A 57,296-nucleotide genomic window follows, 5' to 3' on the forward strand; every position below is an offset into this window, starting at 1 on the left:
CGGCCTGACCGAGGAACAGGTCTGCCTCGGCGATATGTTCCGCTGGGGCGGCGCGCTGCTGCAGGTCAGCCAGCCGCGTTCGCCCTGTTATCGCCTGAGCCACCGCTGGGGCATCCCCGACCTGCCGCAACAGGCGCAAAACAATGGTCGCTGCGGCTGGTTCTACCGGGTGCTCAAACCCGGTTTCGTCAGTGCCGATCAGCCCTTCGAGCTGATCCAGCGCAGTTACCCGGGGTTGACCGTGGCCTGGGCCTTGCGCTGTTTTTATCGAGAACCTCTGGAGCATGCGGGCTTGAAGAAACTGGTGGACTGTCCGGCACTGGCGTCGCGTTGGCGCGACATCGCGATCAAGCGCATGCGCACCGGCCTGATCGAGGATTGGTCCGCGCGCCTGCTGGGCCTGCCGCTGCAGGGGTTGAGCGCATGAACCTGTTTAGCCTGCGCCGCCCTCAGCCGAGCCTTGATGATCTGGCGGCCGAGCCCTGCCTGTCGCCGATGAGCGACAACCTTTCCAGTGAGTGCCTGATGCCCAGCGTCCAGCGACCCCACCCAGTGTTTGTACGTGGCCAGGGCTCATGGCTGTGGGACAGCGATGACCGCGCCTATCTCGACTTCGTCCAGGGCAACGCCGCCAACAGCCTTGGCCATAGCCCGTCGGCGCTGGTCAAGGCGCTGACGGCCCAAGCCCAGTCGTTGATCAACCCCGGCCCGGGCTTTTACAACCGCGGCATGCTCAACCTCAGCGAGCGCTTGTGCCGCAGCACCGGCAGCGACCAGGCCTATCTGCTGAGCAGTGGCAGCGAAGCCTGCGAGGCGGCGATCAAGCTGGCCCGTAAATGGGGTCAGCTGTATCGCGGTGGGGCCGCGAAGATCATCACTGCCAGCGGCAGCTGTCATGGTCGCGGCTTCGCGGCAATGTCGGCGTCGGCAAGCCCCCATATCGCCAATCGTTTCGAGCCACAGCTGTCGGGTTTCAGTCATGTTCCCTTCAATGACCTGCCAGCCTTGCATGCCGCGGTGGACGCGCAGACCGTGGCGATCATGCTCGAGCCGATCCAGGGCGAGGCCGGGGTGATTCCGGCGACCGAGCATTACCTCAAGGGGGTCGAGCGCCTGTGCCGCGAGCTGGGCATCCTGCTGATCCTGGATGAAGTGCAAACCGGCATCGGCCGCTGCGGCACCTTGCTGGCCGAACAACTCTATGGCGTGCGCGCCGACATCGTGGCCCTGGGCAAAGGCCTCGGTGGTGGCGTGCCCTTGGCGGCCTTGCTGGCGCGTGGCAAGGCCTGTTGCTTCGAGGTGGGTGAGCTGAATGGCACCCATCATGGCAATGCGCTGATGACCGCCGCGGGCCTGGCGGTGCTCGATAGCGTACTGGACAGCAGCTTTCTCGAGCATGTGCGGGACAACGGCCAGTACTTGCGCGAAGGGTTGGCCCGCCTGGCGAATCGTTATGCCCAGGGAGAACTGCGTGGGCAGGGATTGTTCTGGGGGCTGAGCCTGGCCGACGACTCGGCCGAGGCCGTGGTCAAGGCGGCCCGCTACGAAGGTCTGTTGCTGGCCGCAACCCAACCGGATTGCCTGCGTTTTACCCCGGCGTTGACGGTGAGCAAGGCCAACATCGACGAAATGCTGCTGCGTCTGGCGAGGGCCTTTTCGCGAGTACGCACCGCGCAGTTGCAATGCCGCAAGGGGCTGGTGGTTTGAGGCCTGGCCTGGTCCCGCCACACCCGATCTTGCACTGACAGAAATTCCCGAACCGTCTCGCGGTATAACGCATCGCCCCGTGTCCGATCTTTCGCACGGGGCGTTTTTTTGTCTCGGGCTTTTGCAAAACCGCCATCGGGCCTTGAAGGCCATCATCCAGGCAAGGTTCCTTAGGCTCATCCACCAGGACGGTGGGGGCTGCTGCTGGGGCGCAAGACCACCGGGCAGCTTGGGTTGATTATATATACCACTGAGTGGTATGTTTTTGGGAAGGGAAGCCATGACCATCAGGTTGTTCAAAACCAAAGGTTTTGCTGTCGCGGCTAAAAAAGCCTTGATCCATGATGACCAGTTGCTGGCCGCATTCAGCGAGTTATGCAAAGGCCAGGCTGATGACCTGGGTGGCGGGGTCTGGAAAAAACGCCTGAACGCCAACCGCCATCGTTCGATCGTCCTGGCCAGGGGCCGGCGTTACTGGGTGTTCCAGTTCCTGTTCGCCAAGCAGGACCAGAGCAATATCAGCCACCAGGAACTGCAGGCATTCCGCGCGCTGGCCAAGGCCTACGAAGGACTGGATGGCTGGCAGGTCCAGCAGCTACTCGAGATGAAAGCGTTTGTGGAGATCAGACATGAGCAAGCCGTTCAAGACTGAAGCCCTTGAATCGATACACGAGTCGGCCAGTGCCCTGCACGCCATCGGCGCCATCGGCAAAACCACCATGCGCCAGTTCGATGAGGCGTGTATCGCGCCAGTACCGGCGAATATTCCGGCGGAGCAGATCAAGCTGCTGCGCGAGCGTAGTAACGTCAGCCAGCCGGTCTTTGCCCGCTACCTGAACACCAGCGCGTCCACGGTGAAGCAGTGGGAATCCGGCGAGAAGCACCCGAGCGGCATGGCGTTGAAACTGCTGAGCATCGTGCAGAAGCACGGCCTTGAAATACTGGCGTGAGCCGGCACTGAAACACCGCCCGGCCTGGGGATAAAAACTGGCCCTTGGCCAGAATCGATTGAACCCTGCCGAACGCCATGGGTCGATTAGCGGTGAGGCTCGTACGAGTCGATTGCTATCAGGAGCTGCCCCATGGACTTTATCCGCATCATCATCGCCATTCTGTTACCGCCATTGGGTGTGTTCCTGCAAGTGGGGTTCGGCGGCGCGTTCTGGCTGAATATCCTGCTGACCCTGTGCGGCTACATTCCGGGCATCGTGCATGCGGTGTACATCATCGCCAAGCGCTGAGCCTGGCGCCCGCTCCGCAGAGGAGCGGGCTTGTCCCCCCTTGGACGGCGATTATTCCGGTGCGTCCGTCTGTTCCATTACCTGCCGATAAAACAGCCATTCCTGTTCCAGGGCGTGAGCCTGATTGGCGGCCTTGCGAAAACCGTGGCGTTCGTCCGGGTAATAGTGCGCTTCGGCCGCAATGCCGTCGTCTTGTAACGCCTTGAGCATGTCCCGGGTCTGCTGGGGCACTACCACGGCATCGAGTTCACCCTGGAAGAAAACCACCGGCACGCGGATATTGCCGGCATGCAACAGCGGGGTGCGGGCCTTGTAGCGTTCGGCATCCTGTTCGGGGTCGCCGATCAGCCAGTCCAGGTAATCGCCTTCGAACTTGTGGGTGTCTCGCGCCAAGGCCACGGGGTCGCTGACGCCATACAGGCTGGCGCCGGCACGGAACACATCGGCGAAGGCCAGGGCGCAAAGGGTGGTGTAGCCGCCGGCGCTGCCACCGCGGATGAACGCCCGGCCGCCATCGATCAGGCCTTGTCGGGCCAGATACGCGACCACCGCACAGGCGTCCTCCACATCCACTTCGCCCCAGCTCAGGTGCAGGGCTTGCCGGTACTCGCGGCCATAGCCGGTGCTGCCGCGATAGTTCAGGTCGGCCACGGCGAACCCCCGTTGCGCCCAGTACTGGATACGCGGGTCGAGTATCGGATAACAGGCGGAGGTGGGGCCGCCGTGGATGAACACCACCAGCGGCGGCCGGTCGTCATCGCTCATGGCCGGGTAGAAAAAGCCGTGGGCCTCGCCCTGGCCGCTGGGGTAGCGCAGGGTTTGCGGACGGCTGATCTGCTCGGGCAGCAGGGGCGCCACGCCGCCAGCCAGGACCTTGACCTGCTGCGATTGGCGGTCAATGGCGATCACCGCGGACGGACTCACAGGTGACGCCGCGATGCAGTAGATAAACCGTTCATCCAGCGCCAGGTTGCGGAAGCGGCTGTAGTCGCCGCTGAAGTCCTGTTGCTCACCCTCGGCCAGGCGCAGCCCCAAGCGGCCAAAGCCGGCTTGCGTCCAGGTACCCAGCCAGCTGTCGCCGCCCAGCGGCAGCCAGGTGCAGCAGCCCAATTGCCAGGGCGCCGGGGCGTGATCGGCGGCGGCGCAGGGCAGCGCCTGCAGGCCGTTAGGGGTTTCACCCCAGGGTTGCCAGAACCCGGCGCGGTCGGTCAGGCAATACAGGCGGCCGTTGTCATCGAAGCGCGGCTGTTGCAGCGACTCTTCCGCGCGGTCACCAGCCAGGCACCGAGGGTCATCCCAGCGGCCGTTGGCCAGGCGCTCGGCGACCATCAGGCGGGTCGAGGTCCAGGGCTGATGCGGTCGATCCCATTCGATCCATGCCAGGCGCTGGCCGTCCGGGCTCAAGGTGGGAGCCGCGTAGAAGTCCGCCCCTTCGGCTAGCAGTTGGCGTTTCCTGTTACCCAGGTCGATGGCCACCAGGCAATGCCGGTTGTTGTGCTCTTCCACTGCCAGCACCTGGCCGGCGGCGAACTGCAGGTCGCCATAACGGCACTCGCCGCAGGTCAGGGCTACCGGCGCTTCGCCTTGCAGGGACTGTCGGTAGAGCTGCTGGTCCGCCTCGTTGACGAATACCAGCCCGTCATCGCTCAGGCAAAATGCGCCGCCGCCGTATTCATAGACCCGGCTGCGCACGCTGAAGCCTTGTGGCGTCAGGCAGCGGGCCTGGTTGTCGCGCCAGTGCCAGATCCGGCAAGCGGCATCTTCGGGGCGGTATTCGTTCCAGAACAGGCCATTGGCACCGAGCCGCAGCTCGGTGAAATCGATGCCGGCGGCGACGGCTTGGGCGGCGCTGAAGGATTCAGCTCTTGGCGATGAGGCGCGAGTTTCGTTCATTACGGAAGGCCAGTTGTTCGATGGTCTGAGTGGCGTGCTCGGCTTCTTCGCGGGCCTTGAGGATCACGCCGTGATGGTGCGACTTGCTGCATACCGGGTCGGCATTGCTGGCATCGCCCGTGAGCATGAAGGCCTGGCAGCGGCAGCCGCCGAAGTCCTTTTCCTTTTCATCGCAGGAGCGGCACGGCTCGGGCATCCAGTCGTAGCCGCGGAAGCGGTTGAAGCCGAAGGAGTCGTACCAGATGTGCTGCATGCTGTGGTCGCGTACATTGGGGAATTGCACGGGCAGTTGCCGGGCGCCGTGGCAGGGCAGGGCGGTGCCGTCCGGCGTGACCGTGAGGAAGATGCTGCCCCAGCCGTTCATGCAGGCTTTCGGGCGTTCCTCGTAGTAATCCGGGGTGACGAAAATCAGTTTGCACGGATGCCCTTCGGCTTCCAGCCTGGCGCGGTATTCGTTGGTGATGCGTTCGGCGCGTACCAGTTGTTCCTTGGTCGGCAGCAGGCCGACGCGGTTGAGCTGGGCCCAGCCGTAGAACTGGCAGGTGGCGAGCTCGACAAAGTCGGCTTCCAGGGCGATGCACAGTTCGATGATGCGGTCGATTCGATCGATGTTGTGCCGATGGGTGACGAAGTTCAGCACCATCGGGTAGCCGTGGGCTTTCACCGCCCGGGCCATTTCCAGCTTCTGGGCGAAGGCTTTCTTCGAGCCGGCCAACAGGTTGTTCACCTGCTCGTCGCTGGCCTGGAAACTGATCTGGATATGGTCGAGCCCGGCCTTCTTGAAGTCGCTGATCTTCTGCTCGGTCAGGCCGATGCCGGAGGTGATCAGGTTGGTGTAGAAACCCAACTTGCGCGCCTCGCCGATCAGCTCGGCGAGGTCCTGGCGCACCAGCGGTTCGCCACCGGAAAAGCCCAGCTGCGCGGCGCCCATCTCCCGGGCTTCGCGAAACACCTTGAGCCACTGCTCGGTGCTCAGCTCCTTGCCCTGCTCGGCGAAATCCAGCGGGTTGGAGCAGTACGGGCATTGCAGCGGGCAGCGGTAGGTCAGCTCGGCCAGCAGCCACAGCGGCAGGCCGACTTCCGGCTTGGGCGGTATCGGCGCTGGCGAATCAGCCAAGTTCGATCCAGTGCTGTGCACGGGCGACCTCCATGAATTGCTCGATGTCGTCACCGAGTTCGGGCACGTCGGGGAACTGGACTTGCAGCGTCTGGATGATCGCCGCGACATCCCGTTCGCCGTCGATCAACCCGCTGATCAGCGCGGCGCTCTCGTTGAGCTTGATCATGCCTTCAGGGTAGAGCAGTACATGGCCCTTCTGCGCCGGTTCGTACTGGAAGCGGTAGCCGGGACGCCAGGTCGGGGTCTTGCTGCGATCGAAGCTCATAGGGTGATTCCTTTATGCCAGACCCGTTCTGTGGTGACGCTGTGATACGGCGGACGATTGAGTTCATAGGCCATGCTCATGGCGTCGAGCATGCTCCAAAGGATGTCCAGTTTGAACTGGAGAATTTCCAGCATGCGCTCCTGGCCGGCGCGAGTGGTGTAGTGCTGCAGGGTGATCGCCAGCCCGTGCTCGACATCGCGCCGCGCCTGGCCCAGGCGGGTGCGGAAGTATTCATAGCCGGCCGGGTCGATCCATGGGTAATGCTGGGGCCAGCTGTCGAGACGCGACTGGTGGATCTGCGGCGCGAACAACTCAGTCAGCGAGCTGCTGGCGGCCTCCTGCCAGCTGGCGCGGCGGGCGAAGTTGACGTAGGCGTCGACGGCGAAACGCACGCCCGGCAGCACCAGCTCTTGCGAGCGCAGCTGGTCCGGGTCGAGACCGACCGCTTGCCCCAGGCGCAACCAGGCCTCGATGCCACCGTCTTCGCCGGGGGCGCCATCGTGGTCCAGCAGGCGCTGAATCCACTCGCGACGAATTTCCCGATCCGGGCAGTTGGCGAGAATCGCCGCGTCCTTGAGCGGGATGTTCACCTGGTAGTAGAAGCGGTTGGCAACCCAGCCCTGGATCTGCTCGCGGGTCGCCCGGCCCTGGTACATCGCCACATGATATGGGTGGTGGATGTGGTAATAGGCGCCCTTGGCCCGCAGGGCTTGCTCGAATTCGGCGGGGGACATTGCTGTGTCAGTCATTGCGGTTCTCCGCAGGGAGGTCCTGGATCTGTGGTGTCTATTCTGGACTTATCGCGAGCAAGCTCGCTCCTACAGGACAGCGCAATCTTTTGTAGGAGCGAGCTTGCTCGCGATAGACCGCGAAGCGGTCCCGGCAATTACAGCTCGATACTCATGCCGTCGTAAGCCACTTCAACGTTACGCCGCGCCAGCTCCGCGCGTTCGGCGGAATCCTCGTCGAGGATCGGGTTGGTGTTGTTGATGTGGATAAGAATCTTGCGCTGCTCTGGCAACTGCTCCAGCACTTCCAGCATGCCGCCAGGGCCGTTCTGCGCCAGGTGGCCCATTTCCCGCCCGGTCCGGGTGCCGACGCCGCGACGCTGCATCTCGTCGTCTTCCCACAGGGTGCCGTCCACCAGCAGGCAATCGCTGCCGCTCATGATTTCCAGCAACGCCGCGTCGACCTTGCCCAGCCCCGGGGCGTAGAACAGCTTGCCGCCGGTGCGCAGGTCTTCGACGATCAGGCCGATGTTATCGCCCGGGTGCGGGTCGAAGCGATGGGGCGAATAGGGCGGCGCGGCGCTGCGCAGCGGCAGCGGGCTGAAGCGCAGGTTCGGGCAGGCCGGGATGGTGAAGCTCCGTTCGAGCTCGATGCGGTTCCAGTCCAGCCCGCCGTTCCAGTGGGTGAGCATGGTGAACAGCGGGAAACCGCTGCTGAGGTCTTCGTGGACCATGTCGGTGCACCAGACCTGATGCGGGCAGCCTTCGCGCAGGCTGAGCAGGCCGGTGGTGTGGTCGATCTGGCTGTCCATCAGGATGATTGCGCTGATCCCGGTGTCGCGCAGGGCGCGGCCCGGTTGCATCGGGGCGAAGCCCTGGAGCTGGGCGCGGATGTCCGGCGAGGCGTTGCACAGGACCCAGTTCACGCCGTCATCGGAAATGGCGATCGACGATTGGGTGCGAGCCTTTGCCCGCAGGCTGCCGTCGCGAAAGCCCGCGCAGTTCGCGCAGTTGCAGTTCCACTGCGGAAAACCGCCACCGGCGGCGGAACCTAGAATCTGGACAAACATGGCCGCTCCATCAGGTTAAGGCTGAAAATAAAAACGCCCCGGCGAGCCGAGGCGTTGCACTGCGCGAGCAATCAACGGCTGGCGAAGTACATGGTGACTTCAAAGCCGATACGCAGGTCGGTGTAAGCCGGTTTGGACCAGGACATAGAGGTGCTCCTTCAGGTGGGTGGGACGGTTGAGATCTATACATATAGTCCACCTCCAACCGGAGATGTTCAGATGCTTAGGGGGCTATCTTACTAAATTCCCCCCGGGGAATGACTGCAATTGTTGAAGAAAGCTCGTTGCAGCCAGGGTAACGATCATTTTCCCGCTTGCCAGGGTTAGCCCGGGCAGGCACCGCTGGCCAGGCAGAGCCAGCCGCCTTGCGCCTGCTGCAACTGTTCGGCCGCAAGCAACAGCTGCGCTCGGGACGCCGCCATGATTTCCTGTTGCAATTGCTCCAGGTAATCCGACGGATGGCCGGCCAGTCGGCCCTGCCAGAGCAGCTCGGCCAGTTGTGCCACGGGCAATGCACGGGCATCGAACTGGGCGGCCAGGTTAGCTTTCAAGTCGTCCAGGGAGGCGTCATCCAGTGCCGCGATCAACTCGGGCAACTGCGCCAGGAACGCCCGGATATGCTCGAGGATCTCGCTCAGTGACGCGCTAGGAGACTGCACGCCGAACAGCAGGCCGGTCTGGCCATTGATCTGCCGCACACCGCTGAACACCGCATAGCCCAGTTGCAACTCGACCCGCAGGCGCTGATAGAACGGCATCTGGCCAAGCTGCCCCAGCAGCCGCCAGCTGGCTTCCTGCTGAAGGGTGGTGTCCGCTGCCGGGCAAAACAGCAGCAGGGCCTGCTCGCCGGAGCCGGTTGCGACCTCATGCCAGTGCTGCTGCGCGGCTATAGAGAGTGGCGCTGACAGCTGGCTGTCGGCGGTGCCCGGGGCTTTGCTCAATGCCGCGCCGATCGCGCTTTGGGCATGGCCCAGGCCGATGGCCAGGCCGTCCCAGCGGGCGCCCTCCCACAGCGTTTGCCAGCCTTGTTCGTCCAGTGGATGCGGCTCCTCGCTGGCGGGTATGTCCAGGCAGCGCTCGGGCAGTTCCTGGAGCAATTGGCGGATCGGCAACAGCGGCGCGGGAGCAGTTGGGGGGATTTGCCAGAACGCCGCGCTGGGTTCGCTCAGTTCCAGCAGAGCCTGCTGGAGCATGGCCGGCATCGGTTCGGGAAGTCCCTTCAGTGTCAGCAAACACTGGTTACCCGAGACACCGAAGGACAGCTCGACGCCCGCCTGAAGTCCGTCGTCCCGCAGGTTGCGCAGGTGGTTTTGCAAGCGGCTGCGCAGCTCCTGCGGCAACACGCTTTGCAGGCGCCAGCGCAAGTACAGGGCCGCCTCGCCAGCGTCGTCGGCGATGGCTTGGCTGAAGGTCATCGCCGAGGATTCGCGACGCTGTCGCAAGCGATCCTGGGCGAAGGTGCGCAAGCCGCGGTGGGCGCTGGTTTGCCCGCGAATCAGGCCGGCCCGGGCGGTTGGCGCCGAGCTGCGCAGGAACGGATTGGACGCAGGCAGTTGCCAGCCGATGCCGCTGGCTGCCGACGGGGCTTGAAGTTGCGACAGCAGGGCTTTGAGGGCCGTGACGCCGCGGTCGGACAGCTGCGGTTCCAACTGCTCGTTATTCAGTCTTGCCAACGCCAGTGCGCTGGCGACCTGGCGTTGGCGCTGTTGCAGCAGGGCGTATTCGTCGCGCAATGCCGGCCAGTCGTCCTGGTTGCTGAAAAACGCCAGCCAATCGAAGAACAACTCACTCACTTGCTCCGGCTGTTGGGCGCCTTGCTCGGTCAAGTCGAACTGGATATGCAGCAGCGCCTGGCCGGCAAACTGATACAGCGGCGCGGCCTTCAACCCTTCGACCAGCTTGCGCTCCTTGAGCGTGGCCAGCAGCCCGCCGGATTTGCCGCAGGCCAGCCAGGTGCAGAGAAAATCCAGCGCTTCGCGGGCGGCCGTGGGCAGTTGCTCGCAGGCGAACAGCAGGTTCAGGTGGCGTCCGTCGAGCTGCTGATAATGCTGCTGTGCAGACGTCAGCAAGGGCACCGGGGCTGCTTGCGGTTGCGCTTTACCGACGGCGAGGACGGCGCCAAAACCCTGGGCCAGGGCTTTCAGCTCTTCCAGGGATTGGGGGCCGGCCAGGCTCAGGGACATTTGCCCGCTGTGGTAGTGAGCCTGATAGAAGGCCTGCAACGCCTGTTGAAACGCCGGGCGCGGCACGTTGAGGCTGTAGCGATTGCCGGCGTGGAACGCCCGCAGGGGATGCTCCGCGGACAGGCCGTCGAGCAAGGCCAATTGCCGTTGCGCCGCGGCATCCCGCGACCAGGCGATGAACTCCGCGTGCAGCACCTCGCGCTCGCGCAACTGGTCTTCCTGGCTCATGCGCGGGTGGGTGAGCATGTCGGCCAGGCGCTCCAGCCCGCCGGCGAAATCCGCGGGGGGCAGTTCGAAGAAGAAGTCGGTGTGGCGTTCGCCGGTGCTGGCGTTCACCTGGCCGCCGTGGCGTTGCACATAGGCCATCAGGCCCTGTTGCGCGGGAAAACGCTCGGTGCCGAGAAACAGCAGGTGTTCGAGAAAGTGCGCCAGCCCGGGCCAGGCCAGCGGTACGTCGTGACTGCCGGCCGAGACCCGCAGGGTCGCCGCGCAGCGTTTCAATCGAGGGACGTGGTGCAGTGAAACCCGCAGGCCGTTGGCCAGGGTTTCCCGATGAGGCAGAGGGTGGTTCAGCGCGGGCATGAGCACTTCCAGAACAGTGAAGCGCCCATGCTAGCGGATAACCCCGGATCAGCGCTTGTTCAGGTCGTCGTAAAGCTCCGGGCGACGGTCATGGAAGTAGCGGTTGGCGGCGCGGGAATCGAGCATCAACTGACGGTCCAGCGTGCCGGTTATCAGGGCTTCATCCAGCCCTGCGAGGGCAATCCGCTGGCCGTCGGGGGCGGCGATGCTGCTCTGGCCACAGTAGTGGATCTCGTCTTCGTGGCCGCAGTAGTTGGCGTAAGCCACATAACATTGGTTTTCGAAGGCACGCGAACGCACGGTGACATCGGCGATGAAGTCGTAGGGCAGCATGTTGGCGGTGGGTACCAGAATCAGCTCGGCCCCGGCCAGCGCCAGGCGCCTGGCGTTCTCCGGGAACTCGATGTCGTAGCAGATCAGGAAACCGAGCTTCCAGCCGTTGAGTTCCACCAGGGGGAAATCGTCTGGACCTGCGCTGAACATCGAGCGGTCGAGATCGCCGAACAGGTGGGTCTTGCGGTAATTGCACAGGCGTTGGCCGTTGCGGTCGATCAGTTGCACGGCGTTGTAGATCTGGCCGTCGTCGGCGCGTTCCGGGTAGCCATACAGGATCGCGATGCCCGCCGACTGGGCGACATTGGCGATGTATTGTGCCGATGGGCCATCCTGGGCCTCGGCCAGGGCGCCCACCGCCTCGACACCGATGTTGTAGCCGCTCAAGAACATCTCCGGCAGCACCAGCATGTCGGCGCCGGAAGCTTCCACGGCGACTTTCTGCAGGCGTTGCAGGTTGCCGGCGACATCCAGCGGTTGTGGGGCACATTGATAAAGCGCTACACGCATGGCGATGACTCCTCTGTGCGCTGGACTGTCACTGTAGCCGTTGCCGCGGGCTGCTCAAAGGCCACGAGCGTTGCGCTCGATCGCAGCCTGCGGCAGCGGCTACAGGTTCAGTCGGCCAGGGCGATGGGGCCGATTTCGTGGAACACGTCGCCCGGTCCCGGGTTTTCGGCGTGGGTCTGCCCGCCGAAGTGCTTCATGATGCCCCAGACCGCGTTGAGCGAGGTCTGTACCGCGCCCTCGACCCAGGCCGGAGTCCAGGACACATCGTCGCCGGCAATGAAGATACCGCGCTGCTCGGCGGGCAGGTCGTCCTGCATGAAGTGCGCGTACATGCGCTGGTTATAGCGGTAGTGGCCGGGCAGCGCGCCCTTGAACGCGCCGAGGAAGTGCGGATCGGCCTCCCAGGAGACAGTGATCGGATCGCCGATGATGCGCCCGGCGATATCGACTTTCGGGTAGATCTTCTTCAGCGCATCGAGGGCCAGCTTGACCCGTTTTTCCACTGGGTGCGGCAGCATCTTCAGGGCGTCGCTCATCCACGAATAGGACAGGCAGATGACCCCCGGCTTGTTGTCGCCGTTATCGAACAGGTAGGTGCCGCGAGTCAGGCGGTCGGTGAGGGTCATGCTCATCAGGTCGCGACCGGTTTCCGGATCCTTGTCCTTCCAGAACGGCCGGTCGACCATGACGAAGGTCTTCGACGATTGCATGTAGCGGGTGCGGTCCAGGGCCATCCACATCTTCTGCGAGAACAGCGATTCTTCGCATTCGATCTGGGTGGTCAGCAGCCAGCTCTGGCAGGTGGTCAGCACTGCTGCGTATTCGCGGGTATCGCCCCAGTTGTCGGTGACGCTGAAGCGGCCATCGGCGGCACGGGCGATGCGTTTCACCCCGGGACGCGGCGCGCCATGGTGCAGCGAGCTGAGGCTGGTGCCTTGCGGCCAGTGGGCGCAGCGCTCCGGCACATGGCGCCAGATGCCCAGTGGCACCTGCTCGACACCGCCGACCACCAGGTGCTGGTGATCGTCGCAGTTGGTCATCACCACACGGAAGATTTCTAGCATCGAATTGGGGAAGTCCGAATCCCAGCCGCCGGTGCCGAAACCGACCTGGCCGAACACTTCGCGGTGATGGAACGACAGCTTGGCGAAGGCCTTCGAGGTGGCGACGAAGTCATAGAAGGTGCGGTCGTCCCACAGCGGCACCAGGGTGTTCCACAGTTCCTTGAGGCGCGGCACGTCGCGGTCGCGAATGGCCTGCTGGATTTCGCCGAAGCGCGAACCGTCTTCCAGGGCATCGGCCCAGGCGTCGGCTACTTCCTGGAACAGCGCCGGCAGGTCGGCGAGCTTCTGCGCGTAGTGAGTCTGGCCTTCGAGGTCGATCACCGTGCTGCCGGAAGCCGGGGTCAGCGGGTTGGGAAAGGGCTTGGTCTCCAGACCCAGCTTGTCGACGTAGTGATAGAAGGCCGTGGAGGACACCGGAAAGCGCATGCCGCCCAGTTCGGCAATGATCCCTTCGGCGCCTTCGAACGCCTGGGAACGCAGCCGGCCGCCCATTTTCGAGGCTTCGTACACCACGGGCTTGAGGCCCAGCTTCATCAGCTCGTAGGCCGCCACCAGCCCGGCGATACCGGCCCCGACAATCGCCACTTCGGCGCCATGGTTGGCTTCGGGGATGCTGCCCAGGCCGGCGGGGTGCTCGATCCAGTCGTCGAAGGCGAACGGGAAGTCCGGGCCGAAAATGGTGATGGGTTTCTTACCGTCTGCAGGATGGCGATTGTTCTTGTTCATGGCTGACCTTGCTGGCGACTCGAGCAGAGCGCTGAGTATAGGAAAAGATGGCAGCCATTCTAGGGAGCGTTGCGCACGTTAATAAGACGCAAAGTGTCGTCGTTTTGGATGATCTTATTTCAATCTGACGATGTTTTTTAACTAACTGACGAAAGATTCTCTGTAGCCGTTGCCGAAGGCTGCGATCGAACGCGAAGCGCTCGCAAAACAGCGGGTTACCGTGCCTGGAAAAACCTTCAGACGGGCTGCCCACGGTCGATCTTGCTGCTGAGAATGATCGAGGTGGTGGTCTTTTCCACACCGTCGACGCTGCCGATCTGGTCGAGCAACTGGTCCAGCTGTTCCGGCGAATCGGTGCGCAGCCAGGCGACATAGTCGAATTCCCCACTGACCGCGCAGAGCTGCTGGACCTGGGCCATGGCGCTCAGGCGCCGCAGGACCTCCTTGCCGGAACGCGGCTGCACCTTGATCCCGACGTAGGCCTGCAAGCCGCCATCGATGACCCGCTGACCCAGGCGCACGCCATAACCGGTAATCACCCGCGCCTTTTCCAGCCGCGCCAGGCGCGAGGTCACGGTGGTACGGGCGATCCCCAGTTGCCGGGCGAGCATGGCCACGCTTTCGCGGGCATTGATCTGCAGGGCCGCGATCAGTTGGCGGTCGATTTCGTCGAGGACGGGAGGGCGGCTGTCAGACAAGGTGAACTCCGGCGCGGGCAACGGTGGCCGAGCATGTTACAGGCTCGCTCCAGGCGATGCTTGCGGCATGGCGTCAGTTGTATTGGCTGCCGGCCCTGTTGTGACGGCCAGGCTCAACAGCGCGGATGACATTTTTTGCCACGAATTGCCTGCGACAAGTTGTCATAAGTAACTGGTTAGTACATTCTTGCGCCACGTGAAGAATGGGAGAAATTTCCGACATGAATAATTCTGGGGCTGCCACCGGCAGCAAATGGCTGCTGGGGGCGCTGGGTTTGCTGATCGCATTGATCGGCCTGGGGCTGGCCGGCGGGGGCGGGTACCTGGTCAGTCTGGGCGGCAGCTGGTTCTTCCTGCTGATGGGCCTGGCGATGATCGTTTCCGGGCTGCTGATCGCCCGGCGTAACCCGCTTGGCGCCTGGCTGTATGGGGGGGCGCTGGTGCTCACGGCGATCTGGGCGGTCTGGGATGCCGGGCTGGAGTACTGGCCGCTGGTTTCGCGGGTGCTGACCTTCGCTGTTATCGGCCTGGTGGTGGCGCTGATCTACCCGACCCTGGTGCGTGCTTCGGGCGCGACCGCCGGGCGTGGCGCTTATGGCCTGGCCGGCGTGCTGGGCATTGGTGTCGTGGCGACCCTGGCCTACATGTTTGTGCCGACCCATGTGGTCAAGGCCAGCAGCGAGCCGGCGATCAAGCCTGTGGCTCCAGGTACCGAGCAGAAAGACTGGGCCCATTGGGGCAACACCACCGCCGGCAATCGTTTTGCCGCGCTGGACCAGATCAACAAGGGCAACATCGACCAGTTGCAGGTGGCCTGGACTTTCCGCACCGGCGATATTCCGCAAAGCACCGGCGCGGGCGCCGAAGACCAGAACACACCGCTGCAGATCGGTGACACGGTCTATACCTGCACCGCCTACGGCAAGGTGTTCGCCCTGGACGCCGACACTGGTGCCGAACGCTGGAAGTTCGATCCGCAAGGCTCGGCGCCTAACTGGCAGCGGTGCCGTGGCTTGGGTTATTTCGATGCTTCCGCCGAGCCTGGCGCCGAGGCAACGGCCGCTCCGGCCGCCTGCACCAAGCGTTTGTTCCTGCCGACCGGCGATGCGCGCCTGATCGCGATCAACGCGCAAACCGGCAAGCCGTGCGAAGACTTCGGCGACAAAGGCACGGTCGACCTGAAAACCGACATGGGCGAAGTGAAGCCTGGCTACTACCAGCAGACTTCGACCCCGCTGGTGGCCGGCAATGTGGTCATCGTCGGCGGCCGGGTGGCGGACAACTATTCCATCGGCGAGCCGCCGGGCGTGGTCCGCGCCTTCGACGTGCGCAGCGGCGAACTGGTGTGGGCCTGGGACCCGGGTAACCCGAACACCACCAAGCGTCCACCAGCGGGCGAGACCTACACCCGCGGTACGCCGAACGTCTGGTCGGCCATGTCCTATGACGCCAAGCTCGGTCTGGTCTACCTGCCGACCGGCAACGCCACGCCAGACTTCTTCGCCGGCCAGCGCACGGAGTTCGACGACAAGTGGAGTTCGTCCATCGTCGCCCTGGACGTGAAGACCGGTCAGGTGCGCTGGCACTTCCAGACCACTCACCACGACCTGTGGGACTTCGACCTGCCGGCGCAGCCGCTGCTGTACGACGTGCCGGATGACAAGGGCGGGGTGCAGCCGGCGCTGGCGCAGGTCACCAAGCAGGGTGAGATCTTCCTGCTCAACCGCGAAACCGGCGTGCCTATCGCCCGGGTGGAAGAGCGTCCGGTGCCGCAGGGCAATATGCCGGGCGAACGCTACTCGCCAACCCAGCCGTTCTCGGTGGAGATGCCGTCGATCGGCAACCAGACCCTGAGCGAGTCGGACATGTGGGGCGCCACGCCATTTGACCAGTTGATGTGCCGTATCCAGTTCAAGGGTATGCGCCATGAAGGTGTCTACACTCCGCCGGGCCTGGATCATGCCTTGCAGTTCCCTGGCTCCCTGGGCGGCATGAACTGGGGCAGCGTGTCGGTGGACCCGAACAGCAACTATATGTTCGTCAACGACATGCGCCTGGGCCTGGCCAACTACATGATCCCGCGGGCGCAGATCGCGGCCGGGGCCAGCGGTATCGAAATGGGCGTGGTACCCCAGGACGGCACGCCGTTTGGGGCGATGCGCCAGCGTTTCCTCTCGCCTGCCGGTATTCCGTGCCAGAAGCCACCGTTCGGCACCATGTCGGCCATCGACCTGAAAACCAGGAAGCTGGTGTGGCAGGTGCCGGTGGGTACCGTGCAGGACACCGGTCCCCTGGGCATTCGCATGCACATGCCAATCCCGATCGGCATGCCGACCCTGGGGGCGTCCCTGGCGACCCAGTCCGGCCTGTTGTTCTTCGCCGGCACCCAGGACTTCTACCTGCGCGCCTTCGATACCGGCAACGGCAACGAAATCTGGAAAGCCCGCCTGCCGGTGGGCAGCCAGTCGGGGCCGATGACCTACGTTTCGCCCAAGACCGGCCGGCAGTACATCCTGCTGACCGCGGGCGGCGCGCGTCAGTCGCCGGACCGTGGGGACTATGTGATCGCTTATGCATTGCCCGAATAACGGCTGATCCTGGCCTTACAGAAAAACCGCGCAAGTCGCGGTTTTTTTGTGGGCGAATACAATCTGTCCGAGCATGGAATGCTCAGCGATTAACCAGCTTGTCGAGTTCGTCGAGACTGATCTTGGGAATGATCGAAGTAGGGATGCTCGATGTGGGGGACAGGTTGTAGACGGAGAAATCCTTGCCCATGACCTTGTCCGACATCAGTTTCAAGGATGGCAGGATCCGCGATTGCAGGTGCTGGTCCAGGCCGCAGGGCGACTTGAAGGTATCTGGCGTTTCATAAAAACGCCCTTGGGCAGGATTCAGGTCGACGCCCACCAGGATCGCCGTATTGAAGCCGGCGTGATAGGCGAGTTGCAGTGCCAGATAAGCCACCGTGCGGGCGTCGAAGAAACCCAGTTCGAGATTCTTGCTGAAGCCGATGGTCCGGTTCCTGTTGCCCCAGAGCAGGGGAGGGCGAACCAGATCGCGGTTGCTCCTGAGCAATCGCTGCATCCAGGTCTGTCGTGGCGCCTTCTTCAGCAGAAACAGCTCGCCGCGAGGCTGGATCGGAATCGTGCGGGCATGTTCTTCCCAGAGCGCCACACGCTGACTGACAGCCATTGCCTGGGTGAAGAGCTCGGGTTGCTGGAGGGAGAAGCTGGTGTCGGTGCAGGCATAAAAAAAGGGCTGTATGCCGGTCCCGCGGAACATCGAGATGGCCCCGTTCATGGTGATCATCGGGATGTTCGAGAAGGCTTCGATAGGGAAGTCCTTTGCCGAACTACCGGATGCAATGATGAAAACAGGGCCTTGCTGAATATTTCGGCAACGTGCAAACCCCGTTGCCCGGCCAGGCGAAGGCGCCGTAGATACTACTTCCATGTGTTGTGTCCGAATCATCAGGCCACTCTGATTATTATGGGGTGGCTTAAGTGGTGCATCACGCCGGGGAAAGGACAGGCTCTCCCCCATTGATAGAAGTGCAGTCTAGGACCAAACAAAGGCCATGCACGACTTCCGAACGGTTATGACCGTCGCGGTTTTTAATAGTTGTGCGGTAGGGCTGATTTCTTGGAAAAAACGATCGGGCGTTTTGCCGGCCTGGCGGCCGAATGGAGGGATTTGCAGCGCGTTGAATACGCGAAAGCCGCGCAATGCGCGGCTTTCAAAGATGGTGGGCCCACACGGACTCGAACCGTGGACCAAAGGATTATGAGTCCTCTGCTCTAACCGACTGAGCTATAGGCCCTCAGTAGGCCGCGGATTATAGCGACGGTTTCTCGGCTGTGCTATCCGAAAAATCCGAAACGGGAAGGCGTAGAAAGGTCGCGGCGAATTCGTCGGCGCTCAGCGGCAGGCTGATGACGTAGCCCTGGATCTGTTCGCAGCCTTCGTTCCCGAGGAATACCTGCTGGTCATGGGTTTCCACGCCTTCGGCGATCACGGTGAATTGCATGCTGCGGCCCAGGGCAATGATGGCCCGCACGATCGCCACATCGTGGGGGTCGTCGGGCAGGCCGCGGACGAAAGATTGATCGATTTTCAGGAAATCCAGCGGCAGGCGCTTGAGGTAGCTCAGGGACGAGTAGCCGGTACCGAAATCGTCGATGGCCAGCTGGACGCCCAGGCGCTTGAGCTGGTGCAGGACCGCCAGGGCTTCCTCGGCCTGGCTCATGATGAAGTTCTCGGTAATTTCCAGTTGCAGGAAGCCGGGTTTGAGGCGGTTGTCTTTCAGCAGTTGTTCAATCCGCCCCAGCAGGTTCGGCTGGCGCAACTGGGCGCCGGCGAGGTTGACCGAGAGCGGGCCGAAGCTGTCGTAGCGCTCGTTCCACTTGCGCAACTGTTGGCAGGCGTGTTCCAGCACCCAGTCGCCGATCTGCAGGATCATGCCGTTCTCTTCGGCCAGGGGAATGAAGTGTTCGGGTGGGACATCGCCGAAGGTCGGGTGATGCCAGCGAATCAGGGCTTCGGCGCCCACCAGCTCCTGGTCGCCCAGCCTGATCTTGGGTTGGTAGTAGAGATACAGCTCGTTGCGTTCGATGGCCCGCCGCAGTTCATGTTCCAGGGCCACGCGCTCGCTGGCCTGGGCAGTCAGGTCGCGGGTATAGCTTTCGACCCGGTTGCGGCCCTTGGCCTTGGAGCGGTACATGGCAGCGTCGGCATTCTTGACCAGGGTGGCCACGTCGCAACCGTCCTTGGGGTAGAGGCTGGTACCGATGCTGGCACTGATGAAGAACTCGTGCTCGCCGGCCTGGAACGGCGCGGTGAAGCAGTTCAGCAGCTTGTTGGCGATGTGGTCGGCATCGCTGGGCTGCTGCAGCCCGGGTAGCAGGATGATGAACTCGTCGCCACCCAGGCGGGCCACGGTATCGATATCCCGCAGTTGTTCTTTCAGGCGCACGGCAATGCCCCTGAGCAGCAGGTCGCCGACCGGGTGACCGAGGCTGTCGTTGATGTGCTTGAAGCGGTCCAGGTCGAGAAACAGCACGGCGCCCTGGCCACCATTCTCCTGCTGGTTGTTGAGGGCAGTCAGCAGGCGGCTTTCGAACAGGGTACGGTTCGGCAGGCCGGTCAGCGGATCATGGTGCGCCTGGTAATCGAGCTTGGCCTGGGCGTGCTTGAGGCTGGAAATATCGGCGAATACCGCGACGAAGTGGGTGATGAATCGGTCTTTGTTACGCACCGCGCTGATGGTCAGCCAGCTGGGGTACAGCTCGCCATTTTTGCGCCGATTGCAGATTTCCCCTTGCCAATGACCTTCGGCGGTCAGTTGGTGCCACATGGCGGCGTAAAAGGCGCTGTCATGCAGGCCGGAAGCCAGCAGGCGCGGAGTGTGGCCCAGGGCCTCGGTTTCGCTGTAGCCGGTGATTTCGGTGAATGCCCGATTGACCGCGCTGATGTGCTGCTGGGTATCGGTGATCAGTACGCCTTCAGCGGTGCTCTCGAACACGGTGGCGGCCTGTTGCAGCTTCTCTTGCATCAGGTGGCGCTCGGTGATGTCGCGGGCGATGGTCAGCATGCAATCTTCGTCGCCGATCGGCAGCGGCCGGCTCGAGAGCTCGCAGAGGCGGATCTGACCGTCATTGCGGCGAATATGGCAGCTGAAGTCGCGCACGAAGCCATCCCGCTGCATCAGGTCGAGCATCTGCCGGCGCTCGTTGAGGTTGACCCAGATGCCCAGCTCCAGCGTGGAACGGTCGACGGACATGGCGCTATTGAAGCCGGTGATACGACTGAAACCTTCGTTGACCTCTATCAGCAAGCCGTCGCGCTGGCGGCTTAGCAGCAGGCCGTCCGGCGAGGCGTGAAAAGCCTTGGCGAACTTCTCTTCTGAGGTTTGCAGCTGCTGTTGGGTTTCCTTCAACTGGCTGATGTCGCGAACCACCACGACCAGGGCGGGCGTAGTGTCGAGGTCGAAGGGTTCGGCGGAGATCAGCCCGGTGAACAGCTGGCCGTTGCTGCGCCGAAAGGGCATTTCCAGGTTACGGATACTGCCGGCCTGCAAGCGTTGCAGCAGCCCCGGGCCGACGCCCTGAATACCCCAGATATTCAGCTCGGTGGCCGTCTGGCCCACGACTTGCGAGGCACTCAGGCCGATCTGTTCTTCGAACGCCTCGTTGACCTCCAGCAGGCAGCCATCCGACAGGCGGGCAATGACCAGGATGTCCGGGCACTGTTGGAAGACCGAGGCGAATTTCTGTTCCGAGAGCTGCAGGGCCTCTTCGGTGCGTTTTGTCTCGCTGATGTCGATCATCAGGCCGCGCATGATCGGTTCATGTCCATGCTCGATCAGGCTGACGATGTCGCGAACCCACAGGCAGCGGCCATCGGCGGTGATCACTCGGTAATCCAGGCTGTGATCGCGCCCGGCCAGAACTTCGTGATCGCAGAAGTGCTGGGCGCGCGTCAGGTCGGCGGGGTGGATGATGTTTCTCCAGAACCCGGGAATCAGCCAGTGCGAAAGGGGATAACCCAGCAATTGCTCGGCATGGGGCGACACGTAGCTGTAGGTGAAGTCGCTGATGCGCGCTTCCCAGGCGATTGCCGACAGGCTTTCGACCAGGCCGCGGTAATGGTATTCGCTGCTGCGCAGCTCCTGTTCCAGGGCCACGCGCCTTGCGATCTCGGAGCTCAGCCGGCGATTGATGCGGATCACTGCCGCCAGAATGGCAAACAGCAGGAGCAGCCCTGGCAGACCATAGAACAGCAGGTCCGACCAGAACGAACGGTGGTCGAGCACATTGCCCACCCAGCGCTGCTGGATCTCGTTGACCTCTGCCGGGCTTATGTCAGCCAGCACCTTGTCGAGAATGCCTACCAGTATCTTGCTGTCGCGGGGGACGCCCATGGCCAGCTGATAGCGGTAGGGCGTCTCGCCGCTGACATAGAGCCCGTCGAGCTTCAACTGCCGCAGGCTCCAGACACTGGAAGCCAGGTCGCCGACCACGGCATCGACCTGATTGAGGGCCAGCGCCTGCAAGGCCGAACTCACATTGGGCAGGGCGACCAGGTTCAGGTCGGGATGGTGGGTGCGCAGCAGTTCATGGGGGGCGTAATTCTCCACGACGGCGATCTTCAGGCCGTACAGGTCTTGGAGCTTGCGAGGTTGCGCGCCGCCTTTATGGGCCAGGATCACGATGGGGAAGTCTAGGTACGGACGGGTGAAGGCCAGATAGTTTTGCCGCTCCGGGGTCGACATGATGCCTGGCAACAGGTCCAGCTTGCCCTTCTTCGCGGCTTCGAGCACTTCGCTCCAGCTGGCGGGTTCTATCAGCTTGAGCGTGATCGCCAGGCGATCCTGGATCAGATGGATATAGTCCGCCGCAAGGCCCTGGTAGCGCCCTTCCTCATCGCGATATTCGAAGGGCGGCCACGAAGCGTCGACGCCCAGGCGCAATTCCGGATGGGCGGAAAGCCAGCCACGTTCTTCATCGGTGAGCGTCAGTGCGCCAGCCGTTGCGGTCCAGGCGAGCAGCGACAGCACCAGCACGGTCGGCAGTCTGGGCATAACGGTCTCGTTATGACACGGGGAATGTTTCGAGTGTAGACGGGCAATCCGGAGGGAGTGAGGCGCGGGGAGTTTTAAACTGCACAAAACAAGACCCCCAGCAGGGCTGGGGGTCTTGGTATTACTCGTCGAGGAAGGAGCGCAGGTGCTCGCTTCTCGTCGGGTGGCGCAGCTTGCGCAGCGCCTTGGCTTCGATCTGGCGAATCCGCTCACGGGTAACGTCGAACTGCTTACCGACTTCCTCGAGGGTGTGGTCGGTATTCATGTCGATGCCGAAGCGCATGCGCAGTACCTTGGCTTCACGGGCAGTGAGGCCGGAGAGTACTTCGCGAGTCGCTTCCTTGAGGCTCTCAACGGTGGCGACATCGATTGGCGACTGCATGGTCGAGTCTTCGATGAAGTCACCCAGATGGGAGTCTTCGTCATCACCGATCGGGGTTTCCATGGAGATCGGCTCTTTAGCGATCTTCAATACCTTGCGGATCTTGTCCTCAGGCATTTCCATGCGTTCGCCCAGCTCTTCCGGGGTCGGTTCGCGACCCATTTCCTGCAGCATCTGCCGGGAAATACGGTTGAGCTTGTTGATCGTCTCGATCATGTGCACCGGAATACGGATGGTGCGTGCCTGGTCGGCGATCGAGCGAGTGATCGCCTGACGGATCCACCAGGTGGCATAAGTCGAGAACTTGTAGCCGCGACGGTATTCGAACTTGTCTACCGCTTTCATCAAGCCGATGTTGCCTTCCTGGATCAGGTCGAGGAACTGCAGGCCACGGTTGGTGTACTTCTTGGCGATGGAGATCACCAGACGCAAGTTGGCTTCGACCATCTCTTTCTTCGCGCGACGGGCCTTGGCCTCGCCGATCGACATGCGACGGTTGATGTCCTTGATCTCGGCGATCGTCAGGCCGGTCTCGGTCTCGAGCGCGGTCAGCTTCTGCTGGCAACGGATGATGTCCGGTTGCAGGCGACCGATGGCTTCGGCGTACTTGGCCTTGCCTTTGGCCAGTGCGTCGGACCAGCTTTCGTCCACTTCATTGCCAGGGAACTGGCGCAGGAAGTCGGCGCGTGGCATGCGAGCATCACGAACACAGAGTTGCATGATCGCGCGCTCTTGCTGACGCAGGCGATCCAGGGCGCTACGAACGCGTTCAACCAGGCCTTCGAATTGCTTCGGAACCAGTTTGATCGGCATGAACAGTTCAGCCAGGGCCAGCATTTCAGCCAGGGCTTGCTTATGTTCTCGACCGTGCTTTTTCAGCGCCTTGCGGGTGATTTCCATCTGGTCGGCAACGGCGCCAAAGCGCTGGGCTGCGATGACCGGATCCGGACCGCTTTCGGCTTCTTCTTCGTCGTCACTGGCTTCGGCGTCATCGTCGTCGGTGTCGTCGTCCGCTTTCGCGGCCTTGGCATCGACAGGCGGTGGTACTTCGGCGGCAGGCGGCGCGATGCCGTCGTCCGGGTCGATGTAACCGCTCAGGACGTCGGACAGGCGACCACCTTCGGTGGTGACGCGAGTGTATTCGGAGAGGATGTGCTCAACCGTGCCAGGGAAGTGCGCGATCGCGCCCATCACTTCACGGATGCCCTCTTCGATACGCTTGGCGATTTCGATTTCGCCTTCACGTGTGAGCAGCTCTACCGTACCCATTTCGCGCATGTACATACGCACTGGGTCGGTAGTGCGACCAATGTCGGTTTCCACTGCCGCCAACGCTGCGGCGGCTTCTTCAGCTGCTGCTTCGTCGGTATCGGCTTCGGCCAACAAAAGGGCATCCGCATCCGGAGCACTCTCGAATACGTTGATCCCCATGTCGTTGATCATGCGGATGATGTCTTCCACCTGTTCCGGATCTGAAATATCCTCCGGCAGGTGGTCGTTGACCTCCGCGTAAGTCAGGTAACCCTGCTCACGACCACGGCTGATCAACTCTTTGAGGCGAGACTGCTGTTGCGCTTTTCCGGACATAACACCCTATCCACTGAAGGTCTTGGCGGGCAAAAAACAAGCCGAGGATTATACCCGAGCTATGACCTCACGCGCCAGTTGAGGTCGGGTTTGATGCGGGAACATTGCGTTTTAAAAGCTCAAGTAGCTGAATTTTTTCTTCGCCACTCAATTCGCTTTGACGCGATTTCCTGAGAAGTTGTTCCAAAGCACGCTCACTTTGGCGAGCGGACAAGCTTTTAATGGTGTCGAAAAACTGTTGTTCAAGGTTATCGCCTTCAATCAACCATTCCTTTTCTGCCAGCGCCTTGATCAGGCGGCCCTGTTCGGTACCGTGCCAACGCGCCATCAGTTGATGAATAGAGCGTAGCTTAGGATTTTTCTGCACGGCTTCGATCAGGGCGACCAGCAACTGGGTATTGGTGTTGTCGTCGGCGGCGAAATGCCCGGCGTCTTCAACTTTCTCGGCCAGTTGCGGGTGATGCAGCAATGTTCGAAGGGCTGACAGTGTAGGAGGTTCGACGGCGGCCGGAACGCGCGGGGCACGTGGTTGATCGCGATCGCCATTGCGCTTGCCCTTTTTGTCCCACGGCTTGTTCTCCCACTTCTTGCCGCCGGCACCGCTTTTCTTCGGCGTCCATTCCTGCTGCGGCACATAGGCTTCTTGCGGCTCGTGGTAGTCGGCATAGTCCGGCATGGCGTCGTAATCGATGCCGGCGTCGTACGCCGGCGGCGCTTCTTGTGGGGCGCTGTGCACCAACTGGTTGACGGTCTCGTTGTTGAGGCCGGTAATTTCACTGAGGCGCTGGCGCATCAGGGTCCGCAGGTTGGCTCCGGGGACCTTGTCGATCAACGGTGCAGCCAGGGTGGCCAGGTGGGCCTTGCCCTCGAGCGAGCGTGGATCGGCTTCGTCGGTCAGTTGCTGGAAGAAGTAGTCGGCCAGCGGTTGAGCGTGTTGATTGATGCGTGCGCGAAAGGCGTCGGTACCTTCGGAGCGGACCAGGGTATCCGGGTCTTCCCCTTCGGGAAGAAACAGAAAACGCGCCCGGCGACCGTCCTGCAGGCTGGACAGGGTCGCCTCCAGCGCGCGCCAGGCGGCCTTGCGCCCGGCCTGGTCGCCGTCGAAACAGAACAGGACGCTGGGCACGATACGGAACAGGCGCTTGAGGTGTTCTTCGCTGGTGGCGGTACCCAGGGTCGCAACGGCGTTACGCAGGCCTTGTTGGGCGAGGGCAATCACGTCCATGTAGCCTTCGACGACGATGATTTCGTCGAGGTTGCGGTTGTTCTTGCGGGCTTCGAACAGGCCGTAAAGCTCCTGGCCCTTGTGAAAAACCGGCGTTTCCGGCGAGTTCAGGTACTTCGGTTTGTCGTCGCCCAGTACCCGGCCACCAAAGGCGATGATCCGACCGCGGCTGTCGCGGATCGGGAACATCACCCGGTCGCGAAAGCGATCGTAGCGTTTGCCGGTTTCAGCATTTTCGATCAGCAGGCCGGCGTCGATCATGGCTTTCTGCTGCAGGGTGTCGCTGCTCAGGTGCTTGAACAGGTTGTCCCAGCCGGGCGGTGCAAAACCGAGGCCGAAGTCGCGGGCGATCTCGCCGGTCAGGCCGCGCCCCTTGAGGTAATCGACCGCGGCCTTGCGGGCCGGATGGCTTTTCAGGGCCTGGCGATAGTAATCGGCGGCGGCGGTCAGCAGCGGATAGAGCGGCGAGTCGGTCGGCTGCCGGGGCTTGTGCGAGCGGCCGCTTTCCTCGCGCGGGATCTCCATGCCGGCGGCTTTGGCCAGTTCCTCGACTGCCTGGGGGAAGTCCAGGTTGTCGTGGTCCATGATGAAACCGAGGGCGTTGCCGCCCGCGCCACAGCCGAAGCAGTAGTAGAACTGCTTGTCGGGGCTGACGCTGAAGGAGGGGGTCTTTTCCTTGTGGAACGGGCAGCAGGCGGTGTAGTTCTTGCCGGCCTTTTTCATCTGCAGGCGCGAGCTGACAACATCGACGATGTCGGTGCGGTTCAGAAGGTCGTCAATAAAGCTCTGGGGAATCAGCCCGGCCATGGCGTTCTCGTCATCACTGCGCGAAAGAATTGGACCAATGCGAAGGCTTCGAAAGTGGGCTGTTCGAGACGCAACGGCTGCGCGTTCGACCATCTGTCGTCGGCTTGATCGCTATCGGGAAGTGTATCTGCCGAAAGTCCACTGACGTTAGTTTCAATCAGTCTTCGACTATTTGAAGATATTGCTCTGAGTCCGACAGGTCTCGGATGGCTCATAAGCGGGCGCTGGAGAAGGCGCCTTGGACTGAGTCTGTTGAGGAATCAGAATAAAGTGTGCTCGTCAGTAGCCTTGGAAGGCTCGTCAGAAGAGACGTGCACCGCTGGCAGGAAGCCAGGTCTGACGTGGTGAAGCGGATTGTCTCGGTCGCATGCGCGGCGTTGACGGTGAAGCATCAAGCGTTGTCCGCAAATGCCATTAGCCCGGCTGAGGGCCGGGCTTGGCAGAAGCTTGCAGCGAACGTCTGTGTATTAGTACAGACGTACGGCGCGGCGCTGTTCGCGCTGAACTTTCTTGGCGTGACGCTTAACAGCAGCTGCTGCTTTGCGCTTACGCTCGGAAGTCGGCTTCTCGTAAAATTCGCGGCTACGAACTTCAGCCAGAACACCGGCTTTTTCGCAGGAGCGCTTGAAACGACGCAGAGCTACGTCGAAGGGTTCGTTCTCTTTAACTTTGACGGCTGGCATCCAGAGCTACCTTCATTCATTACCGGGGTCAACGTTCTCGTCGCAAAAATCGCGGCTGAGGTCGTCGGTTTTTAAGGGTTGCGGATGTTAACCCCTCATCGCTCGGAATGCAAAGCCTCTGATCGAAAACCGCTGGTCGGCCGAGGGAGTGGCGACTATTATGCGCGCCTTCGAATTTAGCCTCTACAAGGCGCAAACCCATGCTAGTACTGGGATTAGAAACTTCCTGCGACGAAACCGGCGTCGCGCTTTACGACAGCGAGCGGGGCCTGCTGGCCGATGCGCTGTTCAGTCAGATCGACCTGCATCGGGCTTATGGTGGCGTGGTGCCGGAGCTGGCCTCTCGCGACCATGTCAAGCGCATGCTGCCGCTGATTCGCCAAGTTCTGGCCGAGGCGGACTGTGTGCCGACCGAAATCGACGCCATTGCCTATACCGCTGGCCCGGGCCTGGTCGGAGCCCTTCTGGTGGGCGCTTCCTGTGCCCAGGCGCTGGCCTTCGCCTGGGGTATCCCGGCGCTGGGTGTGCACCACATGGAAGGGCACTTGCTGGCCCCTATGCTGGAAGAACAACCGCCGGAATTTCCGTTCGTCGCTTTGTTGGTTTCCGGTGGTCATACGCAGTTGGTGCGGGTCGATGGCATCGGCCAATACGAACTGATGGGCGAAACCCTGGATGATGCTGCCGGTGAAGCCTTCGACAAGACGGCGAAGATGATCGGCCTGAATTATCCGGGCGGTCCGGAAATCGCTCGCCTGGCCGCCCAAGGCGTGGCCGGGCGCTTTGTTTTCCCGCGGCCGATGACCGATCGTCCAGGGCTGGATTTCAGTTTCAGTGGCTTGAAAACCTTCGCCCTGAATACCTGGCAGCAATGTGTCAGCGCTGGGGACGACGGCGAACAAACCCGTTGCGACATCTCGCTCGCCTTCCAGCAGGCGGTGGTGGAAACTCTGACCATCAAATGCAAGCGAGCCTTGAAGCAGGCCGGACTCAAGCGTCTGGTAATTGCTGGTGGTGTGAGCGCCAACAAGGCGCTGCGCGCGTCGCTGGAAAAAATGCTCGGCGAGATGAAGGGGAATGTGTTTTACGCCCGTCCTGAGTTCTGTACCGATAACGGCGCGATGATCGCGTTTGCCGGTTGCCAGCGTTTGCAGGCCGGTCAGCAGGAGAGCCTGGCGATCAGTGTGCAGGCGCGTTGGCCGATGGAGCAGTTGTCGCCGTTGTGAGTCGGTAATTTCCCGACCTGAGCCCGGTTCATCTTCAGGATTCAGAAATGCCGTTCGCGCCCGGCAAACAGGTCGCGTAGATTGCCGCGGTGGCGCCAGACGATGAGCAGTGTGAGGACGCTCATCGGCAGTAGCGCCGCCGGCGCCTGCCAGGCCAGCAATGGCAGGGTCAGGGGCGTGGCAATCAAGGCCGCCAGCGAGCTGGTGCGGGTCAGGTAGAAGGTCAGGAGCCAGGCGGCAATGGCCAGGAGCGCCGCTGGTGGATAAAGCCCCAGTAGCATCCCGGCGGCGGTGGCGACACCCTTGCCGCCGCGAAAGCGAAAGTACACCGGGAACAGATGGCCCAGTACGGCGTAGAGCCCGATCCAGGCCTGTTGTTGGAGCGAAAGGCCTGCGAGACTGGCGATCAGCACGGGCAACAGCCCTTTGAGCAGATCGCCGAGTAAGGTCAGTACCGCAAGTTTCTTGCCGGCCAGGCGCAACATGTTGGTGGCGCCGGCATTGCCCGAGCCACTCATTCGCGGATCGGGTTTACCGGTCAGGCGGCTGAGCAAGATGGCGAAGGACAGCGAGCCGAGCAGGTAGGCGAAGATCGCCAGTAACCAAAACATGCTAACTATTCCGGGCGAGGACGCCCTGATTCTAACGGCGCATTGCGCCCTTGTCGTGCTGCGGAGAAGAGTGCTTGGACAGAGTGTTTATCGAGGGTCTGGAAGTCGACACGGTGATCGGTGCCTACGACTGGGAGCGAGGTATCCGACAGTGCCTGCGCCTTGACCTGAGCTTCGCCTGGGACAACCGCCCGGCCGCGGCTGGTGACGACCTGACCCTGGCGCTCGACTACGCCAGTGTGTCTTCGCGGATCCAGGCATTTGCTGAACAGGCGCAATTCCAGCTGGTGGAAACCTTTGCCGAGCGTCTGGCTGAAGTCCTGATGAGTGAGTTTCATATTCCCTGGTTGCACCTCAAGCTGACCAAACCCGGTGCTGTTGCGGCCGCCGAAGGTGTGGGCGTGGAGATCGAGCGCGGATGTCGCTAACTCAGGTATTTCTTGGGCTCGGCAGCAATATCGAGCGCGAAACCCATCTGCTGGCCGGGCTCGATGCCCTGGCGGGCTTCCTGCAGGACATGCGCTGCTCGGCAGTGTTCGAAAGCCAGCCGGTCGGGATCAAGAGCGGGCCTTTCTTCAATCTGGTGGTTTCGGCCTTTACCGATCTGCCTCTGATGGAACTGGACCGCCGGTTGAAGTTCATCGAAGCGGATAACGGTCGTTATGCCCCGGACCGCAAGGGCCTGCCGCTGGATATCGATGTGCTGCTGTACGGCGATCTGGTGGGCAATTTCGACGGCTTGATCCTGCCGCGCGCCGAGATTCTGAAGAATGCCTTTGTGCTCTGGCCCTTGTCGCTGATGGCACCGGAAAGGGTTCATCCGCTGGCCGGACAGGACTTCGCCACCCTCTGGCGCGAAGCCCAAATCGACCAGGTGCTGGCGCCCGTGGCCTTTGAGTGGCGGGGCAGGCAGCTGACGCCGCCGGAGTTGGGATAGCTCTGGCTGATTTGCTATCGAGCAAGCTAGCTCCTGCGGTGGAGCTACTCGTGATGTTTCTTACCGCGGGTGCTGTTCCTTGTAGGCTTTCAGCGCCTTCAGTCGCTCCCGTTTCAGCGCCTCTCCCAACTCCGGCCCCTTGAATCCCTGCTCCAGCAGCGGCTGTACCGCTACCGTTCGTGCTGCGGTGGCCGCGCCGCGCAAATAGTCCGCCTGGGGATAGGCGCGCTCCTCCAGTCCGAGACGACCGCGGGCATCCATTTCACAGGCGGCGATAAACTCCTCGAAACGCTGCGGCCGACGGTACACGTCAAAGCTTTGCAGCAGCTGCGCCAATGTCGAAGGTTTCAGTTCGAGGGCGCGATGGCCGTGGGTGTGGTACTGACCCACCAGCAGCGCCAGTTCCTGGCAGTCGCGCGGCGCCTTGAAGCGTTCGTTGACGCACTTGATCAGCTTCAGGCCCTTGTGCTCGTGTGCGATGTGCTGTGGCCATTCACTTTGCGGTGTCAGGCCCTTGCCCAGGTCGTGCAACAGGCACGCCCAGCGCACGCTCAATGGCTGCTTGTGCAGTGCCGCCTGCTCGAGAACGCTTAGGGTGTGCACACCGCTGTCGATCTCCGGGTGATGGGTGGCGGGTTGCGGAACGCCAAACAGCGCCTCCACTTCGGGCAGCAGGATCTTGAGCGCTCCACAGTCGCGCAGCACCCGGATGAACACTTGGGGGTGATCTTCCATCAGTGCGCGGGAAATTTCCTTCCAGCTGCGCTCCGGCGTCAGGGCTTCCAGTTCGCCTGATTCGCTGAGCTGGCGCATCAATTCTAGGGTGTCAGGCGCCACCCGGAAACCGAGCCCAGCGTAGCGAGCAGCAAAGCGGGCAACACGCAGGACACGCAGCGGATCTTCGGCGAATGCGGGGGAAACGTGGCGAAGCAGGCGGTTTTCCAGATCCTGCTGGCCGTGATATGGATCCGTCAGCACGCCATGGTCGTCTTCCGCCATGGCGTTGATTGTCAGGTCGCGGCGGATCAGGTCTTCTTCAAGGGTGACCTCGGGGCTGGCGTGAAAGGTGAAGCCGCCATAACCACGACCGCTTTTACGTTCGGTGCGGGCCAGGGCGTATTCCTCGCCGCTCTTGGGGTGAAGAAAGACCGGAAAGTCCGAGCCTACCGGCCGAAAGCCATTGGCGAGCATTTCTTCGGCTGTGGCACCGACTACCACCCAGTCGATGTCGGTTACCGGTTTGCCCAGCAGGCGATCGCGTACCGCACCGCCGACCTTGTAAATCTGCATAAAAAACCTCCGTTAGCCCGACAGAATAACCCTTGCGCCGCGCTTTCGGAGGTTTGTCATGCGTTCAGAGGTGGATGACAGCCAGGTCCAGGCGGCCGTAGTCCCCTTCGTTGTGATCGCTTCTTGGCGGTACGTGATGGGTTTTCATCACCTGGTCGCCCTGCAGGGTTTCCAGGTGGATGTCGAACCCCCATAGCCGGTGCAGGTGCTTGAGGACTTCGTCGGTGGAGTCACCCAATGGTTTGCGGTCGTGCTGTTGGTGGCGCAGGGTCAGCGAGCGGTCGCCCCGTCTATCGATGCTCCAGATCTGCACGTTTGGCTCGCGGTTACCCAGGTTGTACTGGGCCGCAAGGGTTTCGCGGATGACTCGATAGCCGCTTTCGTCATGAATGGCCGGTACCAGCAAGTCGTCTTTCTGGTCGTCGTCCAGGATGCTGAACAGCTTGAGATCGCGGATCACCTTGGGCGACAGGTACTGCAGGATGAAACTCTCGTCCTTGAAGCTGCTCATGGCGAACTTGATGCTGGAAAGCCAGTCGGTCCCGGCCAGTTCCGGGAACCAGCGACGGTCTTCCTCGGTCGGTTCTTCGCAGATGCGCCGGATATCGCGGTACATGGCGAAACCCAGGGTGTAGGGGTTGATGCCGTTGTAGTAAGGGCTGTCGAAGCCAGGCTGGAAGACCACGCTGGTATGGGAGGCGAGGAATTCCATCATGAAGCCGTCGGTCACCAGGCCTTCGTCATACAGGTCGTTCATCAGGGTGTAGTGCCAGAATGTTGCCCAGCCTTCGTTCATCACCTGGGTCTGGCGTTGCGGGTAGAAATACTGGGCGATCTTGCGCACGATCCGCACGATTTCCCGCTGCCACGGTTCCAGCAGCGGCGCGTGTTTCTCGATGAAGTACAGGATGTTTTCCTGCGGCTCGGCGGGGAAGCGCGCGTTGTCCTTGTCGCTGAACTTGTCCGTGCCTTTGGGAATGGTGCGCCACAGGTCGTTGATCTGTTTCTGCAGGTGTTCTTCCCGGTCCTTTTGCCGACGTCGCTCTTCTTCCGCGGAAATCGGATAAGGACGTTTGTAGCGGTCCACCCCGTAGTTCATCAGGGCATGGCAGGAGTCCAGCAGGTCCTCCACGGCATCGATGCCGTGGCGCTCTTCGCACTGCATGATGTACTGCTTGGCGAACACCAGGTAATCGATGATCGAACTGGCATCCGTCCAGGTGCGGAACAGATAGTTGCCCTTGAAGAAGCTGTTATGGCCATAGCAGGCATGGGCCACCACCAGTGCCTGCATGCAGATGGTGTTTTCTTCCATCAGGTAGGCAATGCATGGGTCCGAGTTGATCACGATCTCGTAGGCCAGCCCCATCTGGCCACGGCTGTAGGACTTTTCGGTGCTAAGGAAGTGCTTGCCATAGGACCAATGGTGATAACCCAGGGGCATGCCGACAGAGGCGTAGGCGTCCATCATCTGTTCGGCGGTGATTACTTCGATCTGGTTGGGATAGGTATCCAGGGCGTAACGCGCCGCGATACGGCTGATTTCGCGGTCGTAGGCCTGGATCAGCTCGAACGTCCATTCCGAACCGGTGGAAATAGGCTGGCGTTTCTGCTCTCTGGCGGTCATGTCACTAACCTGCGCTGGAAGAGTTCACGGAAGACCGGATAGATATCTCCGGCCGAGACCAGTTGTTGCTGGGCGAAAGTATCGGAAAAGGCTTCGGCGATGCGCTCGTATTCGAACCACAGGGCCTGATGTTCGCGCGGGGTAATCTCCACGTAAGTGTAGTACTGCACGAAGGGCATGATCTGGTTGATCAGGATGTCACGGCAGATCGGCGAGTCGTCGTTCCAGTTATCGCCGTCGGAAGCCTGGGCGGCATAGATGTTCCATTCGTTGCTCGGATAACGCTCGGCCATGATTTCCTGCATCAGTTTCAAGGCGCTGGAGACGATGGTGCCGCCGGTTTCCCGGGAGTAGAAGAACTCCTCCTCATCCACTTCACGCGCACTGGTGTGGTGGCGGATGAACACTACGTCGATCTTGTCGTAGTTACGCTTGAGAAACAGGTACAGGAGGATGAAGAAGCGCTTGGCGATATCCTTGGTGGCCTGGGTCATGGAGCCGGAAACGTCCATCAGGCAAAACATCACGGCCTTGGAGCTGGGGTTGGGCTGTTTGACCAGCAGGTTGTACTTGAGGTCGAAGGTGTCGAGGAATGGCACCCGATGGATACGGGCGCTGAGACGCTCGATTTCCGCTTCCATTTCCTGAATATCGCCGAAGTTGTCCGGTTCTTCGCGTTTCAGGCGTTCAAGTTCCTCTTTGACTTCGCGCAGTTTTGCCCGGCTGCTGCCGGACAGGGCAATGCGCCGGGCATGGGCCGAGCGCAGGGTCCGAATGATGTTGATGCGCGAGGGATTGCCTTCGTTGCTGATCCCGGCCCGGACGGTCTTGAAGGTGTCTGTCCCGCTCAGGTTGCGTTTGACCAGGTTCGGCAACTCCAGGTCTTCGAACATGAACTCGAGGAATTCTTCCTGGGTAATTTGGAAAACGAACTCGTCCATGCCTTCGCCGGAATTGCCGGCCTTGCCCCGACCACCTCCGCCACCACCGCCTTGAGGGCGTGCGATGTGCTCGCCGGCCGTGAACTCCTTGTTTCCCGGGTGCACCACGGTCTGTTTGCCGCCGCGCCCATGATGGAGCACCGGTTCATCGATATCCCGGCCTGGAATGCTGATTTGTTCGCCATGCTCCATGTCAGTGATGGAACGGCGGCTGACCGCCTCTTCGACGGCCTTCTTGATGTGGTCACGATAGCGCCGCAGAAACCGCTGACGGTTTACCGTGCTCTTGTTCTTGCCATTGAGACGTCGGTCGATCACATAACTCATGACTGCTCCTTAGAAGCGGTCTTGAAGCTCGCAAGCGGCCCGGGCGGGGGGAGGGGGCGACAAGGTGTCGTGCCGCCGGTCCTCTGCCCGAGCCTCGCTGCGAACGTTCAAACGCGCTTCCTGAAGCCTGTGTAGCAGAAATCGCTAAGACAGGCTCCTGGCTAACGACAACCGGTGCAACCGGCGGGTTACTGCGATTTTCTGACCCGCAGATACCACTCGGACAGCAGTCGTACCTGTTTGTCGGTGTAGCCGCGCTCGACCATTCGGGTAACAAAGTCGTTGTGTTTCTGTTGATCCTCTTTGCTGGCCTTGGCATTGAAGCTGATGACCGGGAGCAGGTCCTCGGTGTTGGAGAACATTTTCTTCTCGATGACCACCCGCAGTTTTTCGTAGCTGAGCCAGGTCGGGTTCTTGCCGTTGTTGTTGGCTCGGGCCCGCAATACGAAATTGACGATTTCGTTGCGGAAGTCCTTTGGATTGCTGATGCCGGCCGGTTTCTCGATTTTCTCCAGCTCTTCGTTGAGCGCGACCCGATTGAGGATCTCGCCGGTTTCCGGATCGCGGTATTCCTGATCCTGAATCCAGAAGTCCGCATACAGCACATAGCGGTCGAAGATGTTCTGGCCGTATTCGCTGTAGGACTCCAGGTATGCCGTCTGGATTTCCTTGCCGATGAACTCGATGTACCGCGGAGCCAGGTATTCCTTCAGGAAGCGCAGGTAGCGTTCGCGGGTTTCCGCCTGGAACTGTTCCTGTTCGATCTGTTGTTCGAGCACATAGAGCAGGTGTACCGGGTTGGCCGCGATCTCGTGGGGATCGAAGTTGAAGACTTTCGACAGGATCTTGAAGGCGAAGCGGGTCGACAGACCGTTCATGCCTTCATCCACGCCGGCGGCGTCGCGGTATTCCTGGATCGACTTGGCTTTTGGATCGGTGTCCTTGAGGTTCTCGCCGTCGTAGACGCGCATTTTCGAGTAGATGTTCGAGTTCTCCGGCTCCTTGAGGCGCGAGAGCACGGTGAACTGAGCGAGCATTTTCAGGGTGTCGGGAGCGCAATGCGCCTTGGACAGGGAGCTGTTGAACAGCAGCTTGTCGTAGATTTTGACTTCGTCGCTGACCCGCAGGCAGTACGGGACTTTGACGATATAGATCCGGTCGATGAAGGCTTCGTTGTTCTTGTTGTTACGGAAGGTGTGCCATTCCGATTCGTTGGAGTGAGCCAGCAGGATGCCGGTGAAGGGGATCGCGCCCAGACCCTCGGTACTGTTGTAGTTGCCTTCCTGGGTGGCCGTCAGCAATGGGTGCAGCACCTTGATCGGTGCCTTGAACATTTCGACGAACTCCATCAGGCCCTGGTTGGCCCGGCACAGTGCGCCCGAATAGCTGTAGGCGTCGGCGTCGTTCTGCGGGAACTCTTCCAGCTTGCGAATATCGACCTTGCCCACCAGTGCGGAAATGTCCTGGTTGTTCTCGTCCCCCGGTTCGGTCTTGGCGACGGCGATCTGGTTGAGGATCGAAGGATAGAGCTTGACCACCCGGAACTGGCTGATGTCGCCACCGAACTCGGACAGGCGCTTGGTAGCCCAGGGCGACATGATGGTGTTCAGGTAGCGCCGTGGGATACCGAAGTCTTCTTCGAGGATCGCGCCATCTTCCGTGGCGTTGAACAACCCAAGAGGCGACTCGAATACCGGAGAGCCCTTGATGGCGTAGAAGGGCACCTTCTCGATCAGTTGTTTGAGTTTCTCGGCCAGGGATGATTTGCCGCCACCGACGGGGCCGAGGAGGTAGAGGATCTGTTTCTTCTCTTCCAAGCCCTGAGCGGCATGACGGAAGTAGGAGACGATCTGGTCGATGCATTCTTCCATTCCATGGAAGTCTTCAAAGGCCGGATAGCGACGGATCACTTTGTTGGAGAAGATCCGTGACAGTCTCGAATTGGTCGACGTGTCCAGCAGCTCCGGTTCGCCGATAGCCAGAAGCAGGCGTTCAGCGGCCGACGCGTAGGCGCTACGGTCCTTTTTGCAGAGCTCCAGGTACTCCTGTAGCGAGAACTCTTCCTGGCGTGTGGATTCGAAGCGTTGTTGGAAGTGGCTAAAAATACTCATGACGTCACCTCGCTCGATACGTGGAGCCGACGCCGGATCAGTCAGTCAAGTGCTGGCATGCAGCCGGGAATCCGGCTGATGTTTACCCCCCAGAACACTTTCAAAGCTATCGACCTTGAAAGCTAGTACCGATGACCCGCACGCCGGTGTACCGGCTCTCCCCTGATTGGATGGCCTGAGGCTAAGGATAGTTCGGAATCGGGGAGATAAAGGTGGAATACGTAATTTGTTCAAGTGACCGTTCGTCGGTCGCGGCGCCAGCCCGCGAATGACGCGGGCTGGCGCACAGAAAAAATTATTCGCTACCACCCTGGGCAATTTCCGCAGGGTAGGTGGTCCGCCACAGTTCGAAGCCACCGTCCAGGCTGTAGACGTCGGAGAACCCCTGGCTGATCAGGTAGGCCGCCGCGCTTTGGCTGGAGTTGCCGTGATAGCAGACGACCACCAGTGGGGCGTCGAGATCGGCGTTGCGGATGAAGTCGGAGATGGAGTGGTTATCCAGGTGCAGGGAGCCGCTGATGTGGTTCAGGGCAAAGGTCTGCGGGTCGCGGATATCGACCACCACGGCGCCTTGCTCGCGCAGTGCCTGGGCCTGTTCTGGGGGGATGCGTTTGAATTCGCTCATGGCGGGCTCCTGGGCCTGGTGGCAAGCGCCGTCTAGCGCTTGGCCGTGATTGGCATGGGTTCAGGGGAAGGTTGATTGGCCTGGGGCTTGATGTGGCCGTGGGCGCCGCACTCGCACTCGAGGCGTTGGCCGGTGTCGACGTTCAGCAAGGTCAGGGCGCCGCCCCAGACGCAGCCAGTGTCCAGGGCGACGACGCCGGGCTGGTTGCAGTTGCCTTCGAGGGCGGCCCAGTGACCGAAGATGATTTTCACGTCCCGGGTCTTGCGTTCCTTGTGCTCGAACCATGGGGCGTACCCCGGTGGGGCGGTGTCCGGCCCTTCCTTACCCTTGAGGTCGAGCTTGCCATCGCTGGTGCAGAAACGCATGCGGGTGAAATAGTTGGTGATCACCCGCAGGCGGGTCACGCCTTTGAGTTCGCTGTCCCATTTTGTCGGGTCGTTGCCGTACATACCGTCCAGATAGGGCTCGAAGCGGTTGTCGTCCCGCAGCGCCTCTTCGACTTCAGTGGCGCACTTGAGGGCTTTTTTCAGCGACCATTGTGGCGGTATCCCTGCGTGCACCAGGGCGACGTTACGCTGTTCGTCATAGTGCATCAGCTTTTGCTGGCGCAGCCACTGGAGCAACTCCTCGCAATCCGGCGCGTTGAGGATCTCGCGCAGGGTGTCGGCTTTCTTCAGGCGCTCGATATTGCGCCAGACGGCCAGCAGGTGCAGGTCGTGATTGCCCAGTACGCACACCAGGGAATCGCGCATGGCATAAAGAAAGCGCAGGGTTTCCAGCGACTGCGGGCCGCGGTTGACCAGATCGCCGACCAGCCACAGGCGATCCTTGGTCGGGTCGAAAGCGACCTTTTCAAGCAGGCACTGCAAAGGTCCCAGGCAGCCTTGCAGGTCACCGACGGCGTAAGTCGTCATCAGTGCAGGGCTCCGGGCACGGCCAGGCGGAAGGGGGCGATGATGGCGTCGAAGTGTTTGCCGTCTTCGGCGAGCATCTGATAGCTGCCCTGCATATTGCCGACCCGTGTGGTCATGACCGTGCCGCTGCTGTAGGTGTGGCTTTTGCCCACGGCGATCAGCGGTTGCTGGCCGACGACGCCGGCGCCGCGAACTTCCTCGACGTGCCCGTCGCCATCGGTGATCACCCAGTGCCGCGAGAGTAGTTTGGCGGGCAGCAGGCCATTGTTCTGTACGGTGATGGTGTAGGCGAAGGCAAAGCGGTTCTGCTCGGGTTGCGACTGTTCTGCGAGAAAGCGGGTGACGACGCTGACGTCGATCTGATAACGGGGATCGGACATGCAAGGGGCCTTAAAACGAAGCGGGACGCGGGACAAAGCTGATGGGGGTCAGTCTAGGCCAAGTATCGGGTAGTAAACCAGACATGGAGCCTGGCGTCTTACCCGATAACGCTGGTGGCGTGTCAGCTCGCGCTGGCGGTGTCCGCGGCTTGTTCACTGAGCTTGTCAGCCAGGCGAACGAAGGCTGCCAGGTCCAGTTGCTCCGGACGCAGGCTGCCATCGACGCCCGCGGCTTCGATCTCGGCGCTTGTGAGCAGGGCCTTGAGGGTATTGCGCAGGGTCTTGCGGCGCTGGTTGAAGGCTTCGCGGACGATGCGCTCCAACAGGCGATGATCCTTGGCCGGATGCGGCAGCACGGTGTGTGGCACCAGGCGGACGATTGCCGAGTCGACTTTCGGTGGCGGATTGAATGCGCCAGGACCGACGTTGAACAGATGCTCCACGCGGCAGTGGTACTGGACCATGATCGACAGGCGGCCCCAGTCACCACCGCCAGGGCCCGCAGCGAGGCGCTCGACCACTTCTTTCTGCAGCATGAAGTGCATGTCGCGAATCAGTCCGGCGTTCTGCAGCAGGTGAAAGATCAGCGGGGTGGAGATGTTGTAGGGCAGGTTGCCAACCACCCGCAGGCTGCCGGGCGCGGCATTCAGGCTGTTGAAGTCGAACTTCAGGGCATCGCCCTGGTGCAGGCTGAAATTATCCCGGCCAGCAAACTGCTGGTTGAGGATCGGCACCAGGTCCTTGTCCAGCTCGACCACATCCAGCTGGGCGCCGCTGTTGAGCAGGCCCTCGGTCAGGGCGCCCTGGCCCGGGCCGATTTCCAGCATGCGGTCGCCGGATTTGGCATTGATGGAGCGCAGGATGCGGTCGATCACGCCGGCGTCATGCAGGAAGTTCTGGCCGAAGCGCTTGCGCGCCCGGTGTTGGTATTGCTCGGTCATAAACGGGTCTCGGCCATCTGGTAGGCGGTTTCCAGGGCGACTTTCAGGCTGCCGGTATCGATCTTGCCGCTGCCGGCCAGATCCAGGGCGGTGCCGTGGTCGACCGAGGTGCGGATGATCGGCAAGCCCAGCGTCACGTTGACCGCGGCGCCGAAGCCTTTGTATTTCAGCACGGGCAGCCCCTGGTCATGGTACATCGCCAGCACTGCGTCGCAGTGCTCCAGATATTTGGGGGTAAACAGAGTGTCGGCGGGCAGGGGGCCGCGCAGGTCCATGCCTTCGTTGCGCAGACGCTCCAGGGTGGGTTCGATGATATCGATTTCTTCATGGCCCAGATGTCCGCCTTCGCCGGCATGCGGGTTGAGCCCGCAGACCAGGATGCGTGGCTGGGCGATGCCGAATTTGTTGCGCAGGTCCGCATGCAGAATGCGCGTAACCCGCTCCAGGCGCTCCGGGGTAATGGCGTCGGCGATGTCCCGCAGTGGCAGGTGAGTGGTCACCAGTGCCACGCGCAGGCCATGGGTAGCCAGCATCATCACCACTTGTTCGGTGTGCGTCAGGTCGGCGAGAAACTCGGTATGGCCGGAAAAGGCAATGCCGGATTCGTTGATCACACCCTTGTGCACCGGGGCGGTAATCATGCCGTCGAAATGTCCGTCCAGGCAGCCTTGGCCGGCCCGGGTCAGGGTTTCCAGAACGAATGCGGCGTTAGCCTTGTCGAGCTGGCCGGTGACGACCTTGGCCGCCAGCGGGGTATCCCAGACGTAGAGGCTACCGGCGGCGGCCGGCTGGCTTGGCCAATTGTCGGGACCGACCGTAATCAGGCTGACGGCCACACCCAGCTGCGCGGCCCGCTCGGTAAGCAGGTCGCGGCTGGTGATGGCGATCAGGGGGTATGGCTGTTGTTGCGAAGCGAGCAACAGGCACAGGTCGGGACCTATGCCGGCTGGCTCGCCAGGGGTGAGCGCGAAACGCTTGGGTTTCACTGTGCCGCCTGGTCAGCGCCAGGAAGTTTGATCTCGACGTAGGCTTCGTCGCGAATCTGGCGCAGCCAGGTTTGCAGCTCTTCGTCGTATTTGCGGTTGCGCAGTACGGTCATCGCTTGCTGTTCGCGGGCCTGGCTGGTGCTGTCGGTGGCGCGGCGGCCAAGGACTTCCAGTACGTGCCAGCCATATGGGCTCTGGAACGGCTTGGACAGCTGACCTTGCGGGGTCTTGGCCATCACGTCGCGGAACTCGGGAACCAGGGCGTTCGGGTCGATCCAGCTGAGGTCGCCACCGTTGAGGGCGGAACCCGGATCTTCCGAGTAGCTTTTCGCCAGTTCGGCAAAGTCTTCGCCAGCTTCGATGCGCTCGTAGAGCTTCTGGGCCAGGCGTTTGGTTTCTTCTTCGCTGCGAATTTCACTTGGCTTGATCAGGATATGACGGACATGCACTTCGTCACGCATCTGATTGCCGCCGCCGCGTTTTTCCAACAGCTTCAGGATGATGAAGCCGCCTGGGGTACGAGCTGGCTGGGTGATATCGCCCACTGCCATGGCGCTCAGTTCGCGGTCGAACGGAGGGGGCAGTTGAGCGGCTTTACGCCAGCCCATGTCACCACCTTCCAGGGCGTTGTCGCTGCCGGAACGGGCGATGGCCAGCTGAGCGAAGTCGGCGCCTTGCTTGAGCTGCTGGTAGATGTCCATGGCCTGGCGCGCGGCGCTCTGAATCGCTTCGGAGTTGGCGCTTTCCGGGGTTGGAATCAGGATATTGGCCAGGTGCAACTCTTCGGACAGTTGCATCTTGCCCAGGTCGGAGGCGAGGAAGTTCTTCACTTCCTGCTCGGAGACCTGAATGCGTTCGGCGACACGGCGCTGACGCACACGGCTGATGATCATCTCGCGGCGAATCTGCTCACGGGCGTCTTGATAGGACAGGCCATCACGAGCCAGGGCGGCGCGGAACTGATCGGGCGTCATGTTGTTGCGTTGGGCGATGGTGCCGACGGCCTGGTTCAGCTCTTCATCGGTAATGCGGATGCCGGAGCGCTCGCCGATCTGCAGTTGCAGGTTTTCGACGATCAGGCGTTCCAGTACCTGCTGGTTCAGGACCTCGGCGGGTGGCATGCCGCCGCCGCGCTTGGCGATGGTTTGCTGAACTTCGTGAACCCGTTGGTCCAGCTGGCTCTGCATGACCACGTCGTTATCGACGATGGCCACCACTTTGTCGATGGGTTGTACCGCGGCGCTCGCCGCGGTACCCAGGAACAGCGCGCCCAACATCAGCGGGCGCAGACAATCAGAAAGCTTGGTCTTCACGTTCACGGTAACCTTGAATGCCTTTGTCGAGGAAGCTCTCTACCTTGGAGCCGGTGAGGCCGCCGAGTCCCTTCAGAACAATTTGGAGGAAGATGCCATGGTCGCCTTTCTCATTCTGCGGGGCTTCTTGACTGAACTCGTCATACTTGACCCAGTAACGGTTGATCAGGCGCAGTTTCCAGCAGCAGTTGTCGTATTCGAAACCACCGAAGGCGTCGAGGGTACGGTTACGGTTGTAGTCGTACTGCCAACGGCTGATCAGGTTCCATTGCGGCACGATCGGCCAAATCACCGAAAAGTCGTGCTGCTTGATCTTGTAGTAGTCCTTTACGTAGCCAGGTTGTCCTGGAGTGCCATAGTCACCACCACCCACAGACCATTTGCCCGTGGTTTCGTCGTAACGAACCAGGTCGTTGCGATAACGATAACCGGCGTTGATGACCTTGTTCGGGTTGTCTTCCGGCTGGTAATGGAACATTGCGCTACCGGAGCGAGGGCTACGGCTGTCGGGATCCCAGTTGTACTCGGCAGTGGTGCGCCAGTCGCGATTCCAGCGGTATTCGTATTCCAGCGCATAAGGAGAGACGTTGGAATGTGCGTCGTCACGAGTTTTTGCGTCGATACCTGGCAACTGAACTTCGCGGTCCTTGAAGTACAAGGCCTGGCCGACGCTGATGCGCTGACGTTCGAAGCCGTTTTCTTCGATCCAGCGGTTAGTGACACCGAGGGACAGTTTGTTCTCATCACCTACGCGATCGGAGCCAGTGAATCGATTGTCACGGAATAGCGACGAGTAGTTGAAGGTGGTTTCGCTGGTGTCGAAGACCGGGATGTCGCTTTGGTCTTTCTCCGGCACATAGAGATAGTAGAGGCGTGGCTCCAGGGTCTGACGATAGTTCTTGCCGAACCATTGGGTGTTGCGGTCGAAGTACAGGCCGCTATCGACACTGGCAATTGGTACGCCACGGTTCTGGTTGCTGCTGTAAGTACCGTTGAGACGGTCCTGTTCCGCGGTTTGGGCTGCCACTTGGCTCTTGCCGATGCTGTCTAGATCCAGATCGTACTGGGTGTACTGATACTTGAGGGACGGTTTCAGGAAGCCATAAGTCCAGTTAAGAGGAAGGCTGACGGCTGGTGCGAGATTCAGGCGATTACCATTGGCGCGTGCCAGCCCCTGAATGTTGCGGTCGAGACGAGGTGAGCCAACGCCATTTTCATCAAAGAATGTGCCGTTTTGCAGATCCCGATCAAACCGAACGATTTCAGTGTTGTATGTGAAGTCCAACCCACCTGGATGTTGTGGCAAGAAACCATTCAAGGTGATTTGTGGCAAGCGGTTATAAGGTGTGATGTCGGAAACCGTGGCCAGTTCATAAGCCTGAACATTGAGTCGCGCGGTGTAAGTATCACCGCGGTAACTTACTGCACCCTGCTGGTTAATGTAATCACGACTTTCCACGCCGATCTGGTCAGTCTGCAGATCCTGGAAGTAGTACGGATCACTGATCTTGGTGTAGTCGACCTCAGTCATTACCCGCGAATCGAGCCCGCCCTTGTGCTGCCAGTTGTACATGTAGCGGGTTTTTTCGTAGTCCGACTGCAGTTTGCGGTCATCGTTGTCGTCATTGAGGTACGCCGCGCCGAACTGACCTTCGCTGGACTTGGTCAGGTAGCGGAATTCGCCTTCCATCAACAGGCCACGCTTGCTCATGTAGCGCGGGTACAGCGTGGCGTCATAGTTCGGCGCCAGGTTGAAGTAGTACGGGGTGACCAGCATGAAGCCGGTATCGCTGCCGCTGCCGATGGTCGGCGGCAGGAAGCCGGACTGGCGACGGTCGTCGATCGGGAAATAGATGTACGGCGTGTACAGGACCGGAATGTCCTTGACGCGCAATGTCACGTTGGTCGCTGTGCCGAAGCCGGTCGCCGGGTTCAGGGTGATGTTGTTGCCCTTGAGCTGCCAGGCGTTGCTGCTCGGTTCGCACGTGGTGTAGGTACCATCCTTGAGGCGGATGATCGCGTTCTCGGCACGCTTGGCGTACAGCGCGTTACCGCGGATGCGTGATTTGTGCATCACGTATTCGGCGTTGTCGACCTTGGCCTCGCCGGTGTCCAACTGCACGTCGGCGTGATCGCCGACCAGCAGGGCGCCGTTGTCGCGCAGGCGGACGTTGCCGCTCAGCTCGCCACGGTTCTCGGCCTGGTACAGGTTGGCCTCGTCGGCCTCGACCTGCATGCTGCCCTGGCGCATGACCACATCACCGGCCAGGGTAGCGATCTGCTGCTCCTGCTGGTAACGCGAAGCCTTGGCACCAATAAAGGTCGGCGCGTCACTTTTATTCGTCTTGTCATTCATGCCAGGACGAATCGGTTCGATATAAGCACCAGCACAATAAGGACCGGTCTCGGCCAATTGGGCGGCGGTGAGCTTCTCGCGCGGAACCCAGTCGAGGTGACTGTAGTCTTCGCTGCGGGACTTCAGGCCGCGGCCCTTGGACTCGGTAACCAGCATCGGCTTGGCGCCGGTGTCTTCGCTGGTTTCGCCGCCTTCGGCCGACGCCGCGGTGCTCGAGCTGACCGCACTCGCGTCATGCACGGGGCGCGGAGGCAGTTGAGCGGCGCTGGTTTTCGGCGCGCAGTCCCAGCCACCCGAAGCAGAGACTGAGCAGTCATACTGTTCTGCGGCGACCACGAACGAAGTGGCTAGGGGTTGCAGGGCCAGCAGACTGCCAGTAACCAACAACGGAAATTTTTTACGAAACGCGGGGGATTTCAATGCCATCTTATTAGTCCGGGCTTCCTGCGTGCCATCTGCCCGCGGTGTGGGCCGCACGCCTCTCGATGGTCTGAAAAAGATGCTGGATAATAAAGCATGACCCGCTTGACGGCTAGCGCCGTCGGAGACCCTTGCAATGCCTGACCAAGATGTACGCTTGCAACACCTGAAAGTTTGGCTCGATAAGCAGTTGTCGATTGTTTATGCCTCCAACGGATGGGGCCCCGTGCCCCCGGCCACATTGACCGCGGCCAGCAGCGACGCGAGTTTCCGGCGGTATTTCCGCTGGGAAGGCGAAGGCCGCAGCTTTGTTGTGATGGATGCTCCACCGCCGCAGGAAAACTGCAAACCCTTCGTGGATATCGCCCATCTGTTGGCAAAATCCGCAACCAATGTGCCGAAAATTTATGCAGAAGATTTGCCGCGCGGCTTTCTTTTGCTCAATGACCTGGGCAACAAAACCTATCTGGACGTGATCGACGGCGAAAATGCCGACGCCCTGTTCAAGGATGCACTGCAAACCTTGCTGGCTTTCCAGCAATTGCCGATGGATGCGCCGTTGCCCAGTTATGACGTCGCTTTGCTGCGCCGTGAGCTGGAACTGTTCCCTGAGTGGTACGTGGGGCGCGAACTGGGCGTCGAGCTGAATGAGCGCCAGCGCGGCCAATGGCAGCGGGTCAGCGAGCTGTTGATCGAAAGCGCCCTGGCCCAGCCCAAGGTGCTGGTGCATCGTGACTATATGCCGCGCAACCTGATGCTCAGCGAACCCAATCCGGGCGTGCTGGACTTCCAGGACGCGGTCTATGGCCCGGTGACCTATGACGTTACCTGCCTGTTCAAGGATGCTTTTCTCAGCTGGCCCGAAGCGCGAGTGCGCGGCTGGCTGGAGGACTACTGGCAGCAAGCGTCCCGGCTTGGTATCGCGGTACAACCCGATTTCGAGGATTTCCTGCGCGCCAGCGACCTGATGGGCGTGCAACGCCATCTCAAGGTGATCGGGATCTTCGCCCGGATCTGCCACCGCGACGGCAAGCCCCGTTACCTGGGCGACGTGCCGCGTTTCTTCGCTTATATAGAGGCCGTCCTGGCTCGTCGGCCTGAGCTGGCGGAGTTGGGTGAACTGTTGGCCAGCCTGCGTCAACCGGTCGGAGCCTGTGTATGAAGGCAATGATTCTGGCCGCGGGCAAGGGCGAACGGATGCGCCCCTTGACCCTGACCACGCCCAAGCCATTGATCCGCGCCGCTGGTGTGCCGCTGATCGAGTACCACCTGCGAGCACTGGCCCGGGCGGGCTTTACCGAAGTCGTCATCAACCATGCCTGGCTGGGGCAGCAGATCGAAGATCATCTGGGCGATGGTTCGCGCTTCGGCCTGAGTATCCGCTATTCGCCGGAGGGCGAGCCGCTGGAAACCGGCGGCGGTATTTTCCGCGCCTTGCCCTTGCTGGGCGACGAGCCCTTTGTGGTGGTCAATGGCGATGTCTGGACCGATTACGATTTCCGCTCGTTGAACCGTCCGCTGGATGCGTTGGCGCACCTGGTGCTGGTGGATAACCCGGCTCACCATACCGCCGGGGATTTCATCCTCAGCGATGCCCGGGTGCGGGACGCCGAGCCGGGCGCGCAGACCCTGACCTACAGCGGCATCGCGGTGTTGCACCCGGACCTGTTCCAAGGCTGCACACCGGGCGCGTTCAAGCTGGCGCCCCTGTTGCGCAAGGCCATGGCCGATGGACAGGTCAGTGGCGAGCGTTTGCAGGGACACTGGGTCGATGTCGGCACCCATGAGCGTCTGGCGGAAGTCGAAATCTTGTTAGAAGCGAGTCGTTGATATGTTGTGGCCAGGGACTCTGATCGGAGCCGGGGCTGGCTTTGCCATAGCCAGTATCCCGGGGGCCATGCTGGGAGCGTTGCTGGGACAGGCGCTGGACCGGCGTTTGCAGTTGCATAGCTGGGCCCAGGTGCGTGAGCGTCTGGGCGGTCGACCGGCGCTGCGCAACGATGAACTGCTGTTCGTGCTCTTGGGGCGGCTGGCGAAAAGCGATGGCCGGGTGGTCGATGGGCATATCCAGCAGGCGCGTCTGGAAATGCGTTCGCTGGACATGAGCGAAGCCGCACAGCGCCGCGCCATTGCCGCGTTCAATCGGGGCAAGTCGGGTAACGATCGGCTACGGGGCTACCTGCGACGCCTGGCGACGCAGCCTCATGCTGCCGAGGGTGTGTTGCGCGCTTGCTGGCGGATGGTCTGGGCCGATGGCCGGGCCAGCCCCTCCGAGCGCGAGCTGATCCAGCTTTGGGGCAAGTGGCTGGGCTGGACTGTGCAGCAGGTGCAGGCGTTGGCGGCGGACTACGAGCCGAGCAAAAAGCCGTTGGCCAACAGCAGTGGCACCTATCAGGACGCGTTGCGCCTGCTCGGTGTCTCGGCGACCAGCGAGCCGTCGCAGATCAAGCGCGCCTACCGGCGCCTGCTCAGTCGCCATCACCCAGACAAGATTGCCGGCAGCGGCGCAAGCCCCTTGCAGGTGCGTGAAGCCACGGAGAAAACCCGCGAGCTGCACAGCGCTTACGCACTGATCCGTGAGCGTCGGGACTTTCGTTAGAGAGGCTCGTTAGAGAGATTCGCTAGAGGGAAATGCCCCACGCCCGGCCCCGCACCTTGCCAAAAACAGGAGCGGGACCGGGCGCGGCGGGATTCAGTCTTGCGTGGGTTGCGGGCTCAGCCAGCCGCGTACGCGTCTGAACAGCTGCTCGTTTTCAGCCGTGCTGTTGCCTGGCAGGGCGTTGAGCGAGACCTGGGTGAAGTTGGCGTTCTTCAGGCGCTTGCTCGCCTGCAGGCGTTCCAGGGCGCTCTTGCGAGCCTGCGCGTTGTCCTTGTAGAAAAAATCGGCGGTCGCCAGCTTCAGGGTCGGCGTCAGTTCCGTCAGTCCGGGTTTGCCGATGGACGGGGTCTGGGCAGCCACCAGCACCAGTTTTTGAATCTCCGGCGGCTGTTTTTCGCTCAGGTAGCGCGTGGCCCAGTAGGCGCCGCTGCCATGACCCAGCAACACAATGCTGCGGGCGTTCTGTTGCTGGGCGTAGGTCACCGCGGCGTCGATACGGGCAAAAATCCGCTCGGCGTCGGCCTTGGCCTGTTCTTCGCTACTCTCCACCACCGCGCGATCGGCGATCTCGGCTTCGCCACCGGCGGCCTGTTCGATCGGTTTGGGCGCTGCCGTGGCGGCATCTTTGCTGCTAGTGTCGGCGGTCGCGAGCGCAGGTTCGGCCTCGACGATGCGTGGTTGCGCCGCATCGCTCTGCAGGTCGGGCAGGGTCAGGCTCAGGCTGCTCCAGTCGGCATCCGGCAATCTGTTGCGCAAAGGGCCGATTGCCTGAGGCCAGTCAGCGGTTTCGCCAGCGCCCGGGATGATGATCACTGCGCCTTTGGGATCGCTGGTGTTGGCGGGTTTCCACAGGGCCAGAAAGCTCTCGCTGCCGGCTTGCAGTGACTGTTGTTCGCTGGATGGCAGGACCCGTTCGAGGGCCGCTGCATCTTCCTGGCTACGCTCAAGGAGCGGCTGGCGTTCGGCCGGTTTTTCCGCGGCAGCCTGTTCTGCCGGGGCGGCTTGCGGATCGGCGGCCTCGACCGAAAAGGCACAAGGCAGGATCAGCGACAGGCACAATGCGGGCAGTGCCGTGCGGTGGACAAGGGACATCGGTTATTCCAGGCCAGAAGTAATCCCGGCAGCCTAATGGGTTGGTCAGTATTTGTCAGTGTGTGAGACTTCAGATGATGCGTTTTCGCTGCCTGTTGGTTATCGGCTGTATCTGCCTTCCCTTGATGGCCCGGGCGGTGCCTGCGCCACATATCGCCCAGGCGCAGTGGAGCCCCGCACAACAGCAGTGGCTGGAGCAGCACCGGGAATTGCGGGTCGGCGTGGTGCTCCAGGCTCCCTATGCCCAGTACGACCGACGGCTGCAACGCTTGTCCGGCGCCAATATCGAATTGATGCAGTGGCTGGCCCAGGCGATGAAGGTCGAGCTGAGCTGGCGCAACTTTGCCGATCAGACGCAACTGGAGGCGGCGGTGCGTGCCGGTGAAGTGGATATGGCCCCGGGCCTGAGCCAGACCCCGGCCGGCCTGCGGCTCTGGCAGTTTTCCGATCCCTATATGCGCGTGCCGCAACTGGTGGTCGGCGAGCAGAAGGGCGCCGGCGCGGTGGAGCTGGAAAAGCTCGACAGCCAGACCCGCGTGGCGGTGCGCATGCCCAGTGCGGTGGCGGACTACCTGCGGGCGACCTATTCCAACCTCAATCTGCAGGGTGTGCCCCTGGAGCGCCAGGCCCTGCAATTGCTGCTCAGCCAGCAGGCGCGTTATGCGGTGATCGATGAAGCACAGCTCAGTCGTTTGTCGGCGGAGCCGGAGTTCGCCGGCCTGGCGGTGGTGGGCGATATCGGCCTGCCGCAACTGTTGCGGGTGGCGACCCGGCGCGATTGGCCCGAGCTGGCGGACATCGTGCAACGCGCCTTGCACGGTATCGCCGCCAAGGACCTGGAGCAGCTGCACAATCGCTGGCTGCAGCCCAAGTATCCGCGACTGAGCGAGTCCCGCGGTTTCTGGCAGAACCTCAGCCTGCTGCTGGCCGTGCTGCTGTTGGCGAGCATGGCCATCGTTATCTGGCAGCGCCGCCAGCAACAGACACTCGAACAGCGGCTGTTGACCACCCGCGAGGACCTGGCCCGGCGCGAGGCCAGTGAAGAAGCCTTGCGCCTGACCCAGTTTTCCATCGACCAGAGCACGGTGGGCATTCTGTGGGTCAACTGGGACAGCCATGTGCGCTACGCCAACCGCGCGGCCGAAAGCATGCTGGGCTATGCGCCGGGGGCGGTGGTCGACCGGCCGTTGAGCGACTTCGAACCCAACCTGCACATGGACCGCTGGCTTGGCCTGTGGAAGCGCGCCCGGGCCAGCGAGGACGCGCCGCCCAGCTTCGAGACCCAGTGTGTCCGCGCCGATGGCAGCATCCTGCCGGCCGATGTGTCGCTGAGCTTTCTGCGTTTTCGCGATGGCGAGTACCTGGTGGTTTATCTCACAGACGTCACCGAGCGTCGTCGCGCCCTGGCCGCCCTGCAGGAAAGCGAGGCGCGGTTGCAGGGGATCGCCGCCAATGTGCCGGGGCTGGTGTTCCGCTTGGAACGGGCACCGGTGACCGGGCAGATCGATTTCGCCTACATCAGCGAAGGCAGCGAGAGCCTGGTGGGTTACTCCCCGGCGACCCTCAGCCACCGCGACATAGGGCTGCGCAGCCTGGTGCATCCTGAAGACCGGGCCAGTTATCACCAGACCCAGGACCATGCCCTGGACACCGACAGCGACTGGTCCTGGCAGGGGCGGATCCTGACCCGCCAGGGCGAACAGCGCTGGGCGGAAATCAAGGCCATCACCCGCCAGCTTGAGGACGGCACCTATGTCTGGGACGGCATCGTCTGGGACATCAGTGAAAGCAAACGCATCGAACTGGAGCTGGCCAGTTCGCGCGAACAACTGCGCGAGCTGTCGGCGCACCTGGAAAGCGTGCGCGAAGAGGAAAAGGCCCGCATCGCCCGGGAAGTGCACGACGAGTTGGGGCAGATGCTCACCGTGCTCAAGCTGGAGACCTCGATGTGCGAGCTGGCCTACGCGCAGCTCGACCCGGGGCTGCACGAACGCCTGAACAGCATGAAGCGCCTGATCGCCCAGCTGTTCCAGCTGGTGCGGGATGTGGCCACGGCCTTGCGCCCGCCGATTCTCGATGCCGGGATCGCGTCGGCCATCGAGTGGCAGGCGCGGCGTTTCGAGGCGCGCACACAGATTCCTTGCCTGGTGCAGGTGCCCGACAATCTGCCGGTGCTCAGCGACGCCAAGGCCATCGGTCTGTTCCGCATCCTCCAGGAGGCGCTGACCAACGTGATGCGCCATGCACAGGCGCATACTGTCGAACTGACCCTGAGCCTCGAACACAACCAGCTGTGCATGACCATCAGCGACGACGGCCAGGGTTTCGTGGTCGAGACCGGGCGGCCGACGTCCTTCGGCCTGGTGGGCATGCGCGAGCGGGTGCTGATCATGGGCGGTAGCCTGACCCTGGACAGTCAGCTGGGCGAGGGCACCACCCTGAGCGTGACTGTGCCGCTGGACCTGTAGGCGCGAGCAGACTCACTGCTGCAGAGATCATTACCAATAAGAAGAGGTACGAGCTGTGATCCGTGTACTGGTAGCCGAAGACCACACCATCGTTCGCGAAGGCATCAAGCAGTTGATTGGTCTGGCCAAGGACCTGACGGTGGTGGGGGAGGCGAGCAATGGCGAGCAGCTATTGGAAACCCTGCGCCATGTGCCTTGCGAGGTGGTGCTGTTGGATATTTCCATGCCTGGCGTCAACGGCCTGGAGGCGATCCCGCGGATCCGCGCGCTGAACAATCCGCCGGCGATCCTGGTGCTGTCGATGCACGACGAGGCGCAGATGGCGGCCCGGGCGCTGAAGGTGGGGGCGGCCGGTTATGCCACCAAGGACAGCGACCCGGCGCTGCTGCTGACGGCGATCCGCAAGGTGGCGGCGGGCGGGCGTTATATCGACCCGGAGCTGGCCGACCGGATGGTCTTCGAAGTCGGCCTGACGGACACCCGGCCCCTGCATTCCCTGCTGTCGGAGCGCGAGTTTTCCGTGTTCGAACGGCTGGCCCAGGGTGCCAACGTCAACGATATCGCCCAACAGCTGGCCTTGAGCAGCAAGACCATCAGTACCCACAAGGCGCGGCTGATGCAGAAACTCAACATCACCTCCCTGGCCGAGCTGGTGAAGTACGCGATGGAGCACAAGCTGCTCTGAATGGATCTGTAGCCGCAGCCTGCGGCAGCGGCTACACGTACCCATTTGCGACACGAAAACCGGCTTATGGCCATGATCCTCGCCGGGCTTGTGCCGGGACTTGTCCAATCGCGCCATCCTTGTAGGGGGATTCCTACAAGGAACCTTCCATCAGGCTGAGGCCAATCTCTCATACCCCCCGATTTGCGCGGCTTGTGGCCTCCACTAGGCTTAGTCCACAGCCGTCAAAAAACAAAAGGTGTGGGTATGAGCGAGGTCGATTCAAGCGCTGGGACGAGTGATGTACTGGTCAGTTTCCGTGGTGTGCAAAAGAGCTACGACGGCGAAAACCTGATCGTCAAAGACCTCAACCTGGAAATTCGCAAAGGCGAGTTCCTTACCCTGCTCGGGCCATCCGGCTCCGGCAAGACCACCAGCCTGATGATGCTGGCCGGCTTCGAGACCCCGACCGCCGGGGAGATCCAGCTGGCCGGGCGGGCGATCAACAACGTGCCGCCGCACAAGCGCGATATCGGCATGGTGTTTCAGAACTATGCGTTGTTCCCGCACATGACCGTGGCCGAGAACCTGGCGTTCCCGCTGTCGGTGCGCGGCCTGAGCAAGACCGATATCAGCGAGCGGGTCAAACGCGTGCTGAGCATGGTCCAGCTCGAGTCCTTCGCCCAGCGTTATCCGGCGCAACTGTCCGGTGGCCAGCAGCAGCGGGTGGCCCTGGCCCGGGCGCTGGTGTTCGAGCCGCAGCTGGTGCTGATGGACGAACCCCTCGGCGCGCTGGATAAACAGCTGCGCGAACACATGCAGATGGAAATCAAGCACCTGCACCAACGCCTCGGCGTGACCGTGGTCTACGTGACCCACGACCAGGGCGAAGCCCTGACCATGTCCGACCGGGTCGCGGTGTTCCACCAGGGCGAAATCCAGCAGATCGCCCCGCCTCGGACCCTTTACGAAGAGCCGAAGAACACCTTCGTCGCCAACTTCATCGGCGAGAACAACCGCCTCAACGGCCGTTTGCACAGCCACAGCGGTGACCGCTGCGTGGTCGAGCTGGGGCGCGGCGAGAAGGTCGAGGCGCTGGCGGTCAACGTCGGCAAGACCGGCGAGCCGGTGACCCTGTCGATTCGTCCGGAGCGCGTGAGTCTCAACGGCTCCAGCGAAAGCTGTGTCAACCGCTTCTCAGGGAGGGTGGCGGAATTCATCTATCTGGGCGACCACGTCCGGGTTCGCCTGGAAGTCTGTGGCAAGACCGACTTCTTCGTGAAACAGCCGATTGCCGAGCTTGATCCGGAGCTGGCGGTGGGCGATGTGGTTCCGCTTGGCTGGCAGGTCGAGCACGTTCGCGCGCTCGACCCACTTCTAGAGGCGCATTGATCGCCCCCTTGCTTCACCAACCCTGCACGTGGAGAGAACAATAAATGTTGAGATCCCTGAAATTCACCGCTTTGACATTGGGCCTGATGGGCGCATCGCACGCGATGGCGGCGGGCCCGGACCTGACCGTGGTGTCCTTTGGTGGGGCGAACAAGGCGGCCCAGGTCAAGGCCTTCTATGCCCCGTGGGAAGCCGCGGGCAACGGCAAGATCGTCGCTGGCGAATACAACGGCGAGATGGCCAAGGTCAAAGCCATGGTCGACACCAAGAGCGTGTCCTGGGACCTGGTGGAAGTCGAATCGCCGGAGCTGTCCCGCGGTTGCGACGAAGACATGTTCGAGCAGCTCGACCCCGAGCTGTTCGGCAAGCCCGAGGATTACGTCAAGGGCGCAATCCAGCCTTGTGGCGTGGGTTTCTTCGTCTGGTCGACCGTCCTGGCCTATAACGCCGACAAGCTGAAGACCGCGCCGACCAGCTGGGCGGATTTCTGGGACACCAAGAAATTCCCGGGCAAGCGCGGCCTGCGCAAGGGCGCCAAGTACACCCTGGAATTCGCCCTGATGGCCGACGGCGTCGCGCCCAAGGATGTGTACAAGGTGCTGGCCGGCAAGGACGGCCAGGATCGTGCCTTCAAGAAACTCGATGAACTCAAGCCGAGCATCCAGTGGTGGGAAGCCGGCGCCCAGCCGCCGCAGTACCTGGCTTCCGGTGACGTGGTCATGAGTTCGGCCTACAACGGCCGGATCGCCGCAGTACAGAAGGAAAGCAACCTGAAAGTCGTGTGGAACGGCGGTATCTACGACTTCGACGCCTGGGCCATTCCGAAAGGCCTGGACAAGACCCGCGCCGAAGCGGCGAAGAAATTCATCGCCTTCTCGGTGCAGCCGCAGCAGCAGAAGACCTACTCGGAAAATATCGCCTACGGTCCGGCCAATACCCAGGCAGTTCCGCTGCTGGCCAAGGACATCCTGAAAGACATGCCGACCACCCCGGAAAACATCGCCAACCAGGTGCAGATCGACGTCAGCTTCTGGGCTGACAACGGTGAGCAACTGGAACAGCGTTTCAACTCGTGGGCGGCCAAGTAAGGCGTCATGCATGGGCGGCGTCACCCGCGGGTGACGCCGTTACCGTTTAAAGATTTGCGGAGTTCGTCATGGCCATTAGCGTTCCCCTGAACGAGGTCACCAGCCCCAGCCTCAAGCAGCGCCTGGCGCGTGCCGAGCGGGTCAACCGCTGGAAAGCGCAAGCGTTGATCGCGCCGCTGGTGCTGTTCCTGCTGCTGGTGTTTCTCGTGCCTATCGCCGCGCTGCTGTACAAGAGCGTCGGTAACCCGGAAGTGGTCGAAGGCATGCCGCGCACTGTGGTCGCCGTGGCCGGTTGGGACGGACGCGGCCTGCCGGCCGAGCCGGTGTACAAGGCGCTGAGCGAGGACCTGGCCGAAGCGCGCAAGCAGCAAACCTTGGGCGATCTGTCCAAGCGACTGAACATGGAATTGGCCGGCTATCGCAGCCTGCTGACCAAAACCGCCCGGGCCCTGCCGTTCAAGGAGGAACCGGCTTCCTATAAAGAAGCACTGGAAGCCATCGACGAGCGTTGGGGCGACCCGGCCTACTGGCAGGCGGTACGCCGCAACACCAGCAACCTGACGCCGTTCTACCTGTTGGCCGCCGTCGACCATCGGATCGACGACCTGGGGGAGATCGCCCCGGCGACCCCTGACCAGGCCATCTACCTGGATATCTTCGCCCGGACTTTCTGGATGGGCCTGGTGATTACCGGTATCTGCCTGGTGCTGGCCTATCCCCTGGCTTACCTGCTGGCCAACCTGCCGGCGCGCCAGAGCAACCTGCTGATGATTCTGGTGCTGCTGCCGTTCTGGACTTCGATCCTGGTGCGTGTGGCGGCGTGGATCGTGCTGCTGCAATCGGGCGGCCTGATCAACAGCGCGCTGATGGCCATGGGGGTGATCGACAAGCCGCTGGAACTGGTGTTCAACCGCACCGGGGTCTACATCTCCATGGTGCACATCTTGCTGCCGTTCATGATCCTGCCGATCTACAGCGTGATGAAAGGCATCTCGCCGACCTATATGCGTGCGGCGATTTCCCTCGGCTGCCACCCGTTCGCCAGCTTCTGGCGGGTGTATTTCCCGCAGACCTATGCCGGCGTCGGCGCCGGTTGCCTGCTGGTGTTCATCCTCGCCATCGGCTACTACATCACCCCGGCGTTGCTGGGCAGCCCGAACGACCAGATGGTCAGCTACTTCGTCGCCTTCTACACCAACACCAGCATCAACTGGGGCATGGCGACCGCGCTGGGCGGCCTGCTGCTGTTGGCGACCATCGTGCTGTATCTGATTTACAGCTGGCTGGTGGGCGCCAGTCGCCTGCGCCTGAGCTAAGGAGAGAATCGAAATGCTGAGCCCTTACATGTCGCCCGTCGAGCGGGTCTGGTTCTACAGCTTGCGGATTCTCTGCGGCGTGATCCTGTTGTTCCTGATCCTGCCGGTGCTGGTGATCATTCCGCTGTCGTTCAACTCGGGCAGCTTCCTGGTGTACCCGCTGCAAGGCTTCTCGCTGCAGTGGTATCACGACTTCTTCGGCTCGGCGGAATGGATGCGCGCCCTGAAGAACAGCATCATCGTCGCCCCGGCGGCCACGGTGCTGGCGATGGTCTTCGGCACGCTGGCGGCGATCGGCCTGACCCGCGGCGACTTCCCCGGCAAGGCGCTGGTGATGGCGCTGGTGATTTCGCCGATGGTGGTGCCGGTGGTGATCATCGGCGTGGCCAGCTACCTGTTCTTCGCGCCCTTGGGCATGGGCAACAGCTTCTTCTCGCTGATCATTGTCCACGCCGTGCTGGGCGTGCCGTTCGTGATCATCACGGTCTCGGCCACCTTGCAGGGCTTCAACCAGAACCTGGTGCGGGCCGCGGCGAGTCTTGGCGCTTCGCCGCTGACGGCGTTCCGCCGGGTGACCCTGCCGTTGATCGCGCCGGGGGTGATCAGCGGCGCGCTGTTCGCCTTTGCCACCTCGTTCGATGAAGTGGTGGTCACGCTGTTTCTTGCCGGCCCCGAGCAAGCCACCTTGCCCCGGCAGATGTTCAGCGGCATCCGCGAAAACCTCAGCCCGACCATCGCCGCTGCGGCGACGCTGCTGATCGCCTTCTCGGTGATCCTGCTGCTGACCCTGGAATGGTTGCGTGGTCGCAGCGAAAAGCTGCGTACCGCTCCGGTCTGATTGCCTCTGACAGATCGCTCCCGTACCGGCCGTGGGAGCGATCCGTTACGCCATTCATTGGCTGAATGGCAGACAACCCCAAATCCCCAGCTACTCTTGTGCCAGCTTCTCCCTTATATAAGAGGCCGCGCACATGAGTCTTTCCTCTTTCAAAATCGCCCACAAACTGCTCACCGGCTCCGCCGCGATCGAGCAACTGTCCACCGAACTGAGCCGCCTGGATATCGATAACCCGCTGATCGTCACTGATGCCGCGCTGGTCAAGTCCGGTACCGTGGAGCTGGCGCTGGCGCAACTGGGGGGGCGGGATTACGAGATTTTCGACCGGGTGCTGCCCGACCCGGAAATCGCCATCGTCGAAGATTGCATGCAGGTTTACCGCGAGGGCGGGCACGACGGGCTGATCGGCCTGGGCGGCGGCAGCGCCATCGATATCGCCAAAAGCGTCGCGGCCTACGCCGGTTATCACGGGGCGCTGGAAGACCTGTTCGGGATCGACCAGGTACCGCGCAAGGGGCCGCCGCTGATTGCCATTCCCACCACGGCGGGCACTGGCTCCGAAGTCACCAATGTGGCGATTCTCTCGGACAAGGTCGCGCAGCTGAAAAAGGGCATTGTCAGCGATTACCTATTGCCGGATGTGGCGCTGGTCAGCCCGCAGATGACCCTGACCTGCCCGCGCAGTGTGACTGCCGCCAGCGGTGTCGATGCCCTGGTGCATGCCATCGAGTCGTATCTGTCGCTCAACGCCTCGCCCATCACCGACTCCCTGGCCCTTGGCGCCATCAAGCTGATCGCCCAGGCGCTGCCCAAGGCGTACGCCAATCCTGCCCACTTGCAGGCCCGCGAAGACATGGCCACCGCCAGCCTGATGGCCGGCATGGCCTTCGGCAACGCCGGGGTCGGCGCGGTGCACGCGCTGGCCTATCCGTTGGGCGGGCGCTTCAACATCGCCCATGGCGTCAGCAATGCCTTGCTGCTGCCGTACGTCATGACCTGGAACAAGATGGCCTGTGTCGAGCGCATGCAGGATATCGCCGAGGCCATGGGGGTGAAGACCGCTCATCTGAGCGCGGCCGAGGCAGCCGACAAGGCGGTCGAGGCCATGACCCAGCTCTGCGCCGCGGTGGAGATTCCCTCGGGGCTGCGCAGCTTCGGGGTGCCGGAGGAGGCCATTCCGTCCATGGCGGTGGAGGCCGCGGGGATCGAGCGCCTGATGCGTAACAACCCGCGCAAACTGAGCCCGGGCGATATAGAGAAGATCTATCGCGCGGCTTACTGATCATCGCGGTCACGGTGCGCGCGCCAAAGCATGAGGTATACAATGCGCGCCACCGTGATTCTGCTCAAAAAGGTGCGTCATGCAGCCCTTCGCAATTGCTCCGTCGATCCTCTCCGCCGATTTCGCCCGCCTGGGCGAGGAAGTGGACAATGTTCTAGCCGCTGGCGCCGATATCGTGCACTTCGATGTCATGGACAACCATTACGTACCCAACCTGACCATCGGTCCGATGGTCTGCGCTGCCCTGCGTAAGTACGGCATCACCGCGCCGATCGACGCCCACCTGATGGTGAGCCCGGTGGATCGCATCATCGGCGACTTCATCGAGGCCGGTGCGACTTACATCACCTTCCACCCGGAAGCCACGCTGCACGTCGACCGTTCCCTGCAGATGATCCGCGAAGGCGGCTGCAAGGCTGGCCTGGTGTTCAACCCGGCCACCCCGCTGGACGTGCTCAAGTACGTCATGGACAAGGTCGACATGGTCCTGTTGATGAGCGTCAACCCGGGTTTCGGCGGCCAGAAGTTCATTCCGGGCACCCTCGACAAGCTGCGTGAGGCCCGTGCCCTGATCGATGCTTCCGGTCGCGATATCCGCCTGGAAATCGACGGCGGGGTGAATGTGCACAACATCCGTGAAATCGCTGCCGCGGGCGCCGATACCTTCGTCGCGGGCTCGGCGATCTTCAATGCGCCGAACTACCGGGACGTGATCGAGAAGATGCGCGCCGAACTGGCGCTGGCCCGTCCATGAGCGGTTTCGAGCAGCTGTTCCCGGGGCGTCTGCCGCGGCTGGTGATGTTCGACCTGGATGGCACCCTGGTCGATTCGGTTCCCGACCTCGCGGCGGCCGTGGACGACATGCTGCTCAAACTGGGGCGCCCGCCCGCCGGTATCGAGGCGGTGCGCGAGTGGGTCGGCAACGGCGTGCAGATGCTGGTGCGTCGGGCCCTGGCCAACGACATCGCGGCGCAGGGCGTCGACGATGTCGAGGCAGAGCGCGGGCTGGAGCTGTTCAACAATGCCTATGAGGATGGCCACGAACTGACCGTGGTCTACCCTGGCGTGCGCGACACCCTCAAATGGCTGCACAAGCAGGGTGTGGAAATGGCGCTGATCACCAACAAGCCGGAGCGTTTCGTCGCGCCCTTGCTGGATCAGATGAA

The 57,296-nt window shown here is 61.9% G+C and carries 49 protein-coding genes and 1 tRNA gene (2 of these 50 cut by a window edge); 21 read left to right on the forward strand and 29 right to left on the reverse strand.

Going from position 1 to position 57,296, the window contains the following annotated elements; genetic code table 11:
• The 5 genes from AC07Y9_RS17110 to AC07Y9_RS17130 all read left to right on the forward strand — a co-directional run.
• Positions 1-427: the 3' portion of an MOSC domain-containing protein gene (locus AC07Y9_RS17110; RefSeq protein ID WP_102679164.1), read on the forward strand. Its footprint begins 272 nt before the window's first position; only the last 427 of its 699 coding nucleotides appear in the window; its start codon lies beyond the left edge, outside the window; the stop codon is at positions 425-427.
• Complete coding sequence (locus AC07Y9_RS17115) at positions 424-1,707, forward strand: aspartate aminotransferase family protein (protein WP_102679165.1); 1,284 nt, start codon at positions 424-426, stop codon at positions 1,705-1,707. Before AC07Y9_RS17110 ends, AC07Y9_RS17115 begins: the two co-directional genes overlap by 4 nt.
• Positions 1,708-1,987: 280 nt before the next feature.
• Positions 1,988-2,359: a type II toxin-antitoxin system RelE/ParE family toxin gene (locus AC07Y9_RS17120; protein ID WP_102679166.1), complete on the forward strand. Its 372-nt coding sequence runs from the start codon at positions 1,988-1,990 to the stop codon at positions 2,357-2,359.
• The gene (locus AC07Y9_RS17125; RefSeq protein WP_007926083.1) at positions 2,337-2,657 is read left to right on the forward strand and encodes a helix-turn-helix domain-containing protein; all 321 of its coding nucleotides are present in this window, start codon (positions 2,337-2,339) and stop codon (positions 2,655-2,657) included. Before AC07Y9_RS17120 ends, AC07Y9_RS17125 begins: the two co-directional genes overlap by 23 nt.
• Before the next feature lie 132 nt (positions 2,658-2,789).
• Positions 2,790-2,948: a YqaE/Pmp3 family membrane protein gene (locus tag AC07Y9_RS17130; protein WP_003228885.1), complete on the forward strand. Its 159-nt coding sequence runs from the start codon at positions 2,790-2,792 to the stop codon at positions 2,946-2,948.
• A gap of 51 nt (positions 2,949-2,999) precedes the next feature.
• Here the strand turns inward: AC07Y9_RS17130 and AC07Y9_RS17135 are convergent, their stop codons facing one another.
• The 10 genes from AC07Y9_RS17135 to AC07Y9_RS17180 all read right to left on the reverse strand — a co-directional run bounded on the left by AC07Y9_RS17135 (position 3,000) and on the right by AC07Y9_RS17180 (position 14,120).
• Entirely contained in the window at positions 3,000-4,841 is a 1,842-nt protein-coding gene (locus tag AC07Y9_RS17135) for a S9 family peptidase (protein WP_102679167.1), read from the reverse strand.
• Positions 4,807-5,979, reverse strand: coding sequence for a pyrroloquinoline quinone biosynthesis protein PqqE (gene pqqE, locus AC07Y9_RS17140; protein WP_102679168.1), 1,173 nt, complete (start codon positions 5,977-5,979; stop codon positions 4,807-4,809). Before pqqE ends, AC07Y9_RS17135 begins: the two co-directional genes overlap by 35 nt.
• Positions 5,951-6,226, reverse strand: a complete 276-nt coding sequence (gene pqqD / locus AC07Y9_RS17145; RefSeq protein WP_102679169.1) for a pyrroloquinoline quinone biosynthesis peptide chaperone PqqD — start codon at positions 6,224-6,226, stop codon at positions 5,951-5,953. The genes pqqE and pqqD overlap by 29 nt, the downstream gene beginning before the upstream one ends.
• Entirely contained in the window at positions 6,223-6,975 is a 753-nt protein-coding gene (pqqC, locus tag AC07Y9_RS17150; RefSeq protein WP_007926092.1) for a pyrroloquinoline-quinone synthase PqqC, read from the reverse strand. Before pqqC ends, pqqD begins: the two co-directional genes overlap by 4 nt.
• Positions 6,976-7,112: 137 nt before the next feature.
• The gene (gene pqqB / locus AC07Y9_RS17155) at positions 7,113-8,024 is read right to left on the reverse strand and encodes a pyrroloquinoline quinone biosynthesis protein PqqB (protein ID WP_102679170.1); all 912 of its coding nucleotides are present in this window, start codon (positions 8,022-8,024) and stop codon (positions 7,113-7,115) included.
• A gap of 71 nt (positions 8,025-8,095) precedes the next feature.
• Positions 8,096-8,170 (reverse strand): pyrroloquinoline quinone precursor peptide PqqA, encoded by a 75-nt coding sequence (gene pqqA, locus AC07Y9_RS17160; RefSeq protein WP_009045898.1) that lies wholly within the window; start codon positions 8,168-8,170, stop codon positions 8,096-8,098.
• A gap of 177 nt (positions 8,171-8,347) precedes the next feature.
• Positions 8,348-10,789 carry a pyrroloquinoline quinone biosynthesis protein PqqF gene (pqqF, locus tag AC07Y9_RS17165; protein ID WP_102679171.1) on the reverse strand — a complete coding sequence of 814 codons (2,442 nt, stop codon included), beginning with the start codon at positions 10,787-10,789 and terminating at the stop codon, positions 8,348-8,350.
• A gap of 48 nt (positions 10,790-10,837) precedes the next feature.
• Complete coding sequence (locus tag AC07Y9_RS17170; protein WP_102679172.1) at positions 10,838-11,632, reverse strand: carbon-nitrogen hydrolase family protein; 795 nt, start codon at positions 11,630-11,632, stop codon at positions 10,838-10,840.
• 107 nt (positions 11,633-11,739) lie between these two features.
• Positions 11,740-13,422, reverse strand: a complete 1,683-nt coding sequence (locus AC07Y9_RS17175; RefSeq protein WP_102679173.1) for a flavin monoamine oxidase family protein — start codon at positions 13,420-13,422, stop codon at positions 11,740-11,742.
• A gap of 236 nt (positions 13,423-13,658) precedes the next feature.
• Positions 13,659-14,120, reverse strand: a complete 462-nt coding sequence (locus AC07Y9_RS17180) for an Lrp/AsnC family transcriptional regulator (protein ID WP_007926099.1) — start codon at positions 14,118-14,120, stop codon at positions 13,659-13,661.
• Positions 14,121-14,341: 221 nt separating this feature from the next.
• On the opposite strand from AC07Y9_RS17180, the gene AC07Y9_RS17185 reads away from it, so the two are divergent.
• Positions 14,342-16,708: a glucose/quinate/shikimate family membrane-bound PQQ-dependent dehydrogenase gene (locus tag AC07Y9_RS17185; protein ID WP_102679174.1), complete on the forward strand. Its 2,367-nt coding sequence runs from the start codon at positions 14,342-14,344 to the stop codon at positions 16,706-16,708.
• Between the two features lie 82 nt (positions 16,709-16,790).
• On the opposite strand, the gene AC07Y9_RS17190 is transcribed toward AC07Y9_RS17185, so the two are convergent.
• From AC07Y9_RS17190 to rpsU, 6 genes are all read right to left on the reverse strand, one after another.
• Entirely contained in the window at positions 16,791-17,576 is a 786-nt protein-coding gene (locus AC07Y9_RS17190) for a WaaZ-like lipopolysaccharide core biosynthesis protein (protein ID WP_256580896.1), read from the reverse strand.
• A 290-nt stretch (positions 17,577-17,866) separates the two neighbouring features.
• Positions 17,867-17,943 (reverse strand) — tRNA-Ile (locus AC07Y9_RS17195).
• A 15-nt stretch (positions 17,944-17,958) separates the two neighbouring features.
• A complete protein-coding gene (locus AC07Y9_RS17200; RefSeq protein WP_102679176.1) occupies positions 17,959-21,702 on the reverse strand; it encodes a bifunctional diguanylate cyclase/phosphodiesterase in 3,744 nt (1,247 codons plus the stop codon).
• Between the two features lie 121 nt (positions 21,703-21,823).
• A complete protein-coding gene (rpoD, locus tag AC07Y9_RS17205) occupies positions 21,824-23,671 on the reverse strand; it encodes an RNA polymerase sigma factor RpoD (RefSeq protein ID WP_007926106.1) in 1,848 nt (615 codons plus the stop codon).
• A gap of 67 nt (positions 23,672-23,738) precedes the next feature.
• Complete coding sequence (gene dnaG, locus AC07Y9_RS17210) at positions 23,739-25,703, reverse strand: DNA primase (RefSeq protein ID WP_009045891.1); 1,965 nt, start codon at positions 25,701-25,703, stop codon at positions 23,739-23,741.
• Positions 25,704-26,170: 467 nt separating this feature from the next.
• On the reverse strand, positions 26,171-26,386 hold the full coding sequence (gene rpsU, locus AC07Y9_RS17215) for a 30S ribosomal protein S21 (protein ID WP_002551877.1): 216 nt from the start codon (positions 26,384-26,386) through the stop codon (positions 26,171-26,173).
• 200 nt (positions 26,387-26,586) lie between these two features.
• Here rpsU and tsaD point away from each other — a divergent pair, with 200 nt between their 5' ends.
• A complete protein-coding gene (gene tsaD, locus AC07Y9_RS17220) occupies positions 26,587-27,612 on the forward strand; it encodes a tRNA (adenosine(37)-N6)-threonylcarbamoyltransferase complex transferase subunit TsaD (RefSeq protein WP_009045890.1) in 1,026 nt (341 codons plus the stop codon).
• A gap of 41 nt (positions 27,613-27,653) precedes the next feature.
• On the opposite strand, the gene plsY is transcribed toward tsaD, so the two are convergent.
• A complete protein-coding gene (gene plsY, locus AC07Y9_RS17225; RefSeq protein ID WP_007926112.1) occupies positions 27,654-28,223 on the reverse strand; it encodes a glycerol-3-phosphate 1-O-acyltransferase PlsY in 570 nt (189 codons plus the stop codon).
• 74 nt (positions 28,224-28,297) lie between these two features.
• Here plsY and folB point away from each other — a divergent pair, with 74 nt between their 5' ends.
• Positions 28,298-28,651, forward strand: a complete 354-nt coding sequence (gene folB, locus AC07Y9_RS17230; RefSeq protein WP_102679177.1) for a dihydroneopterin aldolase — start codon at positions 28,298-28,300, stop codon at positions 28,649-28,651.
• Positions 28,642-29,160 carry a 2-amino-4-hydroxy-6-hydroxymethyldihydropteridine diphosphokinase gene (folK, locus tag AC07Y9_RS17235; RefSeq protein WP_007926120.1) on the forward strand — a complete coding sequence of 173 codons (519 nt, stop codon included), beginning with the start codon at positions 28,642-28,644 and terminating at the stop codon, positions 29,158-29,160. The genes folB and folK overlap by 10 nt, the downstream gene beginning before the upstream one ends.
• Positions 29,161-29,220: 60 nt before the next feature.
• Here folK and AC07Y9_RS17240 read toward each other — a convergent pair whose 3' ends face one another.
• The 11 genes from AC07Y9_RS17240 to AC07Y9_RS17290 form a co-directional block, all read right to left on the reverse strand.
• The gene (locus AC07Y9_RS17240; RefSeq protein WP_102679178.1) at positions 29,221-30,450 is read right to left on the reverse strand and encodes a multifunctional CCA addition/repair protein; all 1,230 of its coding nucleotides are present in this window, start codon (positions 30,448-30,450) and stop codon (positions 29,221-29,223) included.
• A gap of 64 nt (positions 30,451-30,514) precedes the next feature.
• Complete coding sequence (locus AC07Y9_RS17245; protein WP_007926122.1) at positions 30,515-32,077, reverse strand: SpoVR family protein; 1,563 nt, start codon at positions 32,075-32,077, stop codon at positions 30,515-30,517.
• Complete coding sequence (locus AC07Y9_RS17250) at positions 32,074-33,345, reverse strand: YeaH/YhbH family protein (RefSeq protein ID WP_007926123.1); 1,272 nt, start codon at positions 33,343-33,345, stop codon at positions 32,074-32,076. Before AC07Y9_RS17250 ends, AC07Y9_RS17245 begins: the two co-directional genes overlap by 4 nt.
• A 188-nt stretch (positions 33,346-33,533) precedes the next feature.
• A complete protein-coding gene (locus AC07Y9_RS17255) occupies positions 33,534-35,456 on the reverse strand; it encodes a PrkA family serine protein kinase (RefSeq protein ID WP_007926124.1) in 1,923 nt (640 codons plus the stop codon).
• Positions 35,457-35,751: 295 nt separating this feature from the next.
• The gene (gene glpE, locus AC07Y9_RS17260; protein WP_087089382.1) at positions 35,752-36,081 is read right to left on the reverse strand and encodes a thiosulfate sulfurtransferase GlpE; all 330 of its coding nucleotides are present in this window, start codon (positions 36,079-36,081) and stop codon (positions 35,752-35,754) included.
• A 32-nt stretch (positions 36,082-36,113) separates the two neighbouring features.
• Positions 36,114-36,995, reverse strand: coding sequence for a symmetrical bis(5'-nucleosyl)-tetraphosphatase (locus AC07Y9_RS17265; protein WP_087089380.1), 882 nt, complete (start codon positions 36,993-36,995; stop codon positions 36,114-36,116).
• Positions 36,995-37,375 carry a Co2+/Mg2+ efflux facilitator ApaG/CorD gene (gene apaG / locus AC07Y9_RS17270; protein ID WP_007926128.1) on the reverse strand — a complete coding sequence of 127 codons (381 nt, stop codon included), beginning with the start codon at positions 37,373-37,375 and terminating at the stop codon, positions 36,995-36,997. The genes AC07Y9_RS17265 and apaG overlap by 1 nt, the downstream gene beginning before the upstream one ends.
• Before the next feature lie 122 nt (positions 37,376-37,497).
• Entirely contained in the window at positions 37,498-38,316 is an 819-nt protein-coding gene (gene rsmA / locus AC07Y9_RS17275) for a 16S rRNA (adenine(1518)-N(6)/adenine(1519)-N(6))-dimethyltransferase RsmA (RefSeq protein ID WP_087089378.1), read from the reverse strand.
• A complete protein-coding gene (pdxA, locus tag AC07Y9_RS17280; RefSeq protein WP_087089375.1) occupies positions 38,313-39,302 on the reverse strand; it encodes a 4-hydroxythreonine-4-phosphate dehydrogenase PdxA in 990 nt (329 codons plus the stop codon). The genes rsmA and pdxA overlap by 4 nt, the downstream gene beginning before the upstream one ends.
• Entirely contained in the window at positions 39,299-40,615 is a 1,317-nt protein-coding gene (surA, locus tag AC07Y9_RS17285) for a peptidylprolyl isomerase SurA (RefSeq protein ID WP_037005327.1), read from the reverse strand. Before surA ends, pdxA begins: the two co-directional genes overlap by 4 nt.
• Positions 40,596-43,397 (reverse strand): LPS-assembly protein LptD, encoded by a 2,802-nt coding sequence (locus AC07Y9_RS17290; protein ID WP_102679179.1) that lies wholly within the window; start codon positions 43,395-43,397, stop codon positions 40,596-40,598. The genes surA and AC07Y9_RS17290 overlap by 20 nt, the downstream gene beginning before the upstream one ends.
• 130 nt (positions 43,398-43,527) lie before the next feature.
• On the opposite strand from AC07Y9_RS17290, the gene AC07Y9_RS17295 reads away from it, so the two are divergent.
• The 3 genes from AC07Y9_RS17295 to AC07Y9_RS17305 are packed head-to-tail and all read left to right on the forward strand — an operon-like array spanning position 43,528 to position 45,990.
• On the forward strand, positions 43,528-44,553 hold the full coding sequence (locus AC07Y9_RS17295) for an aminoglycoside phosphotransferase family protein (protein ID WP_102679180.1): 1,026 nt from the start codon (positions 43,528-43,530) through the stop codon (positions 44,551-44,553).
• Entirely contained in the window at positions 44,550-45,221 is a 672-nt protein-coding gene (murU, locus tag AC07Y9_RS17300) for an N-acetylmuramate alpha-1-phosphate uridylyltransferase MurU (RefSeq protein WP_102679181.1), read from the forward strand. Before AC07Y9_RS17295 ends, murU begins: the two co-directional genes overlap by 4 nt.
• A gap of 1 nt (position 45,222) precedes the next feature.
• A complete protein-coding gene (locus AC07Y9_RS17305) occupies positions 45,223-45,990 on the forward strand; it encodes a TerB family tellurite resistance protein (RefSeq protein WP_053262871.1) in 768 nt (255 codons plus the stop codon).
• A 93-nt stretch (positions 45,991-46,083) separates the two neighbouring features.
• On the opposite strand, the gene AC07Y9_RS17310 is transcribed toward AC07Y9_RS17305, so the two are convergent.
• A complete protein-coding gene (locus AC07Y9_RS17310) occupies positions 46,084-47,082 on the reverse strand; it encodes an alpha/beta hydrolase family protein (RefSeq protein ID WP_102679182.1) in 999 nt (332 codons plus the stop codon).
• Between the two features lie 74 nt (positions 47,083-47,156).
• On the opposite strand from AC07Y9_RS17310, the gene AC07Y9_RS17315 reads away from it, so the two are divergent.
• From AC07Y9_RS17315 to AC07Y9_RS17355, 9 genes are all read left to right on the forward strand, one after another.
• The gene (locus AC07Y9_RS17315; protein WP_102679183.1) at positions 47,157-49,550 is read left to right on the forward strand and encodes a PAS domain-containing sensor histidine kinase; all 2,394 of its coding nucleotides are present in this window, start codon (positions 47,157-47,159) and stop codon (positions 49,548-49,550) included.
• Between the two features lie 55 nt (positions 49,551-49,605).
• On the forward strand, positions 49,606-50,235 hold the full coding sequence (locus AC07Y9_RS17320) for a response regulator (protein ID WP_007926150.1): 630 nt from the start codon (positions 49,606-49,608) through the stop codon (positions 50,233-50,235).
• Positions 50,236-50,481: 246 nt separating this feature from the next.
• Complete coding sequence (locus AC07Y9_RS17325; RefSeq protein WP_087089362.1) at positions 50,482-51,606, forward strand: ABC transporter ATP-binding protein; 1,125 nt, start codon at positions 50,482-50,484, stop codon at positions 51,604-51,606.
• A 44-nt stretch (positions 51,607-51,650) separates the two neighbouring features.
• The gene (locus AC07Y9_RS17330; RefSeq protein ID WP_009045873.1) at positions 51,651-52,694 is read left to right on the forward strand and encodes an ABC transporter substrate-binding protein; all 1,044 of its coding nucleotides are present in this window, start codon (positions 51,651-51,653) and stop codon (positions 52,692-52,694) included.
• A gap of 68 nt (positions 52,695-52,762) precedes the next feature.
• Positions 52,763-54,010 (forward strand): ABC transporter permease, encoded by a 1,248-nt coding sequence (locus tag AC07Y9_RS17335; RefSeq protein ID WP_007926153.1) that lies wholly within the window; start codon positions 52,763-52,765, stop codon positions 54,008-54,010.
• Positions 54,011-54,023: 13 nt separating this feature from the next.
• Positions 54,024-54,848, forward strand: a complete 825-nt coding sequence (locus AC07Y9_RS17340) for an ABC transporter permease (RefSeq protein ID WP_007926154.1) — start codon at positions 54,024-54,026, stop codon at positions 54,846-54,848.
• A 133-nt stretch (positions 54,849-54,981) separates the two neighbouring features.
• Positions 54,982-56,130, forward strand: coding sequence for an iron-containing alcohol dehydrogenase (locus tag AC07Y9_RS17345; protein WP_007926155.1), 1,149 nt, complete (start codon positions 54,982-54,984; stop codon positions 56,128-56,130).
• A 79-nt stretch (positions 56,131-56,209) separates the two neighbouring features.
• Entirely contained in the window at positions 56,210-56,884 is a 675-nt protein-coding gene (rpe, locus tag AC07Y9_RS17350; protein ID WP_007926156.1) for a ribulose-phosphate 3-epimerase, read from the forward strand.
• Positions 56,881-57,296, forward strand: partial view of a phosphoglycolate phosphatase gene (locus AC07Y9_RS17355; protein ID WP_007926157.1) — the 5' portion only. 403 nt of this gene lie beyond the right edge of the window; only the first 416 of its 819 coding nucleotides appear in the window; it begins with the start codon at positions 56,881-56,883; the stop codon falls past the right edge of the window. Before rpe ends, AC07Y9_RS17355 begins: the two co-directional genes overlap by 4 nt.

The organism is Pseudomonas sp. GW456-L12, assembly GCF_059424045.1.

Bases quoted from the DNA above. Each gene is read 5' to 3' on its own strand.
- AC07Y9_RS17120 (WP_102679166.1), top strand. From the start codon at position 1,988: ATGACCATCAGGTTGTTCAAAACCAAAGGTTTTGCTGTCGCGGCTAAA.
- AC07Y9_RS17200 (WP_102679176.1), bottom strand. From the start codon at position 21,702: ATGCCCAGACTGCCGACCGTGCTGGTGCTGTCGCTGCTCGCCTGGACC.
- AC07Y9_RS17330 (WP_009045873.1), top strand. From the start codon at position 51,651: ATGTTGAGATCCCTGAAATTCACCGCTTTGACATTGGGCCTGATGGGC.
- AC07Y9_RS17135 (WP_102679167.1), bottom strand. From the start codon at position 4,841: ATGAACGAAACTCGCGCCTCATCGCCAAGAGCTGAATCCTTCAGCGCC.
- AC07Y9_RS17240 (WP_102679178.1), bottom strand. From the start codon at position 30,450: ATGCAGATTTACAAGGTCGGCGGTGCGGTACGCGATCGCCTGCTGGGC.
- AC07Y9_RS17190 (WP_256580896.1), bottom strand. From the start codon at position 17,576: ATGGAAGTAGTATCTACGGCGCCTTCGCCTGGCCGGGCAACGGGGTTT.
- dnaG (WP_009045891.1), bottom strand. From the start codon at position 25,703: ATGGCCGGGCTGATTCCCCAGAGCTTTATTGACGACCTTCTGAACCGC.
- AC07Y9_RS17345 (WP_007926155.1), top strand. From the start codon at position 54,982: ATGAGTCTTTCCTCTTTCAAAATCGCCCACAAACTGCTCACCGGCTCC.
- AC07Y9_RS17325 (WP_087089362.1), top strand. From the start codon at position 50,482: ATGAGCGAGGTCGATTCAAGCGCTGGGACGAGTGATGTACTGGTCAGT.
- pqqC (WP_007926092.1), bottom strand. From the start codon at position 6,975: ATGACTGACACAGCAATGTCCCCCGCCGAATTCGAGCAAGCCCTGCGG.
- AC07Y9_RS17115 (WP_102679165.1), top strand. From the start codon at position 424: ATGAACCTGTTTAGCCTGCGCCGCCCTCAGCCGAGCCTTGATGATCTG.
- apaG (WP_007926128.1), bottom strand. From the start codon at position 37,375: ATGTCCGATCCCCGTTATCAGATCGACGTCAGCGTCGTCACCCGCTTT.
- tsaD (WP_009045890.1), top strand. From the start codon at position 26,587: ATGCTAGTACTGGGATTAGAAACTTCCTGCGACGAAACCGGCGTCGCG.
- rpsU (WP_002551877.1), bottom strand. From the start codon at position 26,386: ATGCCAGCCGTCAAAGTTAAAGAGAACGAACCCTTCGACGTAGCTCTG.
- AC07Y9_RS17290 (WP_102679179.1), bottom strand. From the start codon at position 43,397: ATGGCATTGAAATCCCCCGCGTTTCGTAAAAAATTTCCGTTGTTGGTT.
- AC07Y9_RS17125 (WP_007926083.1), top strand. From the start codon at position 2,337: ATGAGCAAGCCGTTCAAGACTGAAGCCCTTGAATCGATACACGAGTCG.
- rpoD (WP_007926106.1), bottom strand. From the start codon at position 23,671: ATGTCCGGAAAAGCGCAACAGCAGTCTCGCCTCAAAGAGTTGATCAGC.
- AC07Y9_RS17340 (WP_007926154.1), top strand. From the start codon at position 54,024: ATGCTGAGCCCTTACATGTCGCCCGTCGAGCGGGTCTGGTTCTACAGC.
- plsY (WP_007926112.1), bottom strand. From the start codon at position 28,223: ATGTTTTGGTTACTGGCGATCTTCGCCTACCTGCTCGGCTCGCTGTCC.
- rsmA (WP_087089378.1), bottom strand. From the start codon at position 38,316: ATGACCGAGCAATACCAACACCGGGCGCGCAAGCGCTTCGGCCAGAAC.
- folK (WP_007926120.1), top strand. From the start codon at position 28,642: ATGTCGCTAACTCAGGTATTTCTTGGGCTCGGCAGCAATATCGAGCGC.
- AC07Y9_RS17335 (WP_007926153.1), top strand. From the start codon at position 52,763: ATGGCCATTAGCGTTCCCCTGAACGAGGTCACCAGCCCCAGCCTCAAG.
- AC07Y9_RS17250 (WP_007926123.1), bottom strand. From the start codon at position 33,345: ATGAGTTATGTGATCGACCGACGTCTCAATGGCAAGAACAAGAGCACG.
- AC07Y9_RS17305 (WP_053262871.1), top strand. From the start codon at position 45,223: ATGTTGTGGCCAGGGACTCTGATCGGAGCCGGGGCTGGCTTTGCCATA.
- AC07Y9_RS17255 (WP_007926124.1), bottom strand. From the start codon at position 35,456: ATGAGTATTTTTAGCCACTTCCAACAACGCTTCGAATCCACACGCCAG.
- AC07Y9_RS17310 (WP_102679182.1), bottom strand. From the start codon at position 47,082: ATGTCCCTTGTCCACCGCACGGCACTGCCCGCATTGTGCCTGTCGCTG.
- murU (WP_102679181.1), top strand. From the start codon at position 44,550: ATGAAGGCAATGATTCTGGCCGCGGGCAAGGGCGAACGGATGCGCCCC.
- AC07Y9_RS17295 (WP_102679180.1), top strand. From the start codon at position 43,528: ATGCCTGACCAAGATGTACGCTTGCAACACCTGAAAGTTTGGCTCGAT.
- pqqF (WP_102679171.1), bottom strand. From the start codon at position 10,789: ATGCCCGCGCTGAACCACCCTCTGCCTCATCGGGAAACCCTGGCCAAC.
- AC07Y9_RS17185 (WP_102679174.1), top strand. From the start codon at position 14,342: ATGAATAATTCTGGGGCTGCCACCGGCAGCAAATGGCTGCTGGGGGCG.
- AC07Y9_RS17315 (WP_102679183.1), top strand. From the start codon at position 47,157: ATGATGCGTTTTCGCTGCCTGTTGGTTATCGGCTGTATCTGCCTTCCC.
- AC07Y9_RS17170 (WP_102679172.1), bottom strand. From the start codon at position 11,632: ATGCGTGTAGCGCTTTATCAATGTGCCCCACAACCGCTGGATGTCGCC.
- pqqB (WP_102679170.1), bottom strand. From the start codon at position 8,024: ATGTTTGTCCAGATTCTAGGTTCCGCCGCCGGTGGCGGTTTTCCGCAG.
- rpe (WP_007926156.1), top strand. From the start codon at position 56,210: ATGCAGCCCTTCGCAATTGCTCCGTCGATCCTCTCCGCCGATTTCGCC.
- AC07Y9_RS17265 (WP_087089380.1), bottom strand. From the start codon at position 36,995: ATGACGACTTACGCCGTCGGTGACCTGCAAGGCTGCCTGGGACCTTTG.
- pqqD (WP_102679169.1), bottom strand. From the start codon at position 6,226: ATGAGCTTCGATCGCAGCAAGACCCCGACCTGGCGTCCCGGCTACCGC.
- AC07Y9_RS17245 (WP_007926122.1), bottom strand. From the start codon at position 32,077: ATGACCGCCAGAGAGCAGAAACGCCAGCCTATTTCCACCGGTTCGGAA.
- AC07Y9_RS17175 (WP_102679173.1), bottom strand. From the start codon at position 13,422: ATGAACAAGAACAATCGCCATCCTGCAGACGGTAAGAAACCCATCACC.
- AC07Y9_RS17130 (WP_003228885.1), top strand. From the start codon at position 2,790: ATGGACTTTATCCGCATCATCATCGCCATTCTGTTACCGCCATTGGGT.
- glpE (WP_087089382.1), bottom strand. From the start codon at position 36,081: ATGAGCGAATTCAAACGCATCCCCCCAGAACAGGCCCAGGCACTGCGC.